Here is a 57,671-nt window from a genome sequence, read left to right on the forward strand (position 1 = left end):
CAGATGGACGATGCAGCCATTTGTATAAAGGAAAGCAAGCCTGTACTTGTCCCTGGAGAAGAGGGACTAAGGGATATGGTAGTAGTAGAAGCAATTTATAAAGCAGCAGCAACAGGAGAGAAAGTCAAGATTGGTTAGTCTCTAAAAACGAAAAGCGGCCTCCAGTTAACTGGAGGCCGCTTTTCGTTTGATTGGGGAGTGTTTTTATATGATAATAGCCAATTGCTTCAGTGGCATAGCTACTCGTAGGTGCGATTTTTCCATTGACTCCATATTGATTTCAAATTTCAAATACTTATTCACTTCTTTGAAATTGATTGAGCTACCTTCCTTGCCCAGCCCTTGCTGATCGGTAATCAATAAAGTGGCTTTTCCTGTTACTTGCTTTTGTATCGATTTAAAGTGTCGGCTCTCTTCTTTTGGAAGGTAAACAATAGAAGGTTCATGAATATCATTCACATCGTTTACTTGCTTAACAACCACCTTTCTGCCTCTATGAATTGATCCATTGAGAGATGTACTCAAACTTGTGTACATTTCTTCATTATTGACAATAGTAATTACGAACTCTTTGTTGATGTCCTCATTTGGCCAAAACACATACTTCATAAAATTGTACACAAATAACCTTCTTGCATCAGTACCCTTTGTAAGTTTGATTTGGGCATCAGATGTGTGGGAAATAGCAAAACTAGAAATTAGTAGTATTAATACTACAAGAGCTTTCTTTGGTTTAGTGATCATGATAATTCAATTAGGGTTATACATTTTTATTAGGTGTTTAAGGTTAGTTGGGTATAAGTCAGTTTATGATCATTTTGCAATAGCTTAACGGCATTTTTTACTAACCCATAAGTATATGTGACTAAATCTTAATAGGTGTATAGCTAAGCTATTGATTCTAAATACATAAAATAACACCTAATATTAGGTTAACTTGTATATAATGTGGTGGAACTTACGCTTTGCTATTTTTCTGTATTAGATATAAGTAGGGTATTATGATGCTATTGAGCAGTATGTTGAACCTTTGTGTTTGGCTGAACAAATATTAAAAGGTATTTTTAGAAGATGCTATTGTTTTTTGACAAGGTGTTTAATTTGATTTACTTCAGCTTTGCAAAAAATCTTACCTGTGTAAGGGAAAAGGGTTGAGCAATCAAAAAGTGGTATAGTTAGATAAAAGTCAACTCCATAAAAAAGGCAAGTATGTTAACATACTTGCCTTTTTTATATATAGAGCTAAAAATGTATTATAATAATATTGCAACTCCTTTAAGGAGGTTTGATACTTTTAGGTTTGCACTTTCCAATGATGCTGCATTCAATTCAAATTTTAAAACTTTTTTGTTTTGGTTGAAGTTGATGCCGCTTCCTTTTAAGCCTAGCCCTTTGGAATCAGAAACCAGAAGGGTTGAGTGGTTGCGGATTTTCTTCATTACTAAATCAAAAGAGTCACTATGCTCTTTTGGCAAATATAGAATGCTGCATTTAGGCAACTCATTGACCGACCTGTAATTTTTGACTATTACCTTTCGCCCTCTATAATTGGTGTTATTATGTTGTTTATAAAGTATATCGTACATTTTTTTATTATCGACTACAGCAATTAAGAAGTCTTGTCCAAATTCTTCATTTGGCCAACGAATATATTTCATGAAATTATGAATGAATAATTTCCTAGCTTCATAGTCGCCATCTGTAATCCTAGTGGTTTGTGCACTACTTGAAAATCCAATAATCATGAATAAACAGATCAGAATTGTTTTTTGTGTATTGTTGCTTTTTAGTATCATCACCTTATTGTTTTCTAGTGGTTTGTTGTATATCTGAGCTTGTTATTTTTTTTTAACACGTATTGTTATTTGTAAAATTGCATATTGGCATATGAAAATAATTACTCTACAATAATCGCTATGATGTGATTAAATCAATAATTAGTTTAAATATATTTAGAAATGGTATGCGTTAGGAGATGTGCTTTTTAAGGCTCTATGGACTAAATGGAATAATTGTGCATATTATTTATTTGATATATATACATGCTATGTATGTAGCGAGCGACAGTAAAAATTGTTTTCTAAGTTGTATAGACTAATTGTTGTATCTGAAAATATGCTGGTTTAACTATAATAGTACTTATGTAATATAATTGGCTTAGGATAATAGTTTGTGGTGATATGAAGAGTAAAAAAGTTGTAAGAAAAGAGTTTCTTTTAAAAAGGAATTTGTTGCAAAATGAATTTATGTTTAAACATAAATTGTATTTATTAAATAAAATATCTGTTTATCTCAAGGCTAAAGAGGTGAGTACTATGCATACATATTTGCCTTTAGGTAGTGAATGTGATACATGGGGTATTATTAAAGAGGCATGGCGTATTGGTATAAAGGTAGTAGTCCCCAAGACACTTCCAGATAGAAAGCTTGAGCATTATGAGCTCCTTCCGGATGCAGAGTTAGTGGAAGGTCTTCATAAAACATATTATCCTAAAACTGGAGAGCTTTATACTGGAGACTTAGACATAATTTTTATACCTGGAGCTGCCTTTGACTTAAAAAATAACCGGTTGGGTTATGGGGCTGGCTACTACGATACTTTTTTAGCACAATATCCTTCTGCTCTGAAAGTTGGTTTAGCTTTCCCATGCCAAATATCGGAAGAAGATCTCCCTTGTGAACCTCATGATATTAAGCTCGATCATGTGTTTTATTAGGAAATTAGCTTCCCTTACTATACAACTCAATTAGAACAGGTAGTGTCAGTGTATTTGTGTAGTCTCAAGAATATCTGATTCGTTATTATTAACAGCATTTGTCAATTGTTATAAAAGGTGTTTAGTGTGGAAAGAGTTTTTGAGGAGATATTAGATGAAAGTCTATAATGTATCGGTAAACTGATAAAATGACTCTGTGAATGGAGAATAGATGAGGTGATAACAAAAAGAAAGTGTTAATTGTAGTGGTTTTCAAAAATGTGTATAGAAAGAGAAATCATTAATTTATCTGCCTTACGGTGCAATTAATGTAAATTTGAGCTTTAATTTTGAAAGAAACCCTCAATACTATTATTTAATTGGTCAGATACCCAAAAAGATAATAGTTTACTAATTATTCCAGTTAAGGATATAACGTTCGGAAATGCTTGATTTGGAGTTATATCTAAAAATGTTTCAACAATAACAAGAAAACCTTGGTTTTGACAGGCATTGGTGTATAACTTAAAATAATCTATTTCAATTATATATAAAATACAAATGGGCAAATACTTAAGGAACATGTTGGGCTTGCTTGCTATACTTATGATGGCATCTTGCGCTCGTTATACCTGCCCTACTTATTTTGATACATATAACCACGAGCCTGGCGCTGCAAACCAGTTTTTCAACTACTTTAAAAGTACCGAGTCCCAAGGCTATGCTTCTAGCGGTGGTGGAGATGTTTTTGCCTCAGCAGATGAAGGTTTCTTAGAAACTGATGAAGAAGCAACAGGTTTAGATGGTGAAGAAATTCCTTCTTCGAGTGGTTGGGTTGCCCAAAAAGATACCTTTAAGACGGAAAATGGAATGTTGATTTTGCCTGATGGGGAAGAACCAGCGGAAGGCAAGTTATTTAGAGGAAAGCCACGAAGTAAAAATGGTCTCGCTTCCCAGAAGCTGTTTTTAGGGGGAATATTCTCTTTTCCAGCCAAAAAAAGAGCGAGGAATACTCCCAAGGTAGTGAAAATGAAAACCAAGCCCGATAAGAAAAAAGGCACCGAGGAAGATTCTACAGCTACCCAAGAGTTGCTTTATCCGCCAGAAGCTACCGACCAGTTCTATTATAACTTAGAAATTGGAAACCCTGCTGATAGTACCCAAGCCGATTCAGTGGAAACAGAAGGTATTACTGATTCTCTTGCAGTAGAGGAAGACGAATACGGGGAGTTTGGAGTAGTTGAAAGTGTAGATGAGGGGGAAGAAGAGTATGAAACTGACAAGAAGGGAAGGCTAAAAAAGAAGAAAAAGAAAAATAAGAAAAAAGATAAGGGGGAGAAAGAACCAAAAGAAAAGAAGCCTAAAAAGAAAAAGGCTAAAAAAGAGAAGCCTAAAAAGGAGAAAAAAAATAAAGACGAGGAGTTAGATGATGGGATGGCAGCAATACAAGAGGAATGACAAAAAGACCGCTTCAAGCGGTCTTTTTGTTTTGTACCAGTTTCAACCTATGCGAAAGCTCTCCTAGAACCTTTTATTAGATCCCAGATGGCAAAGGCGGCAAAGCCGATGGCATGCAGCATAATGGCAAACAGCCAAATTCCGATCAAAACAGTTGCCTCTAGCAAGTCATTGCCGAGAGATGAGGCTAAGTCCTTTGAGAAACTTACTTGACCTGCCATACTCTGTAGAAATGTCGAATCTTGATGCGTAATGCTAGAAAAGTCGAATACGAATGCAGAGGTAATTATTGCCAAAGTCATCAGTACAAATCCAATGAAGTTATTTGTAACGATCTTTGATTTTCTACGATTACTTTGCGGACTTTTCATCCACCAAAACACCAATATGGCTATAAATAACCCGATAAATATTAACATAGTGATAAGGGTTGGTTTGTAAAAAACGAGATGAATGTTTAACAGAAGCGTATGTGTGAATTTTACTTTAGCTTGCCATAAAACCATCATTAATTTCCTTGTTCCAACCTTATAATATCCCCTATGTCATCTACTAATAAGTACTTGTCATCTTTTATCAAGATAGGAGTCTGGATAGTCTGAGGAATTTTTTGCATCACCTTAAGCTTGCTGAGCTCATCCAGATTATGGGGTTCAGAAATGCCACATTCTATAGCATTTTTAGTATCAAAAAGGCGACTGAGTGGTACTTCCAAATTATCCGCAAGGTTCTTTAGTTGAGTTTGAGTCATACTTTCATGAGCAATATCTTTTTCCAAGAAATCGCTTTTGAGCGCATGTACATAGGCTAATTTTTTCCTGTCGGAAAATTGTTTTGAATTATATATGATTTGATTTTTTCTTGAGGTTGACATGAGTTTTGTTAAGTTTTTTGCTTTAAGTAATAAAAATATAGTGCCAAGAGTAATTGTTTTAATTGATGTTGATTATCAGTATTTTATAAATAATGCTTTTTGTTTTTAAGCTTAAAATATTCTACAATTGTGGAATTAAAACCACAGGTAAGTGGTTTTTGGACTATGCGATAAAGAGGGTAAGTCTTGCATTTTGTGTGGATATACTAACTTTATACAAATTATTTAAATTACATTTTTAGGATAGGATGAAAATACTAACGAAGTCAATTTTGCTCCTGATTGCACTTTTTATGCTCACAGGATGCCCTTACCAATCTGCAGTTCCTGTTGGAGACCCAGAGCAAAAATTAATGAAGAGCCTATTGGGCAAATGGCAAAAAGGTGAAGAAGATAACAACTTTTATGTGGTTGATAAACTTGGTAAATACCAATATCAGATAGAAGAAAGTATTTTTAATAATGAACTCCAAGATTTTGAAAAAGCCTATTACCAAGGGCATATCACAGAGGTGAAAGGTGAGAAGTTTTTGAGTATTATCAACCAAACGTTAGATGAGAATGCCGGTCAAAACTATTTCTCTATCTACAAACTGGAAATCAACTCAGACAGTGAGTTTGTGCTTTTTCCTGTTTCCAATTATATCAGAGAAAACTTCGATGAAAGTACCATGCTCAAAGAATTCATTGCTCAAAATATGCATCTGAGCTTTTTCTTTGGCGAGGAAGAAACCTACAGAAAAATAAGTAATCCGTAAGTTAGAAAGCCTTTTCCTTCTTTTTTACAGCTTTGGTTGGCGTAACCTTGCCCACTTGTGTAGATTTGTATATCATTGACCTTTATTTCCAGCGTTGGTTAGAGCGTTAGGATAAAGGTTTGTATCAATAAAGCAAGGCACATAATGAAAGTAGGGATATTTTTTGGAGGACCATCAAGGGAAAGAGAAGTTTCATTTGCAGGGGGTAGAACGGTTTACGACAACCTCAATAAAAGCATTTTTGAAGCAGTACCCATTTTTGTAGATAGCTTGGGCAACTTCATATTGCTCAATTGGGAATATGTATATAAAGGAACTATCCGTGATTTCTATCCGCCCATAAGCGAAGCACCGCCGTCTCCAAACGGATTTCAGGTGTATGTAGAATCGCTGGGTCAGTTGGATTTGGAAGACCAAGAGCGGATTATCCGTAAAGTAGGTCGCCTAGTGCAGCCTACGGAGTTTCGCAACCTATTCGATTTTGCCTTTTTGGCACTTCATGGTCCTTATGGCGAAGATGGCAGCCTCCAAGGCTTGCTCGAATGGTACCGAATTCCTTACTCGGGGTCGGGCATTTTGCCTTCTGCCATAGGCATCAACAAAATCACCCAAACCTCGCTTTCGGTGAGCCTGAACTTTGCCAAGCCAATCAGCCGAAACATCACCAAAGACCAATGGCTTTCTTACGATAAGCACCAGCTTTTCCACGAGCTAAAAGACCAAATAAGCTTGCCCATAGTGGTGAAAGCTGCTCAGCAAGGTTCTTCTATCGGGGTTTCTATCTTAAGCGATGATAATTTTGAAAACTTTGAAAAAGCGGTACATAGAGCACTTTTTATAGAAGAAATCACCCATGAGCAATGGTCGAAACTAGATGCTTCGGGCAGGGTGGCGTTTATCCACGAACTGATAGATATTAGGCAAGGCATCGGTTTGCCAGTTTTCTATTCTAAGCAAACCGAGGTAGATAAAGTAGAGATTATTTACCATCCCGAAAAACTCCTAAAAACACTCAACGAGCACTTCGATAGTTCGGAAGAAATGATCATTTTGCAGTCGCAAGACAGCGAAGAATCCTTGCTTTTCGAGAGTTTCATAGCTGGGCAAGAATTTTCGTGCATCATTATCCAAGACGAGGACGGAAAACCTATTCCGCTTCCTCCTACCGAAATAATCAAGTACGATGAAGTGTTTGACTACCGCTCCAAGTATTTGCCCGGGATGTCCCGAAAACTCACGCCTGTAAATACCAGTCCTGAAAATATTCGCAAAATTCAAGATAAATGCTGCGAGATGTTCGGAAAGTTGAAGTTCAACGTATATGCCCGAATCGACGGTTTCCTTACCAAAGAAGGAGAGGTGTATCTCAATGACCCGAACACAACTTCGGGCATGTTGCCTTCGTCCTTTTTCTTCCACCAAGCAGCGGAAATCGGGATGAACCCTTCCCAGTTTTTGACCTACATTTTGCGGACTTCCATAGCGGAGCGCATCAAGACGGGGAAAAATGGGCATGTGCTCAAAATGATGCTCAAAGACTTGGACAAGAAGATTCTGGCTTTGCAAAAGAAGGCAACCCAGCAGATTAAAGTAGGGGTGATTATGGGTGGATATTCTTCAGAGCGCCATATTTCCATAGAAAGTGGAAGGAATATTTACGAAAAGCTTTCTTCTTCCGAAAAATACGAGCCTATCCCGATTTTCCTCACAGGAAACAAAGGAAAGCACGAGTTGTATATCACACCCATCAACATTATGTTGAAAGATAATGCGGATGATATTAGAGATAAAATATACCATTCGCTTGAAGCGAAAAAGCCGATAACGGTTCAGGAAAATATTAAAACGGCAAAAGCCATCACCAACAAATATGTGGGTGATGCCATTTTTATCCCCAAACAAATTAACTACGAGGACCTAAAAGACGAGGTAGATGTGGTGTTCATAGCGTTGCACGGCAGGCCTGGCGAAGACGGGGAGGTGCAAAAAGAGTTGGAAAAACGAGGCATTCCGTATAATGGTTCTGCATCGGAGAGCTCCAACACTACCATCGATAAATTTAAGACGAACGAGATATTGGCTGACCATGGTGTACTGGTAGCCAAGCACAGGCTGGTGGAAAAGGCGGAATGGCTTAAAGGGGAACAAGAACTATTGGACAGTATTGAAGCGCAATTTAATTATCCGCTTATTACCAAACCCTCAGACGATGGTTGTAGCTCAGCAGTGAAAAAGATCAAAAATAGGGAAGAGCTTTCGGCTTTTGTTAAGATGATTTTCAGGGATTCCCTACCGTTTTTAGCAGAGGAGGCGAAGGTGTTGAAGTTGCAGAAGAACGAGGAGTTTCCCGTAAAAGAATACTTCTTGGTAGAAGAGCTGATTGACAGGAAAGGAGCGGATCATTTCTTGGAAATAACAGGAGGTTTGCTTACCAAGTATGAAAATGGGCAGACAGTTTATGAAGTATTCGAGCCATCCGAAGCCCTTGCCTCGGGAGATATCCTAACCCTAGAAGAGAAGTTTTTGGCTGGAGAAGGGCAAAATATCACGCCTGCAAGGTTCAACTCGGAGGCGTTGAGAAACAGAGAAATTTCGGCTGAGGTGAGGAGCGAGTTGGAAAAAGTGGCGAGGATTCTTCGTGTGCGAGGTTATGCACGAATTGATGCCTTTGTAAGGATTTATCCCGATAAAGTGGAAACTGTCATTATCGAAATAAACTCTTTGCCGGGCATGACCCCTGCAACCTGTATTTTCCACCAAGCGGCACTCAAAAACTACAAGCCTTTCGACTTTATAGATAAGATTTTGGAATACGGAAAAGAAAGGGTTGCCAATAAAGTAGATTGATTTTAGAGCATTTTAGATATAAAAAAGGGCAGTTTTTACTGCCCTTTCCTTTTATTATCATATCAAACGTTGTTCTACTTCATAAGTCGGATGTAGTAGATGCCTCCAGCAACTGAGCCTTCATGAGCGGCGAACTTTAAGTTTAGCTTATCGCTATCGCGCATTTTTTCAGAAAGCTCATAATCTACATCCACAAATCCACTTCCTTTTAAATCGTCTATCTTTACCGTTGCCAATATTTCATCGTTGATGAGGATATCGAACGTTCTACCTTTATCGAGTGCCGAATAAGTTACCCGTAGCTTTGTAGCCTCATTTTTTTTGTTTTTCAGGTCATAGCTAAACCAGCCTTCGGCATGCCTCCAAAACCTACCGTTGTAAATTCCCGATTCGGTTTTTTCCGCTTTGAAGTTGTGGTCAGATTCTGGCTGTTGCTCCCCAGGCGCTATTTGATCGACCGTTTGGGCTTCTAGTGCTAACATCGCTTGTTCTTTTACCCGAATGTCCTCTTTTCTCTTTTCCCACTCTTCTGGCGTGGTCACAGGCCAATAGATCATGTAGCGAGCCTCGTGAACGGTGTAAAATGGCACGAGCGTGAGGTCTTTGTATTGTTCAGGATAGATTTCTGAGAATGTGAAGGTAAGCGGCTTCCCTTCCACAGGAACGACCTTGCTCACATAGTTTTTGGACGCGTCCACTAGGATAGGAGCCGTTTCTATAGGGTAGTAATCATCGCTGGCAATGTGCCCCATTCTGCTGCCGTCGGCAAACAGTCCCTTGAGCTTGGTAGTGTCGGTTTTGGCAGCCAATACGATCGGACCATGTACAAAAGAGATCCAAGGAGAGTTGTCCGGCATGTATTCCGCTTTGGTGCTCATAGGCAGCTCAAAAGAGATTTTATCCCCATTTTTCCACTTTCTTTGGATGGAAGCAAATGTTGGGTTGGTTTTGTCTATGGCTACTTCTTTTCCATTTACCAACACTGAAAATCTTCCTTCGGTAACCCAACTTGGGTAGCGGATATTGATGGAAAATTTGGCCGCTTTTTTTAGCTTTAGCGTAAGCTCGGAATTCTCTTCGTAAGGAAACTTCGTTGTTTGTTCCAGTGAAAGCCCTTTTTCTTTCCATTCCAAAGTAGAAGGGATGAATAGGTTTACATAAAGGTTTTCACTGTCGTGGGCATAAATAAGCTCACCGTATTTACCATGGTTTTCAAGCCCAGAACCTACGCAGCACCAAAAGCCTTCTTGGGGCTGAGAATAGACCCTATAATGCCTCGGGCGCATAGGGGTGAAATACACGAACCCGCCTTTGGTGGGGTGCTGAGAAGAGAGAATATGGTTGTACATCGCTCTTTCAAAATAGTCGATGTATTTCTGCTGAGGGTTGCTGAGGTACAACATTTTGGCAAGCTTGATCATGTTGTACGTATTGCAAGTCTCTGGCCCTTGGTTGGATTCTATCATGGAAGAGAAATCGCTTTCAGGGTGGAAATGCTCCCTTACGCTATTGCCACCAATCGACACAGTTCGTTTGTTGACCACCGTTTCCCAGAAGAAGTTGGATGCATTTGCCCAAGTAGAATCTTTGGCTACTTCAGCCACTCGTTTGAACCCAATAATTTTTGGGATCTGGGTGTTGGCATGCAAGCCTGTGAGCTTATCTTCTTGGTGGAGCAAAGGATCCAAAATCACTTCGTGCGAAAACCGTTTGGCTAGTTCCAAGTATTTGTCTTCACCCGTTATCGCTGTCACATCAGCAAACACTTCGTTCAGACCACCGTGTTCGCTTCGGAGAATATCCTGCACTTGTGCGTCGCTTAAGTTAGCAGTGAGGTCGATGCACCAATCGGTCAGCTTAATTAGCATCCCTTTTGCCTTTTCGTTACCGCCAATGAGGTAAGCGTCTCTTAACCCAGCGTATATTTTATGAATGTTGTAAAGCGGAACCCATTTGTGGTTGAGAGAAAATCCTCCTGCATCTATGTCTCCTTTTTTTATTTCTTCCCACATTTTTTGCCCGTCGGGAACTCCGCCCACGTAGCCATTACCGTTTTTTTCTTGGCATTTGGCTAATTCATTTATCATGTAATCCAGCCTTTTTTTAGCTTCTTCATCTCCCGTGGAAGCGTACATCAAAGACAATGCAGTGAGGTAGTGTCCACCAATGTGGCCGTCAAGACCTGTGTTTTCCCAATTGCCATAACGTTTTGCTTTTACAGGAATTCCTGCATCTATAAGGTAAGGGGCAAGTAGCCTGTCGGGGTCAAGGGCTTTAATATATTCCAAATCTACTTGTTGGGCTTGCTTAAATGGACCATCTAGCAGCCTTACCGACGAAAGTGGAAAAGGTTTGAGTTCTTGACTAAAGCAGTTGGTACTTATTAAAATAGCGGCGAGTAAATAAAATATAACCTGTTTCATATTTAATGTATAAACTGTTCGAGTTTTAATGGAAGATAAGGCTTTATCTTTTTTAGTAAATATCAATACATAATAAAATATGTATTTTGTACAATTATAAAAAAGGTGTGAATATGACCCACACCTTTTTTAGTTTATATATCTAGGATTGTTTAAAAATATGAATGGATACTTTTGCTCGTATATTTTGGTTAAATAAAATATACTATGTTAATAGCCAGAGTTTTGTGATAGATTAGGGTTGGTATTAAGCTCAACTCTAGGAATTGGGAAAATAATTTTGTTAGAACCATTTGGTGCGTGTGAAAGCCAAGACTTAGTGGTGAATACACCAAAGCGAATCAAGTCTTGCCTTCTATGGCCTTCTTGGGCAAATTCCCAGCCTAGTTCATCCAGCATCCTTCCAAATGTTATATCGTCGCCACCTTCAGTTGTGCTTTCCAAATGATTGCGTAAGCCATAGTCATAAGAGCTACCTCCGGCAAGTTCTGCTCCAGTAACAGTCGCCTTGCTTGGGTTGGCTTTGAAGCTTCTTTCCCTTACTTGGGTAACTATCGCCGCTGCTCCATCGGCATCGCCTAAGCGAAGCATAGACTCAGCTTTCATCAAAAGGACATCGGCATAGCGGAATACCGGCCAGTCGTTGTTTAGGATATTAGTCGATCCTGTCGCAATTTCAAATTTGCCCAATCTGTATCCGTTAACCTCTTCAGACTGATCGACACCGGGAAGTTCATTTATAAAGTTCAACGGCTGCCCCGAATAAGCTCCAAGCGTTGCATAAAGTGTATCTCCACCAGATGAATATTGCTGGCCATAAATCCAGTTGTCGGTAAGTCTGGCATCATCTTCATCAAAAGAGCTGATCCCTTGGGGAATAGCGCACATTCCACCCCAAGGAGTGAACTGTAGATCATAGGTAGCTTGGTTGGCAGGCTGCAAGGTTTGCATATGAATATCAAATGTATTCCAAGCGGTTGTATACGTCTCATCAATTGCCAAGGCAAAAATGAGCTCTTTAGAGTTTTGGTTTTCAGTGAGAAATGGGAATTTTTGGTCACTATCTAACCCATAACCAGCACCTGAGTTTATCACTGCATCACAAGCTTCAATACATTTTTGCCACTGTGTAGCTCCAGAATAGACCTCTGCATTGAGGTACATTTTAGCAAGTAAAGTGCTTGCAGCCCATTTGTTGAACCTGCCATAGGTAGTTTGGTCATTTTTTATGCTCAAATTAGGAATGCTTTCTGTGATTTCTTCCACAATGAAATCATATACTTCTTTTCTCGTATTTTGCTCAGGCAAGAAACCCTCTGGCACATCGAAATCGGTTATAATAGGCACATTTCCATATACATCGCACAAAATGTAATAATAGGAAGCACGGAGTACCCTTAGCTCGGCTATTACCTCGTTTTTACCTTCTGAAACAGGTAAAGAACCTGATTCAATTTGGAAAAGGACTCTATTGGTTGTGGTAATCCCTGAATAAGCCCGACGCCAAGTCTGGATTACAAAATCATCGTCCGAGGTCCATTTGTGTTCGTGGAGTCTTCTATAAACGCCACCATCTACCCAGCCATTTGGCCTGGCAGGGATTACTACTTGGTCGGCAGAAACTTCTTGTACTCTCCAGTACCCATTCCATTCCAATACCGTTTGGCGCCATGCTACGTACGCTTCCCCAACTAAGGCTGCAAAGTCCGAATCTGTAGGTTCAAATTGGCTAGAAATAATTTGCCCAAAATTCTGATCTTCTAGTTTGGTACACGAGAAAACCGATAAGCCAAAAACAAGAATAATAACCTTATATATACATCTAATACTTTTCATTTTTCTTCTGTTTTGAGATTAAAAACTTACATTAAAACCAGCTGTGAAAGTTCGAGTAGTTGGATATTTATCTCGATCATCGTTTCCAGGAGAAAGCCCAAGTCTGTTTACTTCAGGATCAATCCCTTTATAATCCGTAATAGTTACAGTGTTAAGCGTTGATATATATACCCTAGCTGATTTGAATATTTTAGAACCTCCCGTTTTGATATTATACCCTAAGGTGATGTTGTCAATTTTCCAGAAATCTCCATCTTCTACATAGTAGCTGTTGTATTCAAGTGGGGCATTCAACACCGCTTTTCCAAATACCTTGTCATCAGCTGTGTTTAGTTGATTGTATTGAGGAAGCGTAGGGTTTTCCAAATACATTCTCTGGAAGTTCAATATCTGGTAATCGAAAGCACCTCTCATAGTCACTGAAAGATCCCAGCTTTTGTACCTGAAATTGTTATTCCAGCCCGCATAATATTTAGGGAGACCGTTGCCAAGTACTTGCTTTTCTTCAAATGAATGGTTGAAATCACCGTAGCTAACTTCTTCTCCTTCAGTACCTTCATAAACCCAATACCCATCTTCATCAATATCTACGACTTTGAATCCGTAAAAATCGCCAATGTTGTCACCGATTTTTACCATGTGGGTAAATGTTTGGATAGGTTCACCAGTGCCACCTGTTGTGAAATAATCATTAGTGGTCTGGTAATTATCATTTGAAAGGCTTACGAGCTTGTTGCTATTTGTAGAAAAGTTGACACTGGTCATCCATTCAAAATCTTGTGTTTGAACAGGTATCACATTTACTAAGACCTCAAGTCCTTTGTTTTCCATCACGCCGACATTCGCTCTAGTCGAAGGATACAAGTTTGGAGGGCTAGGTACTTGGTAATCGTACAACAATCCGTCAATTTTCCGATTGTATGCATCGATACTACCGCTAAATCGATCATTTAGGAGAGAAAAATCAAGACCAAGGTTGGTTTCATGTTTTTCTTCCCAGCGCAAATCAGGGTTAGGGTTTTGAGATGGTACAAGTGTTCTTATCCATTCCCCATCGTAGTAGAAGAAGTTACTGTAAGATAGCAATGCTACACCTAAAAATTGAGCTGAAGGTTGAGAGCCAGTTACTCCATAACCAGCCCTAAGTTTAAGTTTGTTGACCACCGTTAGGTTTTCCATAAACGCTTCGTTGGAAATTTTCCAACCCAGTGAAACTGCTGGGAATGTGCCCCAAGGTTTTTCCGCACCATAGAGTTGGCTAGCCGCCTCATGTCGAATACTTGCAAGTAGCAGGTATTTATCTTTGTAACTATAAGTCGCTCTCCCAAAGAAACCGATCAAGTTGGTCAGGCTTCTACCGCTGTAGATATTCACCGCAGGGTTTCCATCTTTAAGGGCTTGACCTAGTCCAATATTATTGTAAGAGAAGATATCGGTAGGGAAATCCTGATTTTGCTGCCAAAATTCTTTACGGTCATGGTCTTGATAGCTATAACCTCCTAAAAGGGTGACACTGTGGTCTCCAAAAGAAGTTGAGTAGGATGCGGTTAATTCCATCAAACGGTCTATAGCCTCGGTAGTTCCATTAGAAGCAAAGCCATTTTTACCATCTCTTAGTGTAGAGATGTGCTTTTTGCTTTCTGCATAACCTCTCGTTTGGTTATACCTGTTTATAGAAAACAGTGCCGATAAGTTCAAACCTGGAATTGGAGTGTAGGTAATGGTAGAGTTTAACCTTGAGTTTTGAGACTTGTTCTCTCCATCAGATTCGTATATCCTTCCTAATGGATTTTCATAATTAAAAATAGCGGTTTGCTCATGCCAATCACCATTTTCGTCTTTTACAGGAGCTGTCGGATTACGGATAAGTGCTTGTCGGTAGGTATAGCCGTTAAAGCTTAGGCCATCTCCTGTCGTATTGAATTTATTTTGGGAATTCAAAATGCCAAAGTTAAATTTCAACTTGTCATTGAACATATTGTGGTTGATATCTACTCTTCCAGTAAATGTTTGGTTATTCGACTTAAGAAAAATACCTTCAAGGTCACGGTAGTTGATGTTAGCCAAATAATTGGTAGTTGAATTACCACCCCTAAAAGTAAGGTTATGTACTTGGCTTAGTGGAGTTTGGGTTATTTCGTCCATCCAATCGGTTGAGGCACCTAAGTCCCATGATGCATCGCGAGTTCCGGCTGCAATCTGCGCTCGGTAATCATCAGCAGTGAACATTTCGAGCTGTCTGGCAATTGCCTGAGTGCTAAAATTAGCAGAATAGTCTACTGAGCTTGAGTATTCTCCTTTTGCTCTTTTAGTGGTGATGATGATCACACCATTGGTACCCCTAGTACCATAAATTGCAGCGGCAGATCCGTCTTTTAGTACGTCGATAGTTTCAATATCTTCTGGAGCCACCGTTTTGAAATCACCGGGAACACCATCTATCAAAACCAATGGGTTGGAATTCGACCCAAATAAGGTTGTATTACCCCTTAGCAAAATTTGAGAACCACTAGTAGGGTCACCACTTGGCATAGAAACGGTAAGTCCCGCTACTTTACCTTGAAGAAGCTGCCCAGCATCGTTCACATTTCCCTTTACAAAATTTTCTGAGCTTACACTTGCTACCGAACTCGTTAAATCTTCTTTGTTTTGAGTACCGTACCCAATAACGACAACTTCTTCAAGTTGGGCAAGATCAGGTTGCAAAGTGATTTTGATTTCAGTTTGGTTTCCTACAGCAACTTCTTGTGTAAGAAAACCAATATAGCTGAATTGTAGGGTCGCATCTGAAGGCACGTTGAGCGTAAAATCTCCGTCCAAATTAGTGGTAGTACCATTAGCCGTTCCTTTTATCAAAATATTTACTCCTGGTAATGGTTGCCCTTCATTATCAACTACATTTCCCGAAACTTTAACTTGAGCTATTTCTTTTACTAGCGCTTTTAGCTTTTCATTCGGACGTTGAGTAGGGCTTTTACTTACATAAATATTCTCATTTACCCTTTTGAAAGACAGTCCATTCTCTTTTGCGATTTCTGTAAGAACCTGAGAAAGAGGCTGGTTAGTGATTTTCTTGGTGATTCGGGTGTTTTTATTGAGGATATCGTGGTTGTAGGCAAAATTGAAATTTGTTTTCTTACCTATTGCGGTAAAAGTTTCTTCTAGGTTCGCATTTTTGAGGTGGATGGTGACATAAATCTCTTCTATGCTCATCCGCTGGGCATTACCATCGTTTGCTATAAGCATGCTACTCAGGCATACTTGCATAAACAGGCCAAATAATACATATTTAGACATAGTCCAGATTTGTTGGATTGTTTTCAAATTCATATTTTTAAGTGTTTTTAATGGAAGTAAAAATGAATTCATTAAAGACCTTACTATGTTCTTAGCTTCTGCTCGCCAAAGTGAATGCCTAAGGGTGTAGTAAGTTTTCTATTTAAAGTCAGCTGCATTGTTATTGTAGCTGACTTTTTTAACTTGTATTATTCATTGTTTTTTTTGTTAAGAGTTTTTTATTTCTAATAGATTAATACAGTATCTGCATTCATCTCGTAGTTGAATTTTAAGCTAAAAGAAATTCCTTCCAATACGTTAGAAAGGGGTTGATCTTGGAAAGTCCCACTAAATCCTTCTTTAGACTTGAGGTCTTTTTTAAGAATAATTTTTACCCCATACCATTTTTCAAGTCCTGAAACTACATCGTCTGGTGAAGACTTATGGAAAACAAGATTGCCATCTTTCCAACCAAAAATGCTGCTGTGATCAAACTCCTCGATCTTCGAATTGCTTTTTTCTTTGTCGAAAACCAACATTTGGGTAGGGGAGAGGACTACTTCTTCTCCTATCGTTTTTGTGTCTTTTACCCCAACCCTTCCAGACTCAACAGCTATTTTGACCTTGCTTTCCGAGGGGTATGACATGATGTTGAAGCTGGTGCCCAATACGGTGGTTTTTAGATCGCCAGTATGGATGATAAAAGGTTTCGTAGTATCTCTTTCTACATCAAAATAGGCTTCGCCTGTTAAATAAACCTCTCTGGTTGAGTGTGCATTGAAGTTTTCAGGAAACTTCAATTTTGAGTTGGAGTTAAGTTTGATAACTGTTCCATCCTGGAGTTTCAAACTGAGCTTTTGTCCTTTTGAAGTAAACTTTTCTAAATATGCTATCGAGCCGGTGATTTCCTGATTAGTATCAGATGTCAGTCCGAATTTTTGCCATGTTATCCAACCTGCTATCATTATGATTGAAATAGAGGCGGCAATGGCATACCATAGTTTAATGCTATTTTTTTGCGAAGTAGCTTGGCTATGCTCTAATATGTACGAATCAATATTGGTTTTGACTTTTTCGATTAGTTCTATTCTGGTGCCTAGCGTTTTTTCATCTAGTTCAGAAACCAAAAGTTTAGCTTTAGTTATTGTGGGGACAGATTCCGGATATTGTGCTATCCAATCATTCCAGTACCTGTCAGATTCAGGTGTAGGTCGTTTTACCCAATCAATAAATTGTTGGTCTAATATGAGGTCATTTAATGTGTGCAGCCGTTTTTTCATATTTAGTTTGAAGGTTCTGCCTTTTCAGAAAAAGATCTTTCTTTGGAAGAGGCGATACTCGCATTCTTATTTAATGTAAAAAATACATTTATTTTCAGAAAAAAAACACCTTTATTAAAAGATACCAAGACCTTTCAATTTTGCCCCTACTTGTTCAGAAAAAAACTAAATAAAATAATGGAAGTAGTAAATAGGTCAAAATAACCAGAGGAAATTAGTCCTTTTTCAAGGTTTTCAATGGCTTTTGCCAAGAGCTTATAAGCAGATTTTGTGGTAATGGACATGGTATCTGCAACTTCTTGGAAAGATAGGTTCTGGTAATATTTTAAGTAAATCGATTCTTTCTGCCGAGCTGAAAGGTTTTCTATAGCCTCTTTAACCAGTAAACTTCTTTTGTCGCTTAACTCACCATCAATTAATTGGTCTTCTGAGGAGGAGGCAAAGTCAGATAAGCTATTAGTAGTTATATCACTGGTTACTACCCATTTGTTGCTTTGTGGAAGTTTTTTTTGAAGTTTTCTTCGAAAAGCCGTAATCAGGTAAAATTTGATGGAAGAGTGTAGTTTCAGACGTTCTTTTTTTTGCCAAATTTCAATAAATGTTTCTTGTAGGCAATCCTCTATAAGCAGGATGTCTTTTGTAATACTTTCGCCATATTTTATTAAGGAGTTTGCATACTCATAGAATATGAAATCAAATGCTGCTTTTTCACCAGTTTTAATTTCATCCCAAATTTCTAGATCACTTTTATTTTTGTAGACAGAGATGGGCATTTGATAAGTATAAGAAACCTTTGGGTAATAACTTGTCAGGGCAATTGGCCTGATAAGCTTACGGCAAACTTATAATAAAAAAATCATCCTAAAAGAGGAGCATGAAAGAGTTTGTTTGCTCAGATAGTACTAAACTAATTTTTTTAAAATTGAAATTTTGGCATTCTAGAGGAGAAAACTCCCGAAAAAAAGTCGAAAGATTAGATTTTCTTGATCATTCCCACCTCAACTACCACCAAGTACCCTTCGATACCTTCACAGATGACCTGCTGAAAGGGGAAACCGTTATCAAATAGATGGTTCGGGAATCAGATACCTTAGGCGTACTTACTTCAGGAGTGGGGCTACCAAAGTCCAAGTTGATTCTCTGAAAAAGTTTTGTCTGGGGAAGGGCAGAATATCACCCCAGCAAGGTTCAATTCGGAAGCCTTGAGAAACCGAGAGGTTTCGGCAGAGGTGAGAAGCGAGTTGGAAAAAGTGGCGAGGATTCTTCGTGTACGAGGTTATGCACGAATTGATGCCTTTGTAAGGATTTATCCAGATAAAGTGGAAACTGTCATTATCGAAATAAACTCTTTGCCGGGCATGACCCCTGCAACCTGTATCTTCCACCAAGCCGCACTCAAAAACTACAAACCGTTCGACTTTATAGATAATATTTTGGAGTACGGAAAAAACTGGTGAAGCTAATAAAGTGAGCGGCGAGTAAATATAAGATGAGCTGTTTCATACTTTAGATTAATGGTTGGTAAGTGGCTCTATTTACCGAGCCGAGTTATTCTTTTTTTCAAAAATACACTTTAAATGTAATAGTTATATTTAATGCTCTATTAAAGCTCTCATTTCAAAGAGAAGGCTTTCTTGAAAGCAGGTTAGTACGTGGTATTTACTTGTAGAAAGTTATTTTTATTTAAAATGGGAGGGTAAAGAATGGGTTGGCTTATGAATTGTGATTGTACTCGGAATTGCTTGTCCAACTTTTAAATAATTACCAAACATGCTCTTAAACTATGAGTTGATTGCCATCTAAATCTGATTATCATTATGTTTGCGGTTCAATGGTACTTATAGGAAGTACAAGAGCTTGGGCTATTTCAAAATAATACATATGCTAAACAAAATAAAGAAAAATTCGCCTTGGTGGATGTCTCTCAATATTCTCATTATGCTGATCGTAGGATCGGCAGCAGTGTTGGTGTTTTTTATGGTCTTCTTGCCCTCTTATACTAACCATGGGCTTACGGTGACCGTTCCTGACTTGCGAGGGCTTTCGGTAGAAGAAGCGGCAAGCGCCTTAGAGGCAAAAGAGCTAAGGTACGAAGTTACCGATTCTGTGTTCAGCCCTGAGTACAAGCCAAACCAGATTGTGGCGCATTATCCTGAAGATAACGTGCAAGTAAAACCAAGTAGGAAAATATTCATCACGCTCAATATGTCTAATGTGCCAACAGTACAGCTTCCAGATGTGATAGATGCGTCTATCAAAGAAGCGCGGTTGACCATTGAGAATCTAGGGTTTGAAATTGGGGATATCGAATATGTACCCGACTTGGCTACCAATGCGGTGCTAAGCATCAGAATAGATGAGAAAGAATACAAGAAAGAGGATTTGGAAGAGGGGTTAGAATTGCCAAAAGGTACGAAAATAGGTCTTTCGGTGGGCAACGGACTGGGTAACGATGAGCTAGTGGTACCCAACCTCATGGGTATGCCACTGGAAGAAGCCGAACAGTATTTGCTAGGCATGGAGCTGGGCGTAGGCCATATAGAATATGTAGATACCGCCACGGTCGACTTGGGAACCATCATCAAACAATTCCCCGAATCGAACCGGGGAGCTGTCGTGAAAGTAGGTTCTATCATCGACCTGTGGGTAGCGGGTTTTTACCCTGAACTGATGGATTCGACCTTTTTGGATGAACCTGCTCAATAAATATTGGCAATTATCCTATTCATTAAATTAATCACTTTATTATACCTTTGCGGACATGGCGAAGAACGAGAAAAAACTAGAAAACCCCTTATTACAAAAAGTAGTGGCACACTCTAAAGAATATGGATTTGTGTTCCCTTCAAGTGAAATTTACGATGGTCTCCAAGCGGTGTACGACTACGGACCGTACGGTGTGACCCTTAAAAATAACTTAAAGCAGTTTTGGTGGAAGGCAATGACCCAGATGCACGAAAACATCGTGGGTATAGATGCTGCCATCTTCATGCACCCAACTACTTGGAAAGCCTCTGGGCACGTGGATAGTTTTAACGACCCTATGCTCGACAACAAGGATTCTAAGAAGCGTTACCGTGCCGATGTGCTTGTAGAAGACAAAGCTGCGGAATACGAAAAAGCAGGCGAGCCTGAAAAAGGACAAGCCATCATCGACCAGATGAACAAATGCTTGGAAGCAGAAGATTTGGAAGGAGTAAGGCAGGTTATAATTGATGAAAACATCACCTGCCCAATTTCTGGAACAGCCAACTGGACAGAAGTACGTCAGTTCAACTTGATGTTCTCTACCCAAACGGGTGCTATTGCCGACGAGTCGAGCACGGTGTACCTCCGCCCCGAAACGGCGCAAGGTATTTTCGTGAACTTCTTGAACGTACAAAAGTCTGCCCGTCAGAAAGTGCCTTTTGGTATTGCTCAGATAGGTAAAGCTTTCAGGAATGAGATCATTGCCCGTCAGTTTATTTTCCGTATGCGTGAGTTTGAGCAAATGGAAATGCAATATTTTGTGCGCCCTGGTTCAGAAATGGAGTGGTACGAAACATGGAAAGAAGCAAGGATGAAGTGGCACAAAGTGATAGGAACTTCTGAAGCTAAGCTTCGTTTCCACGACCACGATAAATTGGCGCACTACGCCAATGCTGCTTGCGATATCGAATACGAATTCCCATTTGGGTTCAAAGAAGTGGAAGGTATCCACTCACGTACCGATTTCGATTTGAGCAGCCACCAAGAGTTCTCAAAAAAGAAACAGCAATACTTCGACCCAGAGATAAACAAAGGCTACGTGCCGTATGTGATCGAAACATCGATTGGTGCGGATAGGCTGTTCCTATTGGCCATGTGCCATGCCTACACCGAAGAAGAAGTAGGAGAGGGCGACAAAAAGAAAATGAGGACGTACCTCAAGTTCAACCCTGCGTTGGCGCCTGTGAAAGCAGCTATTTTGCCACTGACCAAAAAAGACGGGCTTCCTGAGAAATCGAAAGAAATTCTCAACGACTTGAAGTTCGACTTTGAGGTGAGATACGAAGAGCAAGCTGCCATAGGTAAGCGTTATACCCGCCAAGATTTGATAGGTGTGCCGTATTGCATCACGGTCGATCACCAAACTTTGGAAGACGAGACAGTGACCATTCGCGAGCGTGATACCACGGATCAGTTCCGTTTGCCAATTGCCGAGTTGAAAGCTTGGTTGGGCGAAAGAGTTTCTATGACCAATCTATTGAAGCAACTTCAGTAAGGATACTTTTATACATCCAAAAGCCCTTTCTATTTCAATAGAAAGGGCTTTTTTTTACCCAAAAAGCTGACCGAGTACCGGCGGTTGGTAAAGCAACCAACCCGTAAGGCTATACCTTCCTTTGTTCGTGATAAGTACTTCGTGGGGGACATCGCCACTTTTAAAAATCACACAGCGGTTTGCCAGAGGCTCTACTATTGAATCCCCTTTCGGGTCGTATATTTTCAACTCCCCGCCATCGCCCTTTTGCCAATCCTTGTTGAAGTAAATTATCACCGAGACCATCCTATTAGATCGGTGGTTAAACTGGTCGAGGTGTTTTTTATAAAATGAACCCTTGGGGTAATGTGCTAAGTGGAACTCATAGCCCGATAAGCTCAAAAAGCAATACCTATTTAGCTTTGCAACTATTTCCTCTGCCAAAGTGAAGAAAGGTTGGATGACAGTATCTCGCTTTTTCTCAATCCAAAAAGTGAAATCGCCCCTGATCTCAGATTTAATCTGAAATTCTGTTTCAGCACCAATACCCGCCTTTTCAAAACGGTCTTGGTCTATTTTTTCTACCATAAACCTCTCAAGCTGTTTGAACAGCTCTGAGGGTAGAAAATTATCAATAACCAAATGGTTATCTTCAGCAAGTTTATCAACCCAGTCGATCCACTGCTCTTCGCTATAAAACTCCATGTTTGAGAACAAACTACCCTGATAACAAGGTAGTAAAAATTTGGCGAATATAGTTCATGAACTACATACTTTGCTATAAAAGGCTGATTAATAAAAACTTATTGTTGAATAGGATTTCACTTGCTTGCCTAGCCTTTTGTTTTACCATCTAACAGAAGTTCAATTGCTTATTAAAGCAATGTTTACACGATAGTGGAAGAAAATATTTAGAAGCCCATCTCCAATCTCCTTCTTTTTCTTTATATTTAGTAAGCTCGTAAATATGGAAATAATGTGGTATTATGTTGCAGCGTCTCGCCTTTATATTTTTCTTGGTAATAGTTGAGATTAATATCGTTGCTCTACACACGGGCTTCTGCCAAAAACCTACCCTAGCTTTCAAGCATTTCACCGTTGAAGATGGTCTTTCCCATAGTTTTGTGAGAGAAATACATCAAGATTCAAGGGGCTTTCTCTGGCTAGCAACTGAGGGGGGGATCAATAAATTTGATGGAAATGAATTTTCTTACTATAAATATGACCCAACCAATCCGCATGGAGTTTCCCACAATAATGTAACAGGAATTACAGAAGGACCAAATGGAGATATTTGGTTTACAACTTGGGGGGGAGGGGTCAGTATTTTAGATGTACAACAGGATCGTTTTTTTAAATTCAAACTCACCGATAGTGATGTAGATGAGGTTGGGGCAAACATAGTTTTTTCTTCATGTTTTGATTCTGAAGGACGGATGTGGGCATGTACTTTTAATGGGTTGTTCTTAATTGACCCTATAAATCACAAAGTACTGAAACATTATGTTCACCATGCAGGAGAGGCAAATTCACTTAGCAGCAATCGGGTTAGGCTAGCAATAGAAGACTCAAAAGGAAACCTATGGGTAGCTTCATTAGACGGCGGACTCGACTATTTCAACGTTGCAGATGAAACATTTCATCATCAGCCGTTAGACCATGACGGTGAGCCAGTAAGTGTCGTTTCTTTGTGCTTTGATGATCAGCAGCGCTTATGGGTTGGTACATGGGGGCAAGGAGCTTTTATGATAGATTCTGCAAGAAATATCAAAACGTACAATCATAACCCAAGAGAAGACAATTCACTGCTAGATGATCAGGTATGGACGATTGCTTTGGATGGAGAGAGGAGAGTCTGGTTAGGAACAGATGTGGGGCTTTCCATCTATAATGAAGCTGAGGATAACTTTTATAATTACAAAAGCAACCCTTACGATCCTAAAAGTATGAAGGGCACTTCTATTAAAAATATTTATGCTGATAAGGAAGGGAGAATGTGGGTAGGAACGTTGGATGGCGGATTGAGTTTGTTTGATACAAGTTTTATTGATTTTGAACATTATTATAATCTACCTAATGAAAGCTCCCTGAATAACAATAATGTAACAGCGGTTTTGGAATTGGAAAATGGGGGTTTGTTGGTTGGGACAGATGGAGGAGGACTTAATCTTTTCGATAGGGAAAGCAAAACATTTAGGAGCTTCACGTATGATGTGGATAAGCCAACAGGTATCGGTAGCAATAAAATAAAGGCACTTTGTGAAGATAGCAAAGGCAGGATTTGGATTGGGCATTGGGCTGGAGGGTTAGATTTGTTTGATCCAAATACATTTGAATTCACCCATTTTCGCTATGAAGAAGGAAATAAGCTCACACCCAACAATGATAATATTGTAGTGTTGGAAGAGGATGGGAAGGGAAATATTTGGTTAGGAACCTTTGGGGGAGGGGTGAATAAGTTTAATCCTGAAACGGGTATTTTTGAATATTTTATCCCTTCCCGTAAACCCGGATCTATCAGTTATGAGAATATCCGTGTGTTGGACTATTACAAGGGTAAAATCTATTTGGGGGCGGAGAATGGCTATTTGGATGTGGTTAATGCTGACGATGGGCAACTTGTTGCAGGATATTCGCTTAAAACAAAAACGGGTGACCATATAGCCCCTGTATGTATGAGAAGAGATGCGCAAGGATATTTATGGGTTGGGACATTGGGAGAAGGGCTTTGGAAGCTAGATGAACAAAACGGAGGGTTTGAAACATTTATAATGGGCGAAGGCTCGCTTAGCAATTATATTTATTCGCTAGAAATAGCTGGAGATGGTACTTTTTGGATGGGTACGAATTTAGGTATTTGTAGTTTTTCTCCAAGTACAGGAGAAACAAACAATTATGGGGTAGATAGAGGTGTACAGGGAACTCAATTTAGCAGGCTAGCTTCGGCAACATTATCTGGTGGGGAGATGTTTTTTGGGGGCGATAACGGGTTCAATATTTTTAGACCAGAGGAGATCGATCCCATAAAAGATACTTCACCTTTGGTATTTACAAGGTTTGAAGTTTTTAATAAGCTTGTGGATGTTAGCAAAGACTCACCTTTAAAGCAAAACCTTCAAGAAGTAGAAAAAATCACGCTTACCCATGAAAAATCGTTGTTTAGCCTAACTTATGCTTCATTGAATTATTCGGCGCCAAAAAGCGTAAAATATTGTTATAGGATGCTAGGCTTTGTAGATGAAAGTTGGCAGTATGTAGGGCAAGAGCGCAAAGCAACTTATTCCAATCTTCCTCCCAAAACCTACACTTTTGAAGTGGGGGTCTATGAAGATGAAAATAATGTGCTGGCAAGTAAAAAAATGATAATAGAAATTCTGCCGCCTTGGTGGGGAACCATCTGGTTTAGGCTTTTGGTGGTATTGTTAGTAACAGGAGGGGCAATCGGCTATTATTTTGTAAGGGTGAACCTTCTTAGGAAACGAAATAAAGAACTAGAGCACATAGTGAAGAACAGAACCTATGAACTAAGTGAAAAAAATAGTGAAATTGCAGCCCAGAATGAAGAGCTACACACCCAACAAGAAGAACTTTCTCTTCAAAACGAAGAACTTACAGCTACGCTCGATCAGTTAAAAAAAGCCCAATCGCAATTAGTCCAGTCTGAAAAAATGGCTTCTTTAGGGTTGCTTACTGCGGGCATAGCCCACGAGATCAATAACCCCGTCAATTTTATTAAATCGGGGATTACAGGATTACAATTTATAATAGAGCAGTTTGTTGAGCTGTCACAATTGTATGCGCAGGTGACTACCGAAAATGTGGGAGAGAAATTAGTGGAGATCGAGACGATGAAAAAGAAGCTGAAGTTTGACGAGTTGATGACAAAAGGCCTTAAAATCACCACACATATAACCACAGGGGCAAATCGGACAGCTGAAATAGTTAAAGGGTTGAGATCTTTTAGTAGATCTGATACGAATAAATTTGCCCCTTTTAATATTGTTGAGGGAATTGAAAATACCTTATTGTTACTGAACCAGCTGATCAAAAACAAGGTAGAAATACATAAAGACTACGACAATACCATTGAAATTGAATGCGTCCCAGGTCAAATCAACCAAATATTGATGAACCTATTAACAAATGCCCTCCAAGCCATAAAAGAAGAAGGAGAAATATTTATAAACGCTTTTATTGACCATAATACGCTTTGTCTGAAGATAAGAGATACTGGAGAAGGAATACCTAAAAAAAATCTTCCTAATATTTTTGACCCATTTTTTACTACGAAAGATGTAGGACAGGGAACTGGCTTAGGCCTTTCTATTGTGATGGGGATTATTGAAGGGCACCAAGGAAGGATTGAAGTAGAAAGCCATTTGGGCGAGGGAACTACATTCGTCGTAAGTTTGCCACTAGTCCAACATAAACTTGCCAAACAAGTGGGTTAATTTGGATTTCTTCCCGCTTTAACTATTGGTATTCTATCCATATTCATTCACCGGTAATGTGCTAAATAAGGAGAACAAGTTTAGGCGCTTCTCTAGTAAATTATATATAAACGCGTACTTGATTTAGCTTGGGTCTTCTAGGTCGCTCCTATGGGGCTTGTAGTGTAAGGCTTTCAGATACTACAAACAGTTGCCTATACGAAATTCACAAGAGCTTAGTGCAGTTTGATTATACACATTCTTTTTTTTTAAAAAAAAGCACTACATTCATGTGTATATATTATTACAAAAATCACATCGATACTATGCCTTCTAATCTGTTTCCCAATTGGCTTTGGTTTAATTTTTTAGTTGGATTTCTTTTAATTTCTGCAAATGCGGAAGCTACTGATACTATTCGTATTGTCAATCAAGAGGAAATGAGGATAATCACCTCAAAATCTTATTTCTTGGAAGACCATACTGGGGAAATGGGTATTAGTGATATTCTAGCTTTGGAGAATCAGGTCAAGTTTAAGCCTATAGGAAAAGACGCATATAGCACTCCAGCAACAGATGCAGTAATATGGTTTAAGTTTACCATTCAAAATAAATCAGGTTCGGATCTGTGGTTAGAATTAGGAGACCCTTTTTCAGCTTGGTATTTGGATTTTTACTCACCAGATGAGGAAGGGAACCACAGTCGTGTAACATATTCGGTAGGGGCAATGCGACCTGAAAGCAATAAAGAATTCCCATCCAATAACTACTGTATACCTATAGCCCAAGGGGCCGATGCAGTGGCCAAAACATATTACATGAAGGTAAAAGGCGGGTTGCCCATGATATTTGTTTTTCAAGCAGGCAATATAAAGGCACTCATAAACCACACAAGAAAATATGATTATGCTTTAGCTCTTTTTTTTGGAGTGATACTTTCATCCCTTATTTACAATCTATTCTTATTTATATCTATTCGCGATACTATATACATTAGGTATATCTCTTATCTATGTGTGATGCTTGTAGTAGCTCCTTTTAGTAGTGGCAATCCTTTGTCATTTCACCCTTTTTGGTGGCATTATGTCGTAACTTGGAATGGGGTTTTATACTTATGCAGTACTCTTTTTGCTGTAGAGTACTTAGCTTTGCGAAGCCTTGCGCCAAGGCTATATTCGTGGGTTTGGTTTCTGACCTTGGTTTTAATAGTGCTCTTGCCGATTTTAGAAATATTTTCTTTGATAGATACTATTTCCCTGAATTATATTTTTCAACCTATAGTCTACATCCTCTTTCTGAGTTTGCTTATTTCTGGAATTTATTTATGGATAAAAGGACAGAAAAATGCAAGGTTTTACGTATCAGGTTGGGTATTTTTTGTTGTTAGTTTATTTGTTTTTGCATTGGCAATCAATGGAGTTGTTCCTTTGAACATATTCACTAGAAATGCCTTGTATATAGGAGCTAGCGCTGAAGCATTGTTGTTTTCACTAGCACTTGGGGATAGGTACAACATCCTCAAAAAGGATAATGAGAGGGTGCAGGCCCAAAATCTTGCTTTAGTAGAAGAGCAAAAAATTGAGTTGGAAACAAAAGTACATGCAAGGACAAAAGAACTACAAATGGCAAATGATGAACTTCAAGCCAGTCATGAAGAGCTTCAGGCGCAACAAGAAGAACTCCAGTCCCAACAGGAAGAGTTATCGGCTCAAAATGAAGAGCTGTTCTCTACACTAGACCAGCTCAAAGTGGCGCAATCACAACTAGTGCAATCCGAGAAAATGGCTTCCTTGGGGCTGCTCACAGCGGGCTTGGCACATGAGATAAATAACCCGATTAATTTTATAAAATCAGCTGTATCAGGGCTTCAAGGTGTAATAGAACAATTTTCTTACTTTTCGGATCTGTATAAAAAAATTGACCCAGATAATGCGAAAAAAGGCTTGGAAGAAATTAGTGACTTAAAAAAGGAATTGAAGTTTGATGAGATGATGGAAAAAGCCCTCCGCATCACTAGTCATATAGATACTGGGGCGAACCGCACGGCAGAGATAGTGAAGGGGCTGCAGTCTTATAGTCGGTCCAATAGTACTGAATATGCATCTTATAACATAGTAGATGGAATAAATGATACTCTTCTACTGTTAAATCATCTTTTTGGGGAGAGCCATATCAAAGTTTTCAAAAACTTTGATAAAATCCCTGAAGTAGAGTGTTCGCCTGGCCAGCTCAACCAAGTGCTGATGAATATCTTTGTAAATGCGATTCAGTCTATGAAAGAGAGAGGCAACTTGTTTATTTCCACATATCAGCAAGGGGCTAATATAACGATCAAAATAAAGGACACTGGAAGCGGGATTCCCTCCGAAAACCTCAAACATATTTTTGACCCATTTTTTACCACCAAAGAGGTTGGTGAGGGAACAGGGCTTGGGCTGTCGATAGTAAAAGGTATAATAGCCGAACATGGGGGATCTATCATGGTAGAGAGTGTAATAGACGAGGGGACGACTTTTGAAATTTCTTTGCCTATTACCCATTAAGCAAAGAAATATAATACCAGAACCTAGCTAGCTGATGTAATAAAAGGGACTAACTAACTCAAGTTGCTAGTTATAAAAATAGCTTTTGATGGCAAAAGCCTCAATAAATAGCCATGCCTTGAAAATAAAGCCATTCAGCGTGACAGCCCTAATTCTCGCGGGGAAGTTGCACGTGATTTGGCTAAAAGCGGTTTCTATCCGCTTTCTGTTTTGTTTTTTTGCCACTTCATCAATAAAAGAGTCCCCCCTTTGGGAGTTTTTCTTCCTTGCGACCAGGAACGCTATTTTCTCCTGTTCAAGCCAGAAGTCCTCCCACTCATAGTCAGTGAAGCCACTATCGCCATAGACCACGCTTCCTTCCGGAAGGTGACTGGCCTGGAATAAAGGCGATCTCAACAGGAATGCCGTTTTCCGTAGCTAATACAGCTATCTTGCAGCCATAGAAGTATACCCTTTTCGAGCTGTTCTTGCCCCGGTAATCCTCGCCCGTCACCAGCTTGGAGCGACTAATGCGGATATTGTGGCATACGGTAACTGGAAAAGTATCTAGGCAATAGCGTTGTCTGTGGTCCTGCCCCTTGAAGAGCATCGAGAGCAACAGGAAACATTTTTGGGCAAGCTCGGATACTGCATGCCACTGCCTATTCCAAGCATCTCTGGGCAATGATGGCTCCTCATATAGCCTATGGCTTTATGGAGGTTGCCCCCGAAACAAAGGGCGGCGATGCTGGCTGTTGTCAGTATCATTGCATCGTCCACTCGGCGAAGACAATGCTCTTTGTGCCCAATTCCATATAAAATATCATCAAATACGATGTATATTGCAATTGTGTCGTCTTCGATCATGATCGGCTATTTTTTCGTTTTGCCACTCTAAAATAACTATTTGTGACGATGGGGTACTTTTTTACGTTTTACTAACTAGCAACTAGAGTTAAATAGGGAAATAGCAGATATCTCTGTTTATTAGTGTATTACGTTTTGTATTTACAATATATTTGTACAAGGCTAAAGATGAAAACCATCTTATTTTTGCATTTAGTAATTTACAACATGAAATTCGACTACCAATCATGTAATTTGAAAGTGAAAAATACTTTATTACTTGTCTTTATTATTCTGACAAGCCAACCTTTGTTTTCACAGAAGTCCAAGCCCGCTATTCCTTTTAAGCATTTTACAGTTGCCCAAGGACTTTCTCACAATTTTACTAAATGTACTTTCCAAGACTCAAATGGAATAATTTGGGTGGCTACAGAAGGTGGAATCAATAAATTTGATGGATATGATTTTAGGGTTTTTGAATTTGATTCAGAAGATCCCAAAAGCGTATCTCATAATAACATTCTCGATATAGATAGCGATTCGAAGGGAGATTTATGGTTTTGCTCTTGGGGTGGAGGAATAAGTGTGATGGATTTGAAAACGGAACGATTTACAAGGATTTTAAATGATTCTACCGATAAAACTAACCTGCCTACTAATTTTATTTATTCCTTATATCGTGATTCGCAAAGTAGAATGTGGGCTTGTACTGTAGCTGGACTTGCCTTGATAAATGACTCTACTTATCAGATAGAAAAGCACTATAAGCACATTCCCAATAACCCAGCGAGCTTGAAGGAAAACAAAATTCGCTGTGTGGCAGAAGGTGAGCCAGGTAAACTATGGGTAGCTACCATTGGCGGAGGATTGCTTTCTTTTGATATTGAAGGAGAAAAATTTGAAGAGGTGGGGCTAGGCAAAACAAGTTCGGGAAAAGAAAAAGTCTATTCTTTATTATATGATGATCAGCAGCGCTTATGGGTTGGGACTTGGGACGATGGGTTATTTTTGATAGATAAGGACGGGGTCATAACGAACTTTTTGCATGATGAGACTCGAGATAATAGCTTGCTGAACAATCAGGTATGGAGTATTGGCAAAGATGCTAATGGAAAAATTTGGGTTGGAACTGATTCTGGGATTTCCATTTACAACGAAGAGGGAAACGTTTTCTTTAATTACCCATCAGTTCCTTTCGATCCTAAAAGCTTGAATGCAAGTGCTATAAGAGATATTTTCCTTGATAAAGAAAATAGAGTTTGGGTAAGTACAGTTGGTGGTGGGGTGAATTTATACGACCAGCATTTTGCAGATTTTAAGCATTTCTATAACATACCTGACGTAAATAGCATCTCTTATCATAGTGTAAATTCCATCATATGTGATACAAATGACAATTTGTGGATAGTGACCGATGGTGGAGGCTTAAATTATTATGACAGATCAACTGATGAGTTTTTGCATTTTTCCCACAATTCGAAATCAGGTAGCTCAATAGCAGGCAACAAAATCAAAACAATATTTGAAGATAGTAATAATAATATGTGGTTGGGATTTTGGGCAAATGGAATTGACCGTTATGATAAGAAAAATAGAAAACTAACCCATTTCGAGCATCAGGAGGGAAATATCAAAACCCCGAACAATAATAATGTTTTTGACTTTGCAGAAGATAATAAAGGGGATATATGGATAGCAACGTTTGGAGGAGGTCTCAACAAATATGACCCAAAGAGCGGCAACTTTGAATATATCATTCCAGAAAAGAATAAATCAATAACATTGAGTTATTCTAATATTAGAATACTTGATTATTATGAAGGCAAGCTTTACATCGGTCAAGAGAACGGTTTCATTGATATACTCGATGTAGAAACACATGAAGTGTTAGCAAATATTCCACTCAAAGGCAGACAGGGCAATAATTATGAGCCTATGAGCATGAAGAGAGATAAGGCTGGAGATTTATGGGTTGGAACACAGGGTGGAGGGCTTTGGAAATTCGATGAAGAAATCTTAAGCTTTTCTAAGAAATTTAAATCAGAAAAAGAAACCTATAACAACTACATATATTCAATTGAGATAGATAAAAATGGCTTGTTCTGGATGGGGACAAATAATGGGATATCTACTTTTGATCCGCTTACAGGAAAGATGACCTCATATGGCGTTGAGAGGGGGGTACAAGGATACCAGTTCAATAGGCAATCGTCTCATTTGCTCAACACTGGAGAACTCGTATTTGGGGGGGCAAATGGGTTTAATATTTTTCATCCAGATAGTATCAAACCTTACCTAAACTATTTTCCGGTAGTTTTTTCAAAATTTGAATTGTTTAACAAAGAAGTAACTTTTGAAAAAGGTTCGCCATTAAAAACTACCATCAATACTACCAGCTCTATTACACTAAATTATAAACAGTCTTTATTTAGCATCACCTATGCTTCGCTCAATTATTCGAGTGTTGAAAACGTAAATTATGCTTATCGGTTAAAAGGGTTTGTAGACGAAAGTTGGCAATATGTTGGCAATGAACGCAAAGCAACTTATTCGAACCTTTCACCAGCTACCTATGAATTTGAAGTGGGAATAGTAGATAATGACGGTATTGGGGTCACAAATATTCGCAACTTGAAAATTGACGTGTTGCCGCCCTGGTGGCTCACATGGTGGTTCAAATTCATATCTATCTCGTTACTGGTCAGTGTTTTTGTCGGTGTATTCTTACTAAGAGTGAGGGTGTTAGAATCTCAAAAGAAAATACTAGAACAGAATGTAGAAGAGCGAACAAAGGAGCTTTGGCTAAAAAATGATGAAATTGTATCACAAAACAATGAACTGCAAGCCCAGCAAGAAGAACTCCACGCTCAAAGGGAAGAATTGTCTGTACAAAATAAAGAGCTGAACATTACGCTGGATAAGCTCAAGATGGCTCAATCACAGCTAGTTCAGTCCGAAAAGATGGCATCCCTTGGCCTGCTTACTGCAGGTATTGCTCATGAAATAAACAACCCTGTAAATTTCATCAAATCAGGAATTGCAGGGCTTCACATAGTTATTGAGCAGTTTACTATTATTTCGTCTCTTTATACCCAAGTGAACAAAGACAATATGTTGGAAAAGTTAAAAGAGATAAATGAGCTTAAAGAGAGTATCAAATTTGATAAGATAATGGAAAAAGCTCAATTGATTACTGCCCACATCAATACAGGAGCAAACCGAACTGCCGAAATAGTAAAGGGTTTGAGGACATTCAGCCGATCGGATACGAATAATTTTGCCAAGTTCGACATATCTGAGGGGATAGACAATACTTTGTTGTTATTGAACCAGCTGATCAAAAATAGGATAGAGGTACATAAAGATTACCAGAGTAAGATCGAGATAGAATGTGCCTCAGGTCAGATCAACCAAGTTATAATGAACCTTCTGACTAATGCTTTACAGGCTATTGGAGAGGAGGGGGAAATATTCATAACCGCTTACATAGCGAAGAAGTCCTTTTATTTGAAGATAAAAGATACAGGTAGAGGGATTCCCGAAAACCATCTCAAACATGTTTTTGACCCTTTTTTTACGACCAAAACTGTTGGAGAAGGAACAGGGCTGGGACTTTCCATAGTAATGGGGATTATAGAACAGCACTCTGGTGAAATAAAAGTGGAAAGTACGGTAGGTGAAGGAACTGCCTTTGAAGTAATATTACCAGTTTCCCAGCATGCACTTGATGTCTAGTACCTTGTTTCCTTTTTTTGTTATTAGATGAAGGGCACAGGGATTCCTTTCCAAAACCTGAAATACATTTTTGATCCATTTTTCACCACCAAAGATGTAGGCAAAGTTTTATCTATTCACTTTTTAGGAAATATATGTTATTTTCAAGAGTAGTTTATGAAGTATAGATTTTATCGGAATCTAAGAAATACTTAAAAAACACTTTAAACTTGGGTTTTAAACCTGGAAATTCTCTATCGTCTACGAGTCTTGGTAAAGACTGAAGGATGTATATTTTGCCTAAAAAAAAATTGCATGACCGTCACCCTTTTTCGTTTGTTTTCCACTCACTTTTGGATTTGTGCTTTTGTAGGTTTGCTTTTTCTTCCTGATAATGCGCTTGCCCTCGATGAACATACCATTCTAGTTGAAGAAAGCCCATCCATGGAGGTCATCACCGAAAAGGTATACTTTTTAGAAGATACTTCTGGGGAGATGACCCTATCCGATATTCTTGCTTTGGAGGAAGATTCAACGTTTCAGTTGATAGGACAAGAGGCTTTTAATACCCCTGCTACAAATGCAACCTTGTGGTTTCGGTTCACAATCCAGCATACTGCTAGTTCGGATATATGGCTTGAGCTTGGTGATGCTTTTTCAGCATGGTTCCTAGATTTTTACTCGCCAGACCAAGATGGGAACTACAATGGAGTAACGTACTCCCTTGGCTCAATGAGACCAAAAAGCAATAAGAAGTTTCCTTCGAGCAACTACTGTGTGCCTTTGGTGAACAGTGAAAAAGCCCAAACCTATTATATGAAGGTGCAAGGAGGATTTCCAATGTTGTTTGTGTTTCATGCCGGCAATACACAAGCACTTGTGAAGCATACTAAAATATATGATAATGCCTTGTCTGTTTTTTTAGGGGCAATTTTAGCTTTGGCTATCTACAACCTTTTCCTTTGGATTTCTACCCGAGATAAGTTGTATTTGAAATACATAGCCTACTTAGGTCTTATGGTGATAGCCGTTCCTTTCGACAATGGAAACCCCTTGTCGTTCAATCATTTTTGGTGGAATTATGCCGTGACTTGGCATGGGGTGTTATACCTGTTGATTACCTTATTTGCAGTGGAATATTTGGAACTCAAAAAGACTACTCCACGCCTTTTTTTATGGGTTTGGTTTTTAACACTCATATTAGTAGTTCTTCTGCCTTTTGTAGAGATTTTTTCTTTGATGGATAAAATCTTGTTGAACTATATATTTCAGTCAGTAGTATTGGTCTTTTTTCTTAGCTGGTTGGTTGTAGGAGTTTATTCTTGGGCAAAAGGACAGACGAATGCTCGGTTTTATGTGCTGGCATGGGTAGCGCTTATTGCTAGTGTGTTTATTTTTGTATTGGCAATTAATGGCTTTCTGCCTCTTAATGTGTTTACCAAAAATGTAGGTTATATTGGAATTAGTGCCGAAGCATTACTTTTTTCGCTTGCCCTAGGCGATAGATTCAATTCGCTCAAGAAGGTCAACGAGCAAGTTCAAGCAGAGAATCTAAAGTTGGTTAGTGAACAAAATACAACCCTTGAGCGGAAAGTAATTGAAAGAACCCGAGAGATTCAAATTGCCAACGATGAGCTGCAAGCAAACCAAGAAGAGTTGCAGGCGCAGCAAGAGGAATTGCAGGCACAGCAGGAAGAGTTGTCGTCTCAGAATGAAGAGCTGCTTTCTACCTTAGAACAACTTAAGATAGCGCAATCACAACTAGTCCAGTCCGAGAAAATGGCTTCTTTGGGTTTGCTGACCGCAGGTCTAGCACATGAGATAAATAACCCGATCAACTTTATAAAATCGGGAATAACAGGGCTCCAAGGATTGATAGAGCAGTTTTCCTATTTTTCAGAACTATATAAGGACATTAAACCTGAAAATGTAAAGGAGAGTTTGGATAAGATTGCGTCCTTAAAAGAGGAACTGAAGTTTGATGAGATGATGGGCAAAGCGATGCGCATCACGAGGCATATAGATACGGGGGCAAACCGTACGGCGGAGATAGTGAAGGGCTTACGCTCGTATAGCCGATCCAATAGTATTGAATATGCTCCGTACAATGTGATAGATGGAATAAATGATAACCTTCTTTTGCTCAACCATCTACTTGGTGCGCATATAGAAATTTTCAGGAATTTTGATGAAGTTCCTGAAATAGAATGCTCGGCTGGTCAGATTAACCAAGTGTTGATGAACCTGATGGTGAATGCCATTCAGTCTATAAAGGAGGAGGGGAGTTTGTTTATTTCAACCAACAAACAAGGAGCAAACGTAGTGATAAAAATAAAGGATACAGGTGTGGGGATACCTGCCGAAAACCTCAAGCATATATTCGATCCATTTTTTACCACCAAAGATGTAGGTGAGGGGACGGGGCTTGGGTTGTCAATAGTGAAGGGTATAGTAGAAGAACATGGAGGTTCTATAGAGGTAGAGAGTGTAGTAGGGGAAGGAACAACTTTTGAAGTTTCTTTGCCCATAAGTAGAATGTAATAAAAGAAAAAAGCCAAGCTATTAGTATTAGCCTGGCTTTCTGATCCTCTGTCTAAGAGGAAAAATTTACTCTTCTTTCTTAATTGCTTTCAACCTAACCGTAACGGCATTTTTGTGTCCCATTAGTTCTTCGGCGGCAGCCATAGTTTCTACGGTATCGCCTAGCTGTTTCATCCCTGTTTTGGAGATGTGTTGGAAGGTGATTTTCTTCACGTAGCTATCGAGCGATACTCCGCTGAAAGCCTTAGCATAACCATTGGTCGGTAGGGTATGGTTCGTTCCTGAAGCATAGTCCCCAACCGATTCAGGAGTATAATGTCCCAAAAATACCGACCCTGCATTGGTGATCCGCTCGCCAACTTCCTCAGCAAAATCGAGGGAAATGATGAGGTGCTCTGGAGCATAGGCATTGATGATTTCAACGGTTTCATCAAGCGACTTTGCCACAATAATCTTGCTGTTTTCCAAAGCTTTAGAAGCAAACTCTTTCCGAGGCAAATAGTTCAGTTGACTTCTTACCGCTTTTAGGACAGGTTCTACAATAGCCTCGCTGTCTGTTACCAAAAGCACTTGGCTATCAATACCGTGTTCTGCTTGGGAAAGCAAATCGGCTGCAATGAACTCGGGGTTAGCCTGCTTATCGGCAATAATGGCTACTTCCGAAGGACCAGCGGGCATGTCTATAGCAATCCCATGTTTAGTGACTAGCTGCTTGGCTGCGGTTACATATTGGTTGCCAGGGCCAAATATTTTATACACCGAAGGAATGCTTTCCGTGCCGTATGCCATGGCTGCAACAGCTTGTGCACCGCCTACTTTAAATACTTTGGTGATTCCTACCAAATGTGCCGAATACAAAATAGCAGAGTGGATTTTACCATTCTTACCGGGAGGGGTGCAGAGCACTATTTCTTTGCAACCGGCAATTTTTGCAGGGATGCCGAGCATAAGTACAGATGAAAACAGTGGCGCAGTTCCGCCAGGGATGTACAGCCCAACTTTGTCAATCCCCACACTTTTTCTCCAGCAAAGAACTCCAGGCATGGTCTCTACCTTTTTTACCAATTCCTTTTGTATCAAGTGGAATTTTTCAATGTTGTTTTTTGCCCTTTTTATGGCGGCTATTAGTTCGTTGTCGAGTTGCATTTCTGCACGCTCCATTTCGCTTTTACTTACCTCAAACTCTTCAATAGTTACTTTATCGAACAATTCGGAATATTTGCGGAGGGCAGCGTCACCATTTTCTTTCACATCGGAGAGTACAGGAGCGACCTTTTGTTCTATCTCTGCCAAATCCATCACGGGACGCTTGAGCAGTTCCGCCCAGTCTTTTTTATCAGGGTGTATTATCGTTTGCATATAAGTAAACTATCTTCAGATGAAACATCAAATATAAACCAGCTATACTTTATTAGAAACTTCGGCTGGCAATTATTGGTAACAAGAGTTTTTTTAACAACAGCTCTTGTTTTGTTGAATGGGCGGGCATTTGACCGATCCATAGCTGCAATACACGCAGCAGTCGCCTTCTTGAGGTTTGAGAACTGTTTTGCAGTTTTCACATTCGTAAAAAAACTGGCAGGCGTTCATAGGCATTTCCTCTTCTTTTTGGTAGCCACATTTTGGACAAGTGATGACTGATTTGGTTAGAATTTTCATGCTTACTCTTTTTACTGAGGTCAATACCTAATCCGTATTAAATATAATGCTAACTTATTTACTGAGTTCTTGGATAAAACCAGGCGTAATAGGATCTCCTTTGAAAAAGTTGCCTTTTTTTCCTTGGCTCAGTGCCCACCTATCAATCCAAGAGATACCCCAATCGCCAAACCTCGTAACTTCACTGAGGTAGGCAGGATCGGTAAGCACTTCTGTTTGCGATACAAAAGTATAGCCGTTTTTCTGATAGATTGCGGCTAGTTTACCCAAATAATCTGCATTGAGCAAGCTGGCGTGCACCAGTAAAATGTGCTGTATATTTCGCCCAAGCAAATCGTTGGAAAGCTTTTCGTAAAAGAACAGCTTTTCTTCCATGTACTTCAAATAAGCTTCGCCAATTTGTTTCATCTGCACCGAATCTCCACGCAGGTGAGCGAGCCCATAGGCTTTGGCAAACAAATAATCTTCGTTGTCGATAGTGACTGGGGCTTCTGTGTAGCCGTGTTCTGCCAGAAAGTGTTTTAGCGAGTCGGATTGCCCCTTTCGTTCCCCACTTCTGAGGTAAGGATGTCTGAAGTACTTGTATTCCAAATCGTATTTTGCAGCCAGTTCTTTGGTGATTTTTTCCCCTTTCAGCAGGTCTTTCGTAAAGGTTTCGAAGGGTACTTGGTGGTAGTTGAGGTGGGAAAAAGTGTGGTTTCCCAATTCGTACCCATTTTCTAGCCACAGTTCTAAGAGTTTTACCTGACTTGGGTCGAGCAAGTTGCCGTGATACAGCTTTTTCTCGTTTACATACCCAATTGCTGGGATTTTATATTGGTCAAAAATAGCAACGAGCTTTTGGGTGATTTCCACGTTTAGCTCCTTGTCTAAGCTACGGTAGGTAACAGTAGGAAGATCGTCTACCGTGATGCAAACCTTTTTTTCTTGAGAAAATGCATTAAGGCTAATAAGGGTAACAAAAGCTATGATTATAGTTTTCATCTTCTTGGTTAGGTTACTAGGATTGAAGCTTGAAGATAGTAAAAAAGGCAACCATTCGGCTGCCTTTTTGGAAGTATGATGATGAGTTCTTTACTCGTTACAAAATCATTTTTTCGATAGGAACAACCAAAATGCCTTCTGCTCCAGCTGCTTTTAGTTCTTCTATTTTGTCCCAAAAGTCATTTTCGTCAATTACCGAGTGCATAGAAACCCAGCCTTCGGTAGCTAAAGGCACTAGCGTAGGGCTGCGCATCCCTGGTAAAATGGAGATGATTTTATCTACCGCTTCGCGAGGAGTGTTGAGCAAGATGTATTTAAAGTTCTTAGCTTTTTGTACCGATTTTATTCTGAAGAGTAACTTTTGGAAAAGATCCTCTTTTTCAGGGCTAAGGGTAGGAGGGGCAATCATCACCGCCTCAGATCTGAAAATGACTTCCGCCTCTTTTAAGCCATTGGTAAACAAAGTACTTCCGCTGCTTACCAAATCACAAATTGCTTCAGCCAATCCGATACTTGGTGCAATCTCCACCGAACCGCTGATTTCATGGATATCGGTTTTGATGTTGTTCTCGCTGAGGTAGTCCTCCAAAATATTTGGATAGGAAGTAGCGATGCTTTTTCCTTCAAGGTCTTGTACGCCATTATACGTTTCAGACTTAGGTATGGCAATAGACAAGCGGCATTTTGAGAAACCAAGGCGATGTCGGATACTTACGTCTTTTTGCTTTTCGGCTACTTCGTTTTCCCCTACTATTCCTATATCGGCTATGCCGTCGGCTACGTAGCCTGGGATGTCATCGTCTCTCAAAAACAAAAACTCGATGGGGAAATTGCTGGCGGTAGCCTTGAGTTTTCCTATTCCGTTCGACACACTTACGCCGCACTCTTTGATAAGCTTCATTGAGCCTTCACTGAGGCGACCCGATTTCTGCACTGCAAGTCTTAACATTGGTTCCATTACTTTGTAAAATTTACATGATGACAAATGTTACGCAATAGCCATTTTTTATAGACAAAACAATTCACTAAATGCATGGGAAACAGAGCTGTTTTATCAATAAGTGCCTGCATGCGTAACACGAGGTGATAAGGTGATTGGGACTTTTCCCAATCAGTCTTTCTTCCAAAAAACGGTCGTAAAAATCGGAAGTAGGATTGGTTATTCACAATTTTTCTTGTAAAAAGAAGTCTACCCCCTCATTACACCTGTGTTAACCTCTGAGTTTTACAATAAAAACCCCATAAAACATGACGCTTTTAACATGTAATATGTACCTTTAGATATAATTGGTTTAAAATATAACAATGTGTATATTTGAAATTTAGGCAAATAACATGATCTATCAAGCACCTTTGGATGAGATGAGGATCTACCTTAGATCAATAATTGAAGCAAATACGAATGAAAAAGGCAAGAACTGGCTAGCTGGTCAAGAAGAAAAGCTTGAGTTGGACAGTAGTGAGCGGGCATTATACATGGCTTTTGGTGCAGCTCCCCGCTTTGTGGGAAAGGAAAAATTAGTGCTCACACAAGAGCAGTTGAAAAAAGCGGCTACTTTGAGAAAAGGCTTTGACCCAAATGGATGGACGGTAGATCAAGCTGCGAGGACTTGGATAGTCCTTTCCCTTTCTTATGAAGAAAAATCGACTTATTTGGCTACGCTCGATAAGCTTTTTGAAACTGGAGATGTGCGAGAACAGGCGGCTCTTTATGCTGCGTTGCCCCTTTTGCCACAGCCCGAGTGGCATGTGAAAAGAGCTGCTGAGGGTGTCCGTACCAATATGACCGTAGTATTGGATGCTGTGGCTTTGAACAACCCTTTCCCAGCAGATTATTTTGATGACTTGGCTTGGAACCAACTTGTGCTAAAATCCATTTTTACCGAGCGACCTGTTTACAAAATCTATCATGCAGACGAAAGGGGGAATATTGAACTTTCAAAGATATTGTTAAACTATGCCCACGAACGCTGGGCAGCTAGCAGAGCGGTGACGCCTGAGCTATGGCGGTTTTGCGGGAAATATATGAGTAAAGAAATACTTGCAGACTTAGAGAAAGTACTGGAGAATGGTTCTGAAATAGAGAAAAAAGCAGTGATTTTGACTAGTAAAGATAGCCACCGACCAGAAGCTGCTCTTCTTGCGCTAAAAGAAAAGAAATTAGCCAAAGAACTTGAAGAAAGTGGCTATACTTGGGATGACTTGGGCAGGGAGCTGGAAGCATCGAAGGCAGGCTTGGGAGACGGTGCATACCAACAAGCGGGCAGCGGGTTTGCCCAAACAACTTTGCCAAAGAAATAATATTGGAAGATAGAACAGATAAAAATAAAAAAATGGACGACTCGAATATTCTAGATATTCCAGCAAAATATAAGGAGATAGAAGCAAAGTGTAAGGAAATTGGATTTACGATGCCCTCGGATATGTATGTTGGGACGCTGCTCAAAACGCTGGTTTCGTCTAAACCCAATGGGAATTTTTTGGAACTTGGGACAGGGATTGGGCTTTCGCTGGCATGGATGGAAGAGGGGATGGATGATTTTTCGAAACTAATCACGGTCGATAATGATCCTGAGTTGAGTGGGATTGCCAAGAGTTTTTTTGGGGAAGATGAGCAAATAGAAATTGTTTGTGCTGATGGGACAGAATGGTTAATGACCTACGATGGAGAGCTGTTTGATCTTGTGTTTGCCGATGCTTGGCCAGGTAAATATAGTGAGCTAAACGAGGTGCTAGACGTAGTGAATTTGGGCGGGTTTTATGTAATAGACGATATGCTTCCTCAGCCAAACTGGCCCGAAGGGCATGCCGAAAAAGCTGAAAAGCTAATGGCTGAGTTGGAAGCCAGAAATGATTTGGTTTTAACTAAAATGAATTGGTCAACAGGAGTGGTGGTTTGTGTCAAAATCAGTTGATTGATGTTCTATAGCCACTTTTTTGAAATTTATAAGCAAAATAGATGATTGAAAATATGAAGTTTATCGATTCGCACATACACATGTCGTCCCGCACTACGGACGACTATCAAGCTATGCGTGATGCTGGCATAGTAGCCGTAATTGAGCCTGCTTTTTGGATGGGGCAGCCACGCACCGAAGTAGGTACGTTCAAAGATTATTTTAGCAGCTTGGTTGGTTGGGAACGATTCAGGGCGAGCCAGTTTGGTATAAAGCATTATTGCACTATCGGCATCAACTCTAAGGAGGCGAACAACGAGGTACTTGCCGAGCAGGTGGCGGAGCTTTTGCCTTTGTACATTTACAAAGAGGGTGTAGTAGGAGTGGGCGAGATTGGCTACGATGACCAAACCCCTGCCGAGGATAAGATTTTCCGTTTACAGCTGGACTTGGCGAAGGAAGCTGGGTTGCCAGTGCAAATCCATACGCCGCATAGGGATAAGAAAAACGGTACGTCGAAGTCGATGGATGTGTGCATTGAGCACGGGCTTGAACCAAATATGGTGGTGATTGACCACAATAATGAGGAAACTGTGAAAGAGGTGTTGGATAGAGGCTTTTGGGCGGCATTTACCATTTACCCCAATACCAAAATGGGGAATAAGCGCATGGCGGAAGTGGTGAAGCAATATGGCCCTGAGCGAATCATTGTCGATAGCTCGGCCGATTGGGGGGTGAGCGACCCGTTGGCTGTGCCCAAAACCGCTGCACTGATGGCAGAAATGGGTATTCCCGAAGAACACATCCGCCTGACTTGCTACCAAAATGCCTTGGATGCTTATACGCAAAGTGGGCAGATGGACGAGAGCGATTGGCTAAATTCCGAGCCTATCGATCAGCGAAAGCAGTTTTCTGGTAATACAGTTTTGAGGGGGCAAAAACCGCTGATAGAAGGGGAAGAAGAGTCGAATATTATAGAGTAAAATAGCATCTGAAAAAACACAAAAGGTTGCCATTTTTTTCAAGTTGGCGACCTTTTTTATTGTAATTAAAAATGAAACCATACCTTATTTTGATGCGGCCAGCGAATATAGTGACCGCTATTGCCGATATTTTGTTGGGCTTTGCCGTGGCTATGTTTGTACTGGGAAAAGCTGACGGTTTTGCATGGTGGGAGTTTGCTCGCCATAGTCACGGGTTATGGCATTTGATTTTGGCCACGGTAGGTCTCTATGGAGGAGGAGTGGTATTGAACGATGTATTTGACTATGAGTTAGATAAAAAAGAGCGCCCCGAGCGTCCGCTTCCTTCGGGACAGGTTTCGGTGACGGCTGCTGCTGTTTTTGGGGCTGCTCTACTTGTTTTTGGGGTAGCCGCCGCTAGTTTTGTTTCGGTAGAAAGCGGCATTATTGCTTTTGCAGTAGGAGCGTTGGCGGTTATTTACGATTACTGGGGCAAGCACCAAGACTTTTTAGGTCCAATAAATATGGGTATGTGTCGAGGGGGAAATCTGCTTTTGGGCGTGGGCGTGGTGGCTGGTGCTGTGGCGAGCTATTGGTTTTTAGCCTTTGTTCCCATTTTGTTCATTGCAACCATTACTATGATAAGCCGAGGCGAGGTACATGGAGGAAGTCCTGTGGCACTTCGAGCTGCTGTGGTAATGTATCTGTTAGTAATAGGCTTCATTGCTTCTTTAGGCTTTATGAGTGGCTTCCAGCTCTATTCGGCAATGCCGTTTCTTTTGCTCTTTGCCTATTTTGTTTTCCCCGCCCTGTTCAAAGCTCTGCAAAATCCTTCCCAAGGACCGCTGATAGGCAAGGCAGTAAAAGCTGGAGTTATTTCCCTTATCATTATGGATGCTGCCATAGCGGCTGGTTTTTGTGGTTGGCCATATGGCTTACTTGTGTTGGCGCTGCTGCCTATCTCTATTTTACTGGCAAAAGTCTTTGCAGTTACCTAATAAAGTTAGTCTTTGGATGAACTATTGTATTGCCTTATTGTTAATTTATCATTGCTAAAAGGCGTCTATCGACAAAGGGTATTTGTCTGATTAGATAGGACTAACGGTATAGTTTTACACCAACCCAATAAGGCATGCGATTATTCACGATCAAAAAAAGTCTTCTCTTATATATATTATTTTCATTTTCCTTTGTCTACGGACAGATTGATTATAACAACTTAGAAAACTGGACTTCCCACCCCGAAAAAGAAGACCTTGCCGATCTTGTTCCGCAAGCTGAAGGGTTAAAAAATAACCAGGAAAATGCAGGTGTAGATGTCTTTTATATTCATCCTACTACCTTCATTTTTAGCATGAAGGCAAAAAATGCAAAGATTGACAAGAAAAAGGTAAACAAGCGCACCGATTATGTGACGATGAACCAAGCGAGTGTGTTCAATGGATCTTGCAAAGTGTTTGCCCCTCGGTATCGCCAAGCGTCCATCATTACTTTCTTAAAGAAGCCTAAACAGAAAAGAACAGATATTTTTGATTTGGCTTATGCCGATGTGAAAAAAGCGTTTGAAAACTATTTGACCAACCATAATTATGGGCGACCTATCATAATTGCAGGGCATAGTCAAGGGAGTTATTTGGGCTTGAGACTTTTGAAAGAGTTCTTTGATGGGAAAGAACTTCAAGATCAGTTGATAGCTGCTTATTTGATTGGGAATGCTGCGGCTACTCCAGTTGAGGTGTATGAGGATTATTTCAAAGAATTGAAACCTGCACAAGGACGAGATGATACCGGAGTGGTGGTGACATGGAATACTTACAGTAAAACAGGTGATAAATTGTATTATTTCAACAATGATCTTCTATACTATAACGATGGGTTTCAGTCAAACAAAGGTAAAAAAATGGTATCGATCAATCCACTGAATTGGAAAACAGACACCACATTTGCTGAAAATAATTTGAGCTTGGGTGGGGTGAAGCTTGAAAAGAATGCAAAGAAATATGGCCTGGTCGATCCACAGTTGACAAGTGCGCAACTAGATAATGGTATTTTGAGAATAGAACGTCCTAATGCGAAAGGGTACAAAGTTCCTTTTGATAAGGATTATCACATTTTTGATTACAGTATTTTTTATCTCAATATCCGAAAGAACGTAGCAGATAGGATTGCCGCCTTTTGGGAAACTGAAAGGGGACAAGATGAGCTTCCTACAGGCAAATAAGTTAATCAGGCTTGGAATATATAAAAGTGGAGCTACGGTAAAGTAACTCCACTTTTTTTTGAAAAAAACATTCTTTACTTATCATCCCCACCGCCCAAAATAATAGGCAAACCGTCTTTTCCACCACCAATAATAACTACTTTTGAGTTTTGGGATTTGGCAAGTTCGAGTGTTGATTCGATGCCTTTCCACTTCAAAAGTTTGTCGGAAATCCCTTCCGAAACAATGTCTTGGAAATCTTTAATACCTTGTGCTTCAATTTTCTTCCTTTCTGCTTCTTTTAGCTCTTTTTCCAACCGAAACTCGTATTCTTTAGACTCTTGCTCTTGCTTCAGCTTATTTTCAATAGCCGTTTTGATAGTAGCAGGAAGCACTACGCTTCTGATGAGGATAGCATCTAATAAGATATACTTTTCTTCTACATTTGCTTTGGTCTCATCATAAATTTCTTTTTGGATGATGTCCCTTTTGGTCGAATAAAGTTCTTCAGGGTCGTATTCGCCAATTACCTTCCTTACAGAAGACCTAACCTCTGGGGTGATGATGACATTTTGATAATCCTGCCCAATTTCCTTTTGCATCCTCCCTAAGTCTGCAAGGGTAGGGCGGTAGCGAATTGATACATCTACTATGATGGAAAGACCATTTTTGGAGAGTACCTCCATTTCCATACGCTCTTCTTGTACACGTACGTTGTAGATATACATGGTATTCCATGGAGCTTTGATATGAAAGCCTTCAGAGTAGTACCTATCGGTTACTGTTCCAGAGCCAAATTTCTCGTAGAGCACACCAGCCTGGCCCGATTGGATAGTTACGAATATATTACTTGACAAGAAGAGCAAGAAGATAATAACGATAACACTCGTGGTAATGAGCGGTAAAAAATTTTTATTTTTCATGAGTGATTTTATTTGTTGAATTTCGATAGCATAGCATGATGCTTTATTAGTATAAGAATAAAAAGAAGGATTTTGTTGGGTGAAATTCCCTTTTGATCAAAGCTAGTTAATTATTGACTAAGATGCTTGTTGGTTATTTAAGTGTAGGTGGTTATTATTGGGAAAGAAGAATGATTATTCCCTTAAGATTAAAATAAAAAATAAAAAAAATGAGCAAAGAGGAAAAAGACCAAAATTCAAACCAGATCAATATTGAGCTTTCAGAAGAAGTAGCAGAAGGAGTTTATGCTAATTTAGCGATGATAGCACATTCCAACAGCGAGTTTGTGATCGACTTTATTCGGTTGATGCCAGGAGTGCCTAAGGCAAAGGTGAAGTCAAGAATTATCATCACCCCAGAGCATGCGAAAAGATTGCTCATGGCCCTGAATGATAATGTGCAAAAATACGAGGCTACGTTTGGCTCCATTAAGCGTACAGAAGAAGCTCCTAAGTTTCCCATGAATTTTGGAGGGACAATGGGAGAAGCTTAAGTGGTTTTTGTAAGATCAAAGCATAAAAAAATCCCTCATACCTTGCGGTGTGGGGGATTTTCTTTTTGTGATAAATCCGAGCTTCTTATAAAGCACCTGGCAAACTTGAATAGTTTACTTTGAGGGCATTTGCCTCTCTAAGTTGCTGTCTCACGTCTGTTACAATGCCCATTTTAGCTTCTTTATCTACTTTCAAAGACATTGTGATTTTGTCCTTTTCTGCTTCGTCAAGCTTATCTTTTTCAGATAGCACAAACATTGGAATTTCGTCTGGAGTAAAAAGCGCATCGTTTAGTTGGATACGTGGTTCTTTACCAAACTTATCAACCTCTTTTGGTTTTCCAATATAAATGTAGCTTACTAGCGACTTTTGCTCAAGCTTGGTAAGCTGGGTAGCTGCAGGGAGTTTATTTTCTACCATTAAGGTATTTTCCCTCATTACCGTGGTTACCATGAAGAAGAACAAAAGCATGAAAATGATATCAGGCAAAGCTGAAGTAGGGATTTCTTCACTGGTATTAGTTTTCTTTTTGAATTTAGCCATAGCTTTCAAAAGTTTAAGTTTGTGAAAATATCCGTTACTGAGCGATTTTACTCACATCAGTAGGTTCAGCATCCGATACTTGATAAGGAAAAGCTTTTCTTGCGTCATCGTACATCGCTTCGTCCTCTTCCGAGTTTTTCCTATCGAGTTTCAAATATTCTTCGAGTGTTATGCCTAAGTGCTCTGCTCTCAGTTCGTTATATGCTCTTTTGAGCGCATCAAGAACTGAAATATACATCTCGTAGCTAGTACCACGGTCAGCTTTTAGAGATACTACGGCATCCTTGGGGCTTTCTGACAAGTCAGGATCCTCCCCATTGTTGGTTACAAATCTTTTAACGGCTTCTTTCAACTCTGGTATTTCCATCACTTCCTCTTCCACAAGCATCAAATCGTTTGAATTCAACTGGATGTTGAAAATGTTTCGTTGCTTGAGCTTGATTTCTACACGATCTTCAACTTTTGGTGGCAACTGTACATACAGACCTTTGTCTGATGCGATGGTTGTAGTAACCAAGAAGAAGATGAGCAATAGAAACGCGATGTCTGCCATGGAACCTGAGTTGACCTCTGCACCAGGTCTATTTTTTCCTTTAGGCATAAGTTACTATTTAAAAATTCGTGAAACCTCTGATACAACTATTGCAAGAGCTGCTACTACTAATAGTATATAGAACATAATGAGTACTCCACCAATGGTTTGTGAAATTCCTGCATCTACTCCGAAAGTGGCATATTTTTCTGTTACCTCGTTACCTGCAACAGCATAACCAATAAAGAAGATGACGGCAAGAACGCCTAAACCGATGAATGTTCCAATAATACTACGTGGGTTGTCGAAGGCTTTTATCAACGGCATAACGATTGCAAGTGCCGCAGCTAAAGCGCCTAGGATATAAGCAGCTGGTAATATATAATCTGAAAATATAGCTTCTGCTCCCATTTTTTCTCAATTAAAATGTAATAAAAATTATTTATTTAATCAACTAATTCATTCCCTAAAATAAGGAGTTGACTAGTTTTGGCCTACTTTGTGTTTTACCAACACGTCAACCAATGAGATAGAAGCATCTTCCATGTCGTTTACAATTGAATCTACTTTAGATACACAGTAGTTGTAGAACAACTGAAGAATAATCGCAACGATAAGACCCGCTACAGTAGTCAAAAGTGCTACTTTGATACCACCTGCTACAAGTGAAGGAGAGATATCACCAGCTGCCTCAATTGAATCAAATGCACCGATCATACCAATTACAGTACCCATGAAACCAAGCATTGGGGCAAGTGAGATGAAAAGTGAAATCCATACAAGACCTTTTTCCAAACGACCCATTTCTACAGAACCGTAAGAGATAATTGATTTTTCAACCATTTCGATACCTTCTGAGATACGCATCAAACCTTGTGTGAAGATTGAAGCAACTGGACCTTTTGTAGCTTTAGTTACGTTCAATGCAGCATCAACACCACCTTCAGAGATAGCTTGCTCAACTCTATCAACCAATTTTTTGGTGTTTGTAGTAGCAAGGTTCAAAGAGATGATTCTTTCCAAAGCAATTGCAAGACCAAGGATCAAACAAAGCAATACAGGAGACATAAACCTCCAGTCACCTTCGATGAACTTTTCTTTTACAATCTGGTGGAAAGTAGCTTCTGCTTCTTCTTCAACAACCTCAGCAGAGGCATCTTCTTCAATAGGAGCAGGAGTTTCTGCAACTGCAGTTGAGTCGTCAGCTACAGCAGATGAGTCGACAACTTCTGTTTCAGCAGCTGCATCTTCTTGAGCTAAAGCAGTTGTCGATACACCAAATGCAACTGCGCAGTAAAAAAACAATAATGTGAATAATTTTTTCATAACCAAATTTTTAATTGTTCAATTTTTAATAGACTAACTATAAATACTCACTTACTTACGTGTTAAAAAATAATTCAAATTCAATGGCGGAGAGAAAGGGATTCGAACCCTTGGTACCCTTGATAGAGTACACCCGCTTTCCAGGCGAGCACCTTCAACCACTCGGTCACCTCTCCTATTATTTACGCTTAGATGCCTCGTTCCAAAAATAGCAATTATTCAATTGAAAAAGAAACCCATATTTCTTCAAAAAAACTTCTTAACAATTCTACTTTTGAAATAGTAGTCGCAAATAAATTAATTATCACTCCTTTTTGCAAGTTTTGTAAATGTTAATTTTCTTAATTACAATTGTACTTTATAAGGATGGCTCAAACTTACGAGTATACTGTATTTATAGGGTTATTTCTCCACATAAGGATTTGGCTAACAGTTTTTTAACCTTGCCTAAATCTGAGTAATTCCCAAGTAATACCATTAATTTGGTGACAGCAGCTTCGCTTGTGATGTCGCTTCCGCCTATCACACCCGTATCGCCAAGGTATTTGCTGGTAATATACTTGCCCTGGGTCACGCTACCTCCATCACACTGTGATACATTATAAATGATAATATCACGTGAAATGGCGTCTGACACCAAATCTAAAAACCATTTGTCAGTAGGCGCATTGCCTGAACCGTATGTCTCAAGTACGATTCCCCTCAAGTCGGGTGTTTGCAAAACATGCTTAACATAGCTCTGCGATATACCTGGGAATATTTTGAGGATAAGTACATTAGGGTCTAGTTTGGTAAGGGTGCTAAAGGGTTTGTCGTTGGTCTTTCGTACTGCGGATAAGTTGTAATCTATATGGATGCCGGCTACTGCCAATGGTTGGTAATTAGCCGATTCGAATGCTGTAAAGTTAAAGTTTTGTGCCTTTTTAGATCTATTTCCTCTCAATAATAAATTATCAAAATAAATACAGACTTCGGGGATCAATGCTTTTCCATCTCTCTGTGTAGAAGCAATTTCTAAAGCAGCTATGAGATTGTCCCGAGCATCGGTTCTTGAAGCCCCAATAGGCAGTTGAGCTCCGGTAAAGATGATGGGCTTGCTAAGGTTTTTGGTCATGAAACTGATAGCAGAAGCCGTATAGGCCATGGTATCGGTGCCATGAAGCACTACAAATCCATCATATTCATCGTAGAAATCGTCAATTATTCGTGAAAGTTCTAGCCAATGGTCCAGATTTACATCAGAAGAATCGATGAGTTCTTGAAAGGATAATACCGTGAGTTCGAATTGGAACCTTTTAAGCTCTGGGACTTGCTCTATTATGCGTTCAAAATCAAAAGGGATAAGGCTGCCGCTAGAAGGGTCATGATCCATGCCTATGGTGCCCCCAGTGTAGATCACCAATACTGAGCCGAGCGATTTCCTCCCTAGTGCTGTGTTTATATTTACAGTTTTATAATACCTGTTCATGGTTGCTTTTTGGTTGGGAGAGCAGCTCCCATCGGTTCTTAAATATCTTTGATGTTAAAAAGCTTGACAGTGTTTTCTCTCGTTTTTTGGGCTACTTCCTCCAAAGATACTTTTTTTATCTCAGCTATTCTTTTGGCTATATGTTGAATGTAAGAAGGCTCATTTCTTTTGCCCCTATGTGGAATAGGTGCAAGGTACGGGCTGTCTGTTTCAAGTAGCAGATGGTTGAGGGAAATGGCGGGTAGTACTTTATCAAGTCCTCCATTTTTGAAGGTAGAAACTCCGCCTATGCCTAGGTAAAACCCTGTTTTTATAATCCTTTCGGCATCTTCGACACTGCCTGTAAAGCAATGGACGACTCCTGTGAGGTTTTCATCAGCCAGTTCTTCTAGCAACTCAATGCTTTCTTCCATAGAGTCGCGGGTGTGGATGACAAGTGGTAGTTTATGTTTTTTGGCGAGGCCGGCTTGGACTCGGAAAGCTTCTTTTTGCTGTTCAAAAAAAGTTTTATCCCAATAAAGGTCTAGCCCCATTTCCCCAACTGCCAAAAAATCTTTTTTCCCCAGCCAGTCTTCTACCAAATAAAGCTCTTTCTCAAAGTCTTTCCCTACCGAGCAAGGGTGGAGACCCATCATAGAATAGCACTGGTGAGGGTACTTTTCTTCCAGTTCAAGCATCCTGTCTATAGATGCATGATCTATATTCGGCATTAGTATTTTGTCTATACCAGCATCAAAACTTCTGGCTATCATTTCGTCTACATCATTCTTGAATTTGTCTGAATAGATATGGGCGTGACTATCAATCATGTTCATTTATTTTACTTCTAATTAAAACTCTCTTCTTTTTAAGCTTACAAATTTGTGATGAATTAAGCCCATAAGGAAATCTGCTACAGATTATTTGAAGAAAGGGTAAGTTTGAGAAGGTTTTCTGCAAGGAGTTTGGGAAGGGATGATTGGATAGGCGAAAAGAATTAATCATTTGTTCAAACCTTCAACCATCACCTTATTTGCATATGTATAAGCTGTATTTGTATTTTTGAAATGTCTTTTGCTATGAAATTCTGAACGAAAAAAGTAGAGTTCTGAAACAGAAATACTACTTATTGGTGTTTTAGGTATAGAAATTGGAATAGACTCTATTAGAATCGTTTCTTTAAGAAGTTGTTTAAAGTAAGAGGTTTTGTGGCGAGAATGAGAGGATTTTGTTCTAGGCGATCCGATTTTGACGAGAATAATGGTGATTATTTAAGGAAAAATTGGGGAAGCATAGAGCAAAATCAGCCATTCGTAGCCGAAAGATTTTACTTTAGACAACATCTAAGTATAAAATGTAATTTAAAACATATTTTAAGTAGAATGAAAAGGTGGTTTATATATTTATTGGCAATTGTGGGAATAGCCCTTGTGGCTTCCAAAACTGCTGATAGGTTCAAGTTTAGAAATTTGAAAAATAGCAATTTCGCTACGGGCGAACGCTATAAGTACTTGGCTCATTATAGTTTTTTGAACGCTGGGGAAGCAGTCATTACTATGGACAATGATATCCATACGGTGAATAATCGCCCTTGCTACAAAGTAGACGTAGAAGGCAAGTCAATTGGTACTTTTGGCTTGTTCATGACCATCAACGACTTGTGGAGGTCTTATGTAGATACCGCAGCTGTGACTACCCATGAGTTTTACCGTAACATAGAGGAGGGTAAATATAAACTAGAGGAAACCACCAAATTTGATCACCATGCTGGGAAAGGAAAACTAAAGCAGGTGAAGGGTGATCACAAGGAGGATGAAGAATTTGAATTCCCAGAGTATCCCCAAGATATCATTAGCGGATATTACTATCTCCGTACCATTGAGTATGACAATATGGAAGCGGGTGAAATAGTAAAAATGAATGCGGTGTATGAAGATACTGTGTACAATTTTCAAATAAAGTATTTAGGAAAGGAAGTGGTAAAGACAAAATTCGGGAAAATAAATGCCTTTGCTATGTCTCCTATCATGCCTGACAACGACTTGTTCGACGGAGGTGATTCCATTACTTTTTGGGTTTCAGATGATGAGAATAGAGTTCCTTTAAAAATTAGGGCCAAGATGTTTGTCGGGGCTGTTGAAGTGGAGTTGATCGAATATTCTGGAACGAAAGGAGAGTTCAACTTTGCAGATAGTGATTGACAAAAGAAAGATCAAACTATATAAAAGTAAAAACCTTATCACTAGCGGATAAGGTTTTTTTGTTGATGTAACTCTAAATGTAATTTGCCTCTGCTAGATGTAATATGTGTTTGGTAATATTTGGATAAGGTAAAAGGTGTAATCTGTTTCAATGGTTACCTAGCAGTGCCTAATTGAATAGTCGCGATTGTTTGTATAAGTAACGAGTGCAAATAACTATTGTTTGTTTGAATATTGCAATTTATTTGTAATGTATTTTGTAAATGGTAACATTTTACTTTTTGTATTTATTATTGTTTTATAAGCGTTTGTGTTTTGTTTATAGTAGTAGTTTTGTTGTAAAAGTGAATAAAAATGTATAAATAATACAAAAATCACTTCGTTTGCTTGCTGTTTCCACAAGCCAAAGGTTGGTATGTTGATAATTTTGAATTTCACTTCTGTTGCTTATTCTGCCCAACAACAGTTTTCCCTTTAGGTTTTGGTGTAAGGTTTTTAAGTAAAAAAAGTATAGTTTTTCCCAATTCGTTTTTCTCAGGCTACCTTTGCCTAAGCAGTCCGCTAAGGCAAGGTGCTTTGTAGGGCTTAATTTAAATAGATGTAAATCAAATTATTCATAACGCTATATGTTAAAGTTTTTAAGTAAAATTGGTTTTTGGATTTTTGGGTGGAAACTAGGCAAGTATGATTTTGAGTCGGTCAATAGGTGTGTGATGATTGCTGCTCCTCATACAAGTAACTGGGACCTTTATTTTGCAAGGTGTGCCTTTTTCTTAATGGGCATTCCACTTCGTTTCACTATCAAAAAAGAGTGGTTCAAGTTTCCTGCTAACTTGCTCATTGGGCCATTGGGAGGGATAGCAATTGACCGAAGCCCTAAGCCAGGTCTCACACGTAAGCGTAGCATGGTAGATGCTATGGCTGATCTTTTTGAGGAAAATGAAGAGCTTTCAGTGATGGTTACTCCAGAGGGGACAAGGTCTAAGGTGACAAGGTGGAGGTCAGGGTTTTATAATGTAGCTGTAAAGGCAGGCGTCCCCATCGGCTTAGGGTATTTGGATTATAAAAACAAGGTGGCTGGCGTAGGGAAAATGGTCTACCCCACAGGAGATTTTAAGGCTGATATGAAAATCATCAACGATTTTTATAAAGACATAGAAGGAAAGCACCCGGAGAAGTTTAGTTTACACCAAATCAAAGAATAGTAAACTGTTAGTTCATTTTTTCTTAACTTCAATACAGTTTTTTTGAGAGCATAATTATTTGCAATGGCATTTATAAAACATAAAAAAGTAGCGCTTCCCGTAAGTGAGAACTTGAAATATTACTTGGCGAAGCATAACCGCTATTTGGCAGTCCCCATTCACTATTCGGATTTACTGCGCTATTCAAATGCCATTCCACTATACGATGCAGAGGGGGAAGATACTTTGTGGAAGACCGTGTATTATGGTCAAAGTGATATGACCGGGATTTATGATAGCCTACGGGAGATTTATGCGCTGCTCAATGCTGCTGGAGACTTATCAGTAATGAAGCATCTTTATATCGATAGGGTGGACTTGTGTTCGTACGGGAATTCCAAACCTTTCCGAGTCCGCGTGGTCAATGAGATCAATGATAATTTCGATTATTTTTATGTTAAAAGTGCCGATGCCTCCAGGGTTTATGGATTGGAGTTTGAAGATTTGCTTTCCCCCAATCGGGTGAGCTATTTGGTGCATGAGCAGACTTTGGTAGAAGAGCATATCGCAGGTGTGCCAGCCGATATTTTCATCCAGCATTACCTCAACGATGAGAAAATTAGCAAAATCAGGGTAGGGAAGGAGTTTGTGAAGTTTAACGAGCGTTGCTTCATCCGGCTTTTGGGCGATATGCATTCCAGCAACTTTGTGGTAAATATCATGCCTGACTTTGAGGAAACAAGTTACCGATTGCGAGCTATCGATTTTGATCAGCAGTCGTATGAAGGTCATCGGTCGGTGTACATGCCCCAGTATTTTAAGCAGAACAACGCCATTATTCAGATGGGGATAGAAGCGATGACACCAGAGACGGTAAAGCAGTACCAGAAGGAGGAACGGTCACTTATAGCCAATAGGATTAAGGCTTCTTATAGTAAAATAAAATCGTTGGTAGGTTCAATGAAGCAAGACCACCTTGCCCCTCCAGAAAATGTAGTCACCCTTAAAACGGAGCTAGCAGAGTATTATCACGACAAACGTTTCATCCAGTGCAAATCTATGGGTGATATTATGGAAAGAAGCCTGAGTTTATTGTTGGAATAAAAGTAAAGCCCTGCCTTTATAGATTGGCAGGGCTGAAAAATGTTCCTCTGTTGTTTTTAATAACCGCTATCTTGAGTGGCAGAAGCTTTGGGCTTTTCGCCTAAAAGCTCGCCTATAATAGCTGCTGTTGCCGTAGCTCCTATTCGGGTTGCTCCTAGCTCAATTGCTTTTCTGGTGGCTTCTAATGTGCGTAGGCCGCCCGAAGCCTTTACACCTACTTCTGGAGCAGCATGCTTACGCATCAATCTCAAGTCATCTTCGGTAGCTCCTACATAAGAATATTTCCCATCTTTTCCTTTGGCAAAACCAAAGCCAGTTGATGTCTTTACATACTCTACCTTGTTTTTGCTGCAAAGCTCACAAAGCTTTATTTTGTCCTCGTTCTTGGTGACATAATCAGTCTCAAAAATCACTTTAAGGATAGCATTGTGCTTTTTGGTTATGGCAGAAATGGCGGCAATTTCGGAATCTATGTAGTTCCAGTCTCCTTGCAAGGCTTTTCCAATGTTGATTACCATATCGATTTCGGTTGCCCCTTCTTCAATTGCTTTCTTTGTTTCAAAAACCTTTACTTCTATAGTGTTACTTCCATGCGGAAACCCAATTACTGTACAAACGGGAATGTTAGTTCCTTCCAATATTTCTGCAGCAAGTTTTACCGCATAAGGCTTGATGCATACAGAGGCAACATCGTATTGTTTAGCAACTTTCAACCCTTCTCTCAGGTCTTCGTCCGTCATGGTGGGGTGTAGGAGCGAGTGATCTATCATTTTTGCAATTTTTTTGGCTTCGTCCATTGGTGTTTTGGTTTTTGTGTAAAAAACAGATTCGATATGTTTTCAGTGCCCTTGCAAACATATCGAATCTGTTTTGGGCTTACAAATATGAATTTGGGTAGTATGGAAATACAAAAAGACTCGGAGTAAAACCCCGAGCCTTTCTACCTCTCTAACTTAAAACACTCATTGTATTCTGCTATAAAACTTTACTTTTTCTCTCTTGCTTGTTACAAATATGTGCGCAATGCAGGTTTAGGCATATTCTAAACTGGTGAGCAGGAATTTTTTCTGATGAATAGGGATGAAAGGGGGATGAAACAAAATAAGAGTGGGCACTCATTTATAAATAAAACAGCATCGAGAGGGGAGTCACGATGCCGTTTTGAGTAAATTTGAATTTCGGTTTTTTAATAAAGAGTATCCATCATGTATACATATTGATTTTGGTTAATAGCCCATTGCGGTAGCATCACCTGTTCTCTTGTTGTCTGCCGCTCCTTCTAGGCTACCATCTGGTCGTACAAGAATAGCCTCTGTTCTGCCAAGTTGGGAGGTGAACCTTAGGGCATGTCCTTTCTCCCTCAGCTCATTGGCTACAAGGCTGTCAATCGCACCTTCTTCCACTACAATCCTGTCGGGAAGCCATTGAGAGTGCACTTTTTTTGCATCAACGGCTTCTTGCATAGTCATTTCAAAATCAATTACATTCACTATATTTTCATAAATGACATTGATAATAGTGGATCCGCCCGGTGTGCCTAATACCAAGTATAATTCTCCATTTTTTTCGACAATCGTAGGGCTCATGCTGCTGAGCATTCTTTTTCCAGGAGCTATCGCATTTGCCTCTCCTCCGACCAACCCAAAGATATTAGGGAAACCAGGCTTCAGGCTGAAGTTATTCATCTCGTTGTTGAGGAAAAAACCTGCTCCATCCACCATCACTTTATTTCCAAAATATGCAACCAAGGTGGTAGTGATAGAAACAGCATTGCCTTCTTTATCTACAATAGAGAAATGAGTCGTTTCAAGGCTTTCTATCTTATCGACCTTTCCTGCTTTAATTTCCTCTGAAGGAGTAGCTTTGTTCAGGTCGATGTTTTCATTTCTTGAGGCGATATATTTATCATCTAAGAGCATGTCGATTGGTACATCATAATATGCTAGGTCGCCCATGTATTCAGCCCTATCTGCATAAGACCTTCTTTGTAGCTCGGTCATAATGTGGATAGTCTGAGCAGAGTTGTGCCCTAAGCCCTTGAAGTCGTAAGCATTGGACCCTTTTAAAAGTTGGGCAATGATGATCCCGCCACTAGAGGAAGGCGGCATGGAGATTATATTAAAACTATCACGGTAGTTGGCTTCAATAGCCTCCCGCCAGACAGATGTATACTCCTCAAGGTCTTTATGAGTGATGATGCCCCCTCCTTCTTGCATCTCTTCTACCAGTAAATCTGCTGTTTTTCCTTTATAAAAACCGTCCTTTCCCTCATCCCGTATTCTTTTTAAGGTCTCAGCTAGGTCTTGTTGGACTAATTTCTCTCCTGCTGTCCAAGTAGAATCTTTAATGAACACCATATCAGGATCATTCCATTCTTTGAACTTTTCCATGGCATTGTTAAAAGTAGAGACATCATATTCGGATGTTACAAACCCTTTTTCTGCCAAATTTATCGCCGGTTGTATCAAGTCCTTAAAAGGCAAATTGCCAAACTTTTTGTAGATCTGATCCATGCCATCGACCGTTCCAGGGGTGCATGCTGCCAAATGTCCGTAGAGTGCCTTGCTGTTTAAAACGGAGTCGTTTTCATCTAGAAACATGTCCCTGAATGCTGCCGATGGAGCCGATTCTCTAAAGTCTAATGCGCCTTTTTCCCCATTAGCAGTTCTGTAAACCATATAGCCACCCCCACCAAGGTTTCCAGCTTTAGGCAATACAACGGCAAGTGCATATTTGACTGCAATGGCGGCATCAAAAGCAGAGCCGCCGTTTTTGAGTACCTCCAGACCTACTTTGGTTGCCAGCGGGTGGGCAGTGACAACCATTCCATTTGCGGCAACCTCGCCTTCATTAGGCTTTTTGGCAATTTTGAGTTCTTTTAGGTCAATTTGGTCTTCTCGTTTAGTTTTTTCTTGGCAAGAGATAAGAAAAACCATGCATAACCCAATAACCAATACATTTGAAAATTTAGACATAAGTTTATGTTGACTGATGAAAAGAATGAGAAATACGTTCATAGTCCTTACCTGTTTGGTAAAGGTCTCAGCGTTGTTTTCTATTGGTAATGGAAGGGTTTGAAAGCTTATATGTCCTATTTGTAAGGATGCTTCCAGGTTGTTTAATTAAGATGTAATGGGGAAGGATGAGGTTTTTACGTGGGTAAATCTATCATTAATTCTATTGAATAGAAGAAATTATTGTAGAATTATAAGGGAGTCTATCTTCTTTGTTTTTTTACGTTCTTACTATCAAGCGGCGTAATCCAAAAGAACAGGTTAGAGCGATTTTGGGAAAATAGTGAAACCGAAAGGATATAAAAAAAGCCCAACATTTCTGTTGGGCTTGTGATCCCGCTGGGGCTCGAACCCAGGACCCTCTCCTTAAAAGGGAGATGCTCTACCAGCTGAGCTACGGAATCTAATTTCTTTGTTCTGGTCGACTTACTATTTAGT

At 39.7% G+C, this 57,671-nt stretch carries 47 protein-coding genes and 3 tRNA genes (2 of these 50 running past the window's edge); 23 read left to right on the top strand and 27 right to left on the bottom strand.

The features are described from left to right. Positions 1–138: the 3' portion of a Gfo/Idh/MocA family oxidoreductase gene (locus R9C00_05085; GenBank protein ID WPO36819.1), read on the top strand. 984 nt of this gene lie to the left of the window's left edge; 138 of the gene's 1,122 nt are visible here — the last part of the coding sequence; the start codon falls outside the window, past its left edge; its stop codon occupies positions 136–138. Positions 139–204: 66 nt separating this feature from the next. On the opposite strand, the gene R9C00_05090 is transcribed toward R9C00_05085, so the two are convergent. Together R9C00_05090 and R9C00_05095 are read right to left on the bottom strand one after the other, a co-directional pair. Next, positions 205–744, bottom strand: a complete 540-nt coding sequence (locus R9C00_05090) for a YfiR family protein (GenBank protein ID WPO36820.1) — start codon at positions 742–744, stop codon at positions 205–207. 509 nt (positions 745–1,253) lie between these two features. Next, a complete protein-coding gene (locus tag R9C00_05095; protein WPO36821.1) occupies positions 1,254–1,796 on the bottom strand; it encodes a YfiR family protein in 543 nt (180 codons plus the stop codon). A gap of 384 nt (positions 1,797–2,180) precedes the next feature. Here R9C00_05095 and R9C00_05100 point away from each other — a divergent pair, with 384 nt between their 5' ends. Both R9C00_05100 and R9C00_05105 read left to right on the top strand, forming a co-directional pair. After that, positions 2,181–2,717 carry a 5-formyltetrahydrofolate cyclo-ligase gene (locus tag R9C00_05100; protein WPO36822.1) on the top strand — a complete coding sequence of 179 codons (537 nt, stop codon included), beginning with the start codon at positions 2,181–2,183 and terminating at the stop codon, positions 2,715–2,717. Between the two features lie 540 nt (positions 2,718–3,257). Then, the gene (locus tag R9C00_05105) at positions 3,258–4,154 is read left to right on the top strand and encodes a hypothetical protein (GenBank protein ID WPO36823.1); all 897 of its coding nucleotides are present in this window, start codon (positions 3,258–3,260) and stop codon (positions 4,152–4,154) included. A gap of 47 nt (positions 4,155–4,201) precedes the next feature. Here the strand turns inward: R9C00_05105 and R9C00_05110 are convergent, their stop codons facing one another. Next, complete coding sequence (locus R9C00_05110; GenBank protein WPO36824.1) at positions 4,202–4,573, bottom strand: hypothetical protein; 372 nt, start codon at positions 4,571–4,573, stop codon at positions 4,202–4,204. Between the two features lie 89 nt (positions 4,574–4,662). Further along, positions 4,663–5,028: a hypothetical protein gene (locus R9C00_05115; protein ID WPO36825.1), complete on the bottom strand. Its 366-nt coding sequence runs from the start codon at positions 5,026–5,028 to the stop codon at positions 4,663–4,665. Between the two features lie 248 nt (positions 5,029–5,276). Between R9C00_05115 and R9C00_05120 the strand changes: the two genes are divergently transcribed. Further along, complete coding sequence (locus R9C00_05120) at positions 5,277–5,786, top strand: hypothetical protein (protein ID WPO36826.1); 510 nt, start codon at positions 5,277–5,279, stop codon at positions 5,784–5,786. A gap of 144 nt (positions 5,787–5,930) precedes the next feature. Continuing rightward, positions 5,931–8,633: a D-alanine--D-alanine ligase gene (locus R9C00_05125; protein ID WPO36827.1), complete on the top strand. Its 2,703-nt coding sequence runs from the start codon at positions 5,931–5,933 to the stop codon at positions 8,631–8,633. Positions 8,634–8,707: 74 nt separating this feature from the next. Here R9C00_05125 and R9C00_05130 read toward each other — a convergent pair whose 3' ends face one another. From R9C00_05130 to R9C00_05150, 5 genes are all read right to left on the bottom strand, one after another. Beyond that, positions 8,708–11,056: a glycoside hydrolase family 127 protein gene (locus R9C00_05130; GenBank protein ID WPO36828.1), complete on the bottom strand. Its 2,349-nt coding sequence runs from the start codon at positions 11,054–11,056 to the stop codon at positions 8,708–8,710. A gap of 210 nt (positions 11,057–11,266) precedes the next feature. After that, on the bottom strand, positions 11,267–12,892 hold the full coding sequence (locus R9C00_05135) for a RagB/SusD family nutrient uptake outer membrane protein (protein WPO36829.1): 1,626 nt from the start codon (positions 12,890–12,892) through the stop codon (positions 11,267–11,269). Positions 12,893–12,910: 18 nt separating this feature from the next. Further along, the gene (locus tag R9C00_05140; protein WPO36830.1) at positions 12,911–16,222 is read right to left on the bottom strand and encodes a TonB-dependent receptor; all 3,312 of its coding nucleotides are present in this window, start codon (positions 16,220–16,222) and stop codon (positions 12,911–12,913) included. A 191-nt stretch (positions 16,223–16,413) separates the two neighbouring features. Continuing rightward, the gene (locus R9C00_05145) at positions 16,414–17,448 is read right to left on the bottom strand and encodes a FecR domain-containing protein (GenBank protein ID WPO36831.1); all 1,035 of its coding nucleotides are present in this window, start codon (positions 17,446–17,448) and stop codon (positions 16,414–16,416) included. A gap of 146 nt (positions 17,449–17,594) precedes the next feature. Continuing rightward, a complete protein-coding gene (locus R9C00_05150) occupies positions 17,595–18,221 on the bottom strand; it encodes a sigma-70 family RNA polymerase sigma factor (GenBank protein WPO36832.1) in 627 nt (208 codons plus the stop codon). A gap of 149 nt (positions 18,222–18,370) precedes the next feature. On the opposite strand from R9C00_05150, the gene R9C00_05155 reads away from it, so the two are divergent. The 4 genes from R9C00_05155 (at position 18,371) to R9C00_05170 (ending at position 21,691) form a co-directional block, all read left to right on the top strand. Further along, positions 18,371–18,517: a hypothetical protein gene (locus R9C00_05155; protein WPO36833.1), complete on the top strand. Its 147-nt coding sequence runs from the start codon at positions 18,371–18,373 to the stop codon at positions 18,515–18,517. 82 nt (positions 18,518–18,599) lie between these two features. Beyond that, positions 18,600–18,905: a hypothetical protein gene (locus tag R9C00_05160; GenBank protein WPO36834.1), complete on the top strand. Its 306-nt coding sequence runs from the start codon at positions 18,600–18,602 to the stop codon at positions 18,903–18,905. Between the two features lie 424 nt (positions 18,906–19,329). Continuing rightward, a complete protein-coding gene (locus R9C00_05165; protein ID WPO36835.1) occupies positions 19,330–20,154 on the top strand; it encodes a PASTA domain-containing protein in 825 nt (274 codons plus the stop codon). A gap of 55 nt (positions 20,155–20,209) precedes the next feature. Then, entirely contained in the window at positions 20,210–21,691 is a 1,482-nt protein-coding gene (locus R9C00_05170) for a glycine--tRNA ligase (GenBank protein WPO36836.1), read from the top strand. Between the two features lie 54 nt (positions 21,692–21,745). Here R9C00_05170 and R9C00_05175 read toward each other — a convergent pair whose 3' ends face one another. Continuing rightward, on the bottom strand, positions 21,746–22,375 hold the full coding sequence (locus R9C00_05175; GenBank protein ID WPO36837.1) for a 2OG-Fe(II) oxygenase: 630 nt from the start codon (positions 22,373–22,375) through the stop codon (positions 21,746–21,748). A gap of 281 nt (positions 22,376–22,656) precedes the next feature. Here R9C00_05175 and R9C00_05180 point away from each other — a divergent pair, with 281 nt between their 5' ends. Both R9C00_05180 and R9C00_05185 read left to right on the top strand, forming a co-directional pair. Beyond that, the gene (locus tag R9C00_05180; GenBank protein WPO36838.1) at positions 22,657–26,121 is read left to right on the top strand and encodes a two-component regulator propeller domain-containing protein; all 3,465 of its coding nucleotides are present in this window, start codon (positions 22,657–22,659) and stop codon (positions 26,119–26,121) included. Between the two features lie 305 nt (positions 26,122–26,426). Continuing rightward, a complete protein-coding gene (locus R9C00_05185) occupies positions 26,427–28,643 on the top strand; it encodes a 7TM diverse intracellular signaling domain-containing protein (protein ID WPO36839.1) in 2,217 nt (738 codons plus the stop codon). A 66-nt stretch (positions 28,644–28,709) separates the two neighbouring features. On the opposite strand, the gene R9C00_05190 is transcribed toward R9C00_05185, so the two are convergent. After that, positions 28,710–29,039 (bottom strand): hypothetical protein, encoded by a 330-nt coding sequence (locus R9C00_05190; GenBank protein WPO36840.1) that lies wholly within the window; start codon positions 29,037–29,039, stop codon positions 28,710–28,712. Positions 29,040–29,306: 267 nt separating this feature from the next. On the opposite strand from R9C00_05190, the gene R9C00_05195 reads away from it, so the two are divergent. The 3 genes from R9C00_05195 to R9C00_05205 all read left to right on the top strand — a co-directional run bounded on the left by R9C00_05195 (position 29,307) and on the right by R9C00_05205 (position 35,723). Next, the gene (locus tag R9C00_05195; GenBank protein WPO36841.1) at positions 29,307–29,441 is read left to right on the top strand and encodes a hypothetical protein; all 135 of its coding nucleotides are present in this window, start codon (positions 29,307–29,309) and stop codon (positions 29,439–29,441) included. A 255-nt stretch (positions 29,442–29,696) separates the two neighbouring features. Continuing rightward, positions 29,697–33,203, top strand: a complete 3,507-nt coding sequence (locus R9C00_05200) for a two-component regulator propeller domain-containing protein (GenBank protein ID WPO36842.1) — start codon at positions 29,697–29,699, stop codon at positions 33,201–33,203. A 294-nt stretch (positions 33,204–33,497) separates the two neighbouring features. Continuing rightward, entirely contained in the window at positions 33,498–35,723 is a 2,226-nt protein-coding gene (locus R9C00_05205) for a 7TM diverse intracellular signaling domain-containing protein (protein ID WPO36843.1), read from the top strand. Positions 35,724–35,789: 66 nt separating this feature from the next. Here R9C00_05205 and hisD read toward each other — a convergent pair whose 3' ends face one another. The 4 genes from hisD to hisG form a co-directional block, all read right to left on the bottom strand. Continuing rightward, positions 35,790–37,082 (bottom strand): histidinol dehydrogenase, encoded by a 1,293-nt coding sequence (gene hisD, locus R9C00_05210; protein ID WPO36844.1) that lies wholly within the window; start codon positions 37,080–37,082, stop codon positions 35,790–35,792. A gap of 93 nt (positions 37,083–37,175) precedes the next feature. After that, a complete protein-coding gene (locus tag R9C00_05215; GenBank protein WPO36845.1) occupies positions 37,176–37,382 on the bottom strand; it encodes a GDCCVxC domain-containing (seleno)protein in 207 nt (68 codons plus the stop codon). 54 nt (positions 37,383–37,436) lie between these two features. Further along, the gene (locus R9C00_05220) at positions 37,437–38,366 is read right to left on the bottom strand and encodes a polysaccharide deacetylase family protein (protein ID WPO36846.1); all 930 of its coding nucleotides are present in this window, start codon (positions 38,364–38,366) and stop codon (positions 37,437–37,439) included. 97 nt (positions 38,367–38,463) lie between these two features. Further along, the gene (gene hisG / locus R9C00_05225) at positions 38,464–39,324 is read right to left on the bottom strand and encodes an ATP phosphoribosyltransferase (GenBank protein ID WPO36847.1); all 861 of its coding nucleotides are present in this window, start codon (positions 39,322–39,324) and stop codon (positions 38,464–38,466) included. A 377-nt stretch (positions 39,325–39,701) separates the two neighbouring features. On the opposite strand from hisG, the gene R9C00_05230 reads away from it, so the two are divergent. The 5 genes from R9C00_05230 to R9C00_05250 all read left to right on the top strand — a co-directional run bounded on the left by R9C00_05230 (position 39,702) and on the right by R9C00_05250 (position 44,446). Continuing rightward, a complete protein-coding gene (locus tag R9C00_05230; GenBank protein WPO36848.1) occupies positions 39,702–40,667 on the top strand; it encodes an EboA domain-containing protein in 966 nt (321 codons plus the stop codon). A gap of 32 nt (positions 40,668–40,699) precedes the next feature. Further along, positions 40,700–41,281 (top strand): class I SAM-dependent methyltransferase, encoded by a 582-nt coding sequence (locus R9C00_05235; GenBank protein ID WPO36849.1) that lies wholly within the window; start codon positions 40,700–40,702, stop codon positions 41,279–41,281. A 56-nt stretch (positions 41,282–41,337) separates the two neighbouring features. Beyond that, positions 41,338–42,246 carry a TatD family hydrolase gene (locus R9C00_05240; GenBank protein ID WPO36850.1) on the top strand — a complete coding sequence of 303 codons (909 nt, stop codon included), beginning with the start codon at positions 41,338–41,340 and terminating at the stop codon, positions 42,244–42,246. A gap of 71 nt (positions 42,247–42,317) precedes the next feature. Further along, on the top strand, positions 42,318–43,223 hold the full coding sequence (gene eboC, locus R9C00_05245) for a UbiA-like protein EboC (GenBank protein WPO36851.1): 906 nt from the start codon (positions 42,318–42,320) through the stop codon (positions 43,221–43,223). A gap of 134 nt (positions 43,224–43,357) precedes the next feature. After that, positions 43,358–44,446 (top strand): DUF3089 domain-containing protein, encoded by a 1,089-nt coding sequence (locus tag R9C00_05250; protein ID WPO36852.1) that lies wholly within the window; start codon positions 43,358–43,360, stop codon positions 44,444–44,446. A 74-nt stretch (positions 44,447–44,520) separates the two neighbouring features. Here the strand turns inward: R9C00_05250 and R9C00_05255 are convergent, their stop codons facing one another. Further along, complete coding sequence (locus tag R9C00_05255; protein ID WPO36853.1) at positions 44,521–45,348, bottom strand: prohibitin family protein; 828 nt, start codon at positions 45,346–45,348, stop codon at positions 44,521–44,523. A gap of 209 nt (positions 45,349–45,557) precedes the next feature. Between R9C00_05255 and R9C00_05260 the strand changes: the two genes are divergently transcribed. Then, the gene (locus tag R9C00_05260; protein ID WPO36854.1) at positions 45,558–45,881 is read left to right on the top strand and encodes a DUF3467 domain-containing protein; all 324 of its coding nucleotides are present in this window, start codon (positions 45,558–45,560) and stop codon (positions 45,879–45,881) included. An 85-nt stretch (positions 45,882–45,966) separates the two neighbouring features. On the opposite strand, the gene R9C00_05265 is transcribed toward R9C00_05260, so the two are convergent. The 7 genes from R9C00_05265 to R9C00_05295 all read right to left on the bottom strand — a co-directional run bounded on the left by R9C00_05265 (position 45,967) and on the right by R9C00_05295 (position 50,566). Next, positions 45,967–46,425, bottom strand: a complete 459-nt coding sequence (locus R9C00_05265) for a biopolymer transporter ExbD (GenBank protein WPO36855.1) — start codon at positions 46,423–46,425, stop codon at positions 45,967–45,969. A 34-nt stretch (positions 46,426–46,459) separates the two neighbouring features. Further along, positions 46,460–47,026, bottom strand: coding sequence for a biopolymer transporter ExbD (locus R9C00_05270; protein ID WPO36856.1), 567 nt, complete (start codon positions 47,024–47,026; stop codon positions 46,460–46,462). A 6-nt stretch (positions 47,027–47,032) separates the two neighbouring features. Further along, positions 47,033–47,368: a hypothetical protein gene (locus R9C00_05275; GenBank protein ID WPO36857.1), complete on the bottom strand. Its 336-nt coding sequence runs from the start codon at positions 47,366–47,368 to the stop codon at positions 47,033–47,035. A gap of 72 nt (positions 47,369–47,440) precedes the next feature. Further along, positions 47,441–48,283, bottom strand: coding sequence for a MotA/TolQ/ExbB proton channel family protein (locus tag R9C00_05280; GenBank protein WPO36858.1), 843 nt, complete (start codon positions 48,281–48,283; stop codon positions 47,441–47,443). Positions 48,284–48,367: 84 nt separating this feature from the next. Then, positions 48,368–48,459 (bottom strand) — tRNA-Ser (locus R9C00_05285). A 218-nt stretch (positions 48,460–48,677) separates the two neighbouring features. Then, entirely contained in the window at positions 48,678–49,751 is a 1,074-nt protein-coding gene (locus R9C00_05290) for an asparaginase (protein ID WPO36859.1), read from the bottom strand. 38 nt (positions 49,752–49,789) lie between these two features. Continuing rightward, complete coding sequence (locus R9C00_05295) at positions 49,790–50,566, bottom strand: TatD family hydrolase (GenBank protein ID WPO36860.1); 777 nt, start codon at positions 50,564–50,566, stop codon at positions 49,790–49,792. Between the two features lie 546 nt (positions 50,567–51,112). On the opposite strand from R9C00_05295, the gene R9C00_05300 reads away from it, so the two are divergent. The 3 genes from R9C00_05300 (at position 51,113) to R9C00_05310 (ending at position 54,219) form a co-directional block, all read left to right on the top strand. Beyond that, entirely contained in the window at positions 51,113–51,931 is an 819-nt protein-coding gene (locus R9C00_05300; GenBank protein ID WPO36861.1) for a DUF3108 domain-containing protein, read from the top strand. A gap of 626 nt (positions 51,932–52,557) precedes the next feature. Further along, the gene (locus R9C00_05305; protein WPO36862.1) at positions 52,558–53,136 is read left to right on the top strand and encodes a 1-acyl-sn-glycerol-3-phosphate acyltransferase; all 579 of its coding nucleotides are present in this window, start codon (positions 52,558–52,560) and stop codon (positions 53,134–53,136) included. Positions 53,137–53,199: 63 nt separating this feature from the next. Next, a complete protein-coding gene (locus R9C00_05310) occupies positions 53,200–54,219 on the top strand; it encodes a hypothetical protein (GenBank protein ID WPO36863.1) in 1,020 nt (339 codons plus the stop codon). 56 nt (positions 54,220–54,275) lie between these two features. On the opposite strand, the gene deoC is transcribed toward R9C00_05310, so the two are convergent. From deoC to R9C00_05330, 4 genes are all read right to left on the bottom strand, one after another. Beyond that, positions 54,276–55,016 (bottom strand): deoxyribose-phosphate aldolase, encoded by a 741-nt coding sequence (deoC, locus tag R9C00_05315; GenBank protein ID WPO36864.1) that lies wholly within the window; start codon positions 55,014–55,016, stop codon positions 54,276–54,278. Between the two features lie 429 nt (positions 55,017–55,445). Then, on the bottom strand, positions 55,446–57,194 hold the full coding sequence (ggt, locus tag R9C00_05320) for a gamma-glutamyltransferase (GenBank protein WPO36865.1): 1,749 nt from the start codon (positions 57,192–57,194) through the stop codon (positions 55,446–55,448). A 370-nt stretch (positions 57,195–57,564) separates the two neighbouring features. After that, positions 57,565–57,637: transfer RNA gene (locus tag R9C00_05325), tRNA-Lys, on the bottom strand. Positions 57,638–57,670: 33 nt separating this feature from the next. Then, position 57,671, bottom strand: a tRNA-Leu gene (locus R9C00_05330); it runs 83 nt beyond the window's last position.

Source organism: Flammeovirgaceae bacterium SG7u.111, assembly GCA_034044135.1.
Lineage (GTDB): Bacteria > Bacteroidota > Bacteroidia > Cytophagales > Flammeovirgaceae.

Excerpts from the sequence above, each read along its gene's own strand:
- hisD (WPO36844.1), bottom strand. The coding sequence starts at position 37,082 with ATGCAAACGATAATACACCCTGATAAAAAAGACTGGGCGGAACTGCTC.
- R9C00_05300 (WPO36861.1), top strand. The coding sequence starts at position 51,113 with ATGAAAAGGTGGTTTATATATTTATTGGCAATTGTGGGAATAGCCCTT.
- R9C00_05205 (WPO36843.1), top strand. The coding sequence starts at position 33,498 with ATGACCGTCACCCTTTTTCGTTTGTTTTCCACTCACTTTTGGATTTGT.
- R9C00_05170 (WPO36836.1), top strand. The coding sequence starts at position 20,210 with ATGGCGAAGAACGAGAAAAAACTAGAAAACCCCTTATTACAAAAAGTA.
- R9C00_05255 (WPO36853.1), bottom strand. The coding sequence starts at position 45,348 with ATGAAAAATAAAAATTTTTTACCGCTCATTACCACGAGTGTTATCGTT.
- R9C00_05120 (WPO36826.1), top strand. The coding sequence starts at position 5,277 with ATGAAAATACTAACGAAGTCAATTTTGCTCCTGATTGCACTTTTTATG.
- R9C00_05195 (WPO36841.1), top strand. The coding sequence starts at position 29,307 with ATGATGGCTCCTCATATAGCCTATGGCTTTATGGAGGTTGCCCCCGAA.
- R9C00_05175 (WPO36837.1), bottom strand. The coding sequence starts at position 22,375 with ATGGAGTTTTATAGCGAAGAGCAGTGGATCGACTGGGTTGATAAACTT.
- ggt (WPO36865.1), bottom strand. The coding sequence starts at position 57,194 with ATGTCTAAATTTTCAAATGTATTGGTTATTGGGTTATGCATGGTTTTT.
- R9C00_05140 (WPO36830.1), bottom strand. The coding sequence starts at position 16,222 with ATGAATTTGAAAACAATCCAACAAATCTGGACTATGTCTAAATATGTA.
- R9C00_05110 (WPO36824.1), bottom strand. The coding sequence starts at position 4,573 with ATGTTAATATTTATCGGGTTATTTATAGCCATATTGGTGTTTTGGTGG.
- R9C00_05295 (WPO36860.1), bottom strand. The coding sequence starts at position 50,566 with ATGAACATGATTGATAGTCACGCCCATATCTATTCAGACAAATTCAAG.
- R9C00_05125 (WPO36827.1), top strand. The coding sequence starts at position 5,931 with ATGAAAGTAGGGATATTTTTTGGAGGACCATCAAGGGAAAGAGAAGTT.
- R9C00_05145 (WPO36831.1), bottom strand. The coding sequence starts at position 17,448 with ATGAAAAAACGGCTGCACACATTAAATGACCTCATATTAGACCAACAA.
- R9C00_05220 (WPO36846.1), bottom strand. The coding sequence starts at position 38,366 with ATGAAAACTATAATCATAGCTTTTGTTACCCTTATTAGCCTTAATGCA.
- R9C00_05180 (WPO36838.1), top strand. The coding sequence starts at position 22,657 with ATGTTGCAGCGTCTCGCCTTTATATTTTTCTTGGTAATAGTTGAGATT.
- R9C00_05150 (WPO36832.1), bottom strand. The coding sequence starts at position 18,221 with ATGCCCATCTCTGTCTACAAAAATAAAAGTGATCTAGAAATTTGGGAT.
- R9C00_05115 (WPO36825.1), bottom strand. The coding sequence starts at position 5,028 with ATGTCAACCTCAAGAAAAAATCAAATCATATATAATTCAAAACAATTT.
- R9C00_05215 (WPO36845.1), bottom strand. The coding sequence starts at position 37,382 with ATGAAAATTCTAACCAAATCAGTCATCACTTGTCCAAAATGTGGCTAC.
- R9C00_05235 (WPO36849.1), top strand. The coding sequence starts at position 40,700 with ATGGACGACTCGAATATTCTAGATATTCCAGCAAAATATAAGGAGATA.
- R9C00_05260 (WPO36854.1), top strand. The coding sequence starts at position 45,558 with ATGAGCAAAGAGGAAAAAGACCAAAATTCAAACCAGATCAATATTGAG.
- R9C00_05280 (WPO36858.1), bottom strand. The coding sequence starts at position 48,283 with ATGAAAAAATTATTCACATTATTGTTTTTTTACTGCGCAGTTGCATTT.
- R9C00_05185 (WPO36839.1), top strand. The coding sequence starts at position 26,427 with ATGCCTTCTAATCTGTTTCCCAATTGGCTTTGGTTTAATTTTTTAGTT.
- R9C00_05310 (WPO36863.1), top strand. The coding sequence starts at position 53,200 with ATGGCATTTATAAAACATAAAAAAGTAGCGCTTCCCGTAAGTGAGAAC.
- R9C00_05165 (WPO36835.1), top strand. The coding sequence starts at position 19,330 with ATGCTAAACAAAATAAAGAAAAATTCGCCTTGGTGGATGTCTCTCAAT.
- R9C00_05270 (WPO36856.1), bottom strand. The coding sequence starts at position 47,026 with ATGCCTAAAGGAAAAAATAGACCTGGTGCAGAGGTCAACTCAGGTTCC.
- R9C00_05240 (WPO36850.1), top strand. The coding sequence starts at position 41,338 with ATGAAGTTTATCGATTCGCACATACACATGTCGTCCCGCACTACGGAC.
- R9C00_05305 (WPO36862.1), top strand. The coding sequence starts at position 52,558 with ATGTTAAAGTTTTTAAGTAAAATTGGTTTTTGGATTTTTGGGTGGAAA.
- R9C00_05135 (WPO36829.1), bottom strand. The coding sequence starts at position 12,892 with ATGAAAAGTATTAGATGTATATATAAGGTTATTATTCTTGTTTTTGGC.
- R9C00_05250 (WPO36852.1), top strand. The coding sequence starts at position 43,358 with ATGCGATTATTCACGATCAAAAAAAGTCTTCTCTTATATATATTATTT.
- R9C00_05275 (WPO36857.1), bottom strand. The coding sequence starts at position 47,368 with ATGGGAGCAGAAGCTATATTTTCAGATTATATATTACCAGCTGCTTAT.
- R9C00_05200 (WPO36842.1), top strand. The coding sequence starts at position 29,697 with ATGAAATTCGACTACCAATCATGTAATTTGAAAGTGAAAAATACTTTA.
- R9C00_05265 (WPO36855.1), bottom strand. The coding sequence starts at position 46,425 with ATGGCTAAATTCAAAAAGAAAACTAATACCAGTGAAGAAATCCCTACT.
- R9C00_05230 (WPO36848.1), top strand. The coding sequence starts at position 39,702 with ATGATCTATCAAGCACCTTTGGATGAGATGAGGATCTACCTTAGATCA.
- R9C00_05095 (WPO36821.1), bottom strand. The coding sequence starts at position 1,796 with ATGATACTAAAAAGCAACAATACACAAAAAACAATTCTGATCTGTTTA.
- deoC (WPO36864.1), bottom strand. The coding sequence starts at position 55,016 with ATGGACGAAGCCAAAAAAATTGCAAAAATGATAGATCACTCGCTCCTA.
- R9C00_05130 (WPO36828.1), bottom strand. The coding sequence starts at position 11,056 with ATGAAACAGGTTATATTTTATTTACTCGCCGCTATTTTAATAAGTACC.
- hisG (WPO36847.1), bottom strand. The coding sequence starts at position 39,324 with ATGGAACCAATGTTAAGACTTGCAGTGCAGAAATCGGGTCGCCTCAGT.
- R9C00_05090 (WPO36820.1), bottom strand. The coding sequence starts at position 744 with ATGATCACTAAACCAAAGAAAGCTCTTGTAGTATTAATACTACTAATT.
- R9C00_05100 (WPO36822.1), top strand. The coding sequence starts at position 2,181 with ATGAAGAGTAAAAAAGTTGTAAGAAAAGAGTTTCTTTTAAAAAGGAAT.
- R9C00_05105 (WPO36823.1), top strand. The coding sequence starts at position 3,258 with ATGGGCAAATACTTAAGGAACATGTTGGGCTTGCTTGCTATACTTATG.
- R9C00_05290 (WPO36859.1), bottom strand. The coding sequence starts at position 49,751 with ATGAACAGGTATTATAAAACTGTAAATATAAACACAGCACTAGGGAGG.
- eboC (WPO36851.1), top strand. The coding sequence starts at position 42,318 with ATGAAACCATACCTTATTTTGATGCGGCCAGCGAATATAGTGACCGCT.